This is a genomic window from Chitinophaga sp. 22308 (assembly GCF_052045305.1).
In the GTDB taxonomy this organism is placed as follows: Bacteria; Bacteroidota; Bacteroidia; order Chitinophagales; family Chitinophagaceae; genus Chitinophaga; species Chitinophaga varians_A.
The window spans coordinates 386,603-444,273 of the sequence record NZ_JBQEOP010000005.1 but is presented as its reverse complement, the minus strand read 5'-3'; the positions used below and the strand labels follow the sequence as shown (position 1 = coordinate 444,273).

Below are 57,671 nucleotides of genomic sequence, written 5' to 3'. Positions count from 1 at the left end.
TCTTTGACGGTGCTACTACTGAAGAAATAGCCAATTATATCAATGAGGCAGGACTGCCAAGCTTTGGCCACACTTACCTGTATGATGGTGAGACCGGCGACCGCTTCCACCAGAAAGCTACCGTGGGCGTGATCTACATGCTCAAACTGAGCCACATGGTGGACGACAAAATGCACGCCCGTTCTATCGGACCGTACAGCCTCATCACGCAACAGCCACTGGGTGGTAAAGCCCAGTTCGGTGGTCAGCGTTTTGGTGAGATGGAGGTGTGGGCACTGGAAGCATACGGTGCAGCCAACATTCTGCAGGAACTGCTTACCATCAAATCCGATGATATCGTTGGTCGCGCCAAAGCTTATGAATCCATCGTTAAAGGTGACAACATCCCGAAAGCCGGTGTGCCTGAATCCTTCAACGTATTGATCCATGAATTGCGTGGTCTGGGTCTTGATCTGAAATTTGACTAAGAGCTTTTAGCTACCAGCCATTAGCCCCCGGCTAATGGCTGATAGCTTGGATATTTCGCAGGAATAAAATTTTTGTCGCTGGCCTAACACCAACGGCTAACAGCTAAAAGCTAATAACAGATGGCTATCAAAAAAGAAAATCGTCCTAAATCAAATTTTAACAGCATCACCATCAGTCTGGCTTCTCCGGATGTAATCCTGGAGCGTTCATACGGTGAGGTGCTGAAACCTGAAACCATCAACTACCGTACTTACAAGCCGGAACGTGATGGTTTGTTCTGCGAAAGAATATTCGGGCCTGTAAAGGATTACGAATGCTATTGCGGAAAATATAAACGTATCCGTTATAAAGGTATCGTATGTGACCGCTGTGGGGTGGAAGTAACGGAGAAAAAAGTACGTCGCGAAAGAATGGGCCACATCCGTCTGGTAGTGCCTGTTGTACATATATGGTATTTCAAATCGCTCCCTAACAAGATCGGTTACCTGCTGGGAATGTCTTCCAAAAAGCTGGAGACCATCGTTTACTACGAAAGATATGTAGTAATCCAGGCGGGCGCGAAACAGGAAAAAGGGATGAACTACGGTGACTTGCTCACTGAAGAAGAATACCTGGACATCCTGGACACCCTGCCTAAAGACAATCAGCTGTTGCCGGATGAAGATCCCAACAAGTTCATTGCAAAAATGGGTGCTGAAGCGGTGGAAATGATGCTGGCCCGTATCGATCTGGACAGCCTTTCCTACCAGCTGCGTAACCAGGCCGCTACTGAAACTTCCCAGCAACGTAAAGCGGAAGCGCTGAAACGTCTGAGCGTGGTGGAAGCTTTCCGTGACGCCAACAGCCGCGTAGAAAACCGTCCTGAATGGATGGTGATGCAATATATCCCTGTAGTACCGCCTGAACTGCGTCCGTTAGTGCCGCTGGATGGTGGCCGTTTTGCGTCTTCCGACCTGAACGATCTGTACCGCAGGGTGATCATTCGTAACAACCGTCTGAAACGTCTGATCGAAATTAAGGCACCGGAAGTGATCCTGCGTAACGAAAAACGTATGCTGCAGGAAGCGGTGGATTCCCTGTTCGACAACTCCCGTAAATCCAATGCGGTGAAAGCGGAAGGTGGCCGTGCGCTGAAATCCCTCTCCGACGTGCTGAAAGGTAAACAAGGCCGTTTCCGTCAGAACCTCCTCGGTAAACGTGTGGACTACTCCGGTCGTTCCGTTATCGTGGTAGGCCCTGAACTGAAACTGCATGAATGCGGCCTGCCGAAAGATATGGCTGCTGAGCTGTTCAAACCGTTTATCATCCGTAAACTGATAGAAAGAGGCATCGTGAAAACCGTGAAATCAGCGAAAAAGCTGGTAGACCGGAAAGAAGCGGTGGTTTGGGACATCCTGGAAAACGTGCTGAAAGGTCACCCGGTATTGTTAAACCGTGCTCCGACCCTGCACCGTCTGTCTATTCAGGCATTCCAGCCTAAACTGGTGGAAGGTAAAGCGATCCAGTTGCACCCGCTCGTGTGTTCTGCGTTCAACGCCGACTTCGATGGTGACCAGATGGCGGTACACGTGCCGTTGAGCAATGCTGCTATTCTGGAAGCCCAACTGCTGATGCTGTCTTCCCACAACATCCTCAATCCGCAGAACGGTACGCCGATCACCCTGCCTTCACAGGACATGGTACTCGGTCTGTATTACATCACCAAGGGTAAGAAAACCCAGGGCGATGTGGTGGTAAGAGGTGAAGGCAAAGCTTTCTATTCTGCTGAAGAGGTGATCATTGCACTGAACGAAGACAGAATTGACCTGCACGCTCACATCCGTGTAAAAACCACAGTGAGAACTGCTGAAGGTAACCTGGAGAACAAACTCATCGAAACTACCGTAGGCCGCGTACTGTTCAACCAGTTCGTACCGAAGGAAGCAGGTTATGTAAATGCCCTGTTGACGAAGAAGTCACTGCGTGAAATCATCGGTGATATCATCAAATACACAGATATTCCAAAAACTGCCAAATTCCTGGACGACATCAAACAATTAGGTTTCCGCATGGCGTTCCGTGGTGGTCTGTCATTTAACATCAATGACCTGATCATTCCGGAAGTTAAGCAGGAAATGATTGATGCTGCTGCCGGTGAAGTGGACGAAGTTTGGGACAACTATAACATGGGTCTGATCACCAACAACGAACGTTACAACCAGATTATCGATATCTGGTCCCGCGTGGATACCAAGGTGACAGAAACCCTGATCCGTGAACTGGCAACAGACAAACAGGGCTTCAACTCTGTGTACATGATGCTTGATTCCGGTGCGCGTGGTTCCAAGCAACAGATCAAACAGCTGGCTGGTATCAGGGGTCTGATGGCCAAGCCGCGTAAGAGTGGTTCTACCGGTTCTGAGATCATCGAAAACCCGGTATTGTCCAACTTTAAGGATGGTCTGAACGTATTGGAATACTTCATCTCTACCCACGGTGCCCGTAAGGGTCTTGCGGATACGGCGTTGAAAACGGCGGATGCGGGTTACCTGACCCGTCGTCTGGTAGACGTTGCGCAGGACGTGGTGATCAACGAAGAGGATTGCGGCACCCTGCGTGGTATTGCGACCGCTGCGTTGAAAGACAACGAAGAGGTGATCGAAACACTGTACGACCGTATCCTGGGCCGTACTTCCCTGCACGACGTGTTTGATCCTCACACCGAGGAACTGCTGGTAAGTGCCGGTGAAGAAATTACCGAGGATATTGCTCATAGAATTGAATCCAGCGCGATCGAAACCGTAGAGATCCGTTCCGTACTGACTTGCGAAAGCCGTCGTGGCGTGTGCGTGAAATGTTACGGTAAGAACCTCGCTACCGGTTACACTGCACAGCGTGGTGATGCGGTAGGTATCATCGCTGCACAGTCCATCGGTGAACCTGGTACACAGTTGACACTGCGTACGTTCCACGTGGGTGGTGTTGCGGGTTCCACTTCCGTTGAATCCGGCCTCCAGGCTAAATTTGACGGTACTATCCAGTTCGATGGCTTACGTACTACCACCTACGAAAACAACGAAGGTGAGAAAGTACAGGTGGTTATCGGCCGTACCGGTGAGTTGCGTATCATGGACGTGAAAAATGACCGTCTGCTGGTAACCAACAACATTCCTTACGGTTCCACCCTGCTGGTGAAAGATGGACAGAAAGTAGCGAAAGGCGACCAGATTTGTACCTGGGACCCATTCAACGCCGTTATCGTGTCCGAAATACCGGGTAACATTCGTTTCGACAGCATCATTGAAGGTATCACCTTCCGTGAAGAAGCGGATGAACAAACCGGTCACCGCGAGAAAGTGGTTATCGAAACCAAAGACAAAAACAAGATCCCGTCTATCTATGTAGATGGTAATAAAGAGGTGAAATCTTACAACTTGCCGGTAGGTTCCCACATTGTGATCTCTGAAGGTGATCATGTGAGAGCTGGTCAGGTAATCGTAAAAATCCCTCGTATCATTGGTAAACTGCGAGACATCACCGGTGGTCTGCCACGTGTAACTGAGCTGTTTGAAGCACGTAACCCGAGCAACCCTGCCATCGTTTCTGAAATCGACGGTGTGGTAGCCTTTGGTAACATCAAACGTGGTAACCGTGAGATCATCATCGAAAGCCGTGAAGGTCAGATCAAGAAATACCTGGTGCCTTTGACCCGTCACATCCTGGTACAGGACGGTGACTTCGTGAAGGCCGGTACTTCCCTGTCTGACGGTTCTACTACTCCTGCAGACATCCTGGCCATTAAAGGTCCGTTTGCCGTACAGGAATACCTGGTAAATGAAATCCAGGAAGTATACCGTTTACAGGGTGTAAAGATCAACGACAAACACATCGAGGTGATTGTTCGTCAGATGATGCGCAAAGTAAACATCGAAGATCCCGGAGATACCCGCTTCCTCGAAGGCGATACCGAAGACAGGTTCGACTTCTTCGAAGAGAACGACATGATCTTCGATAAGAAAGTGGTAACCGAAGCCGGTGAATCCGCTGTACTGAAAGCTGGTCAGATCGTGACCCTGCGTCAGGTACGTGAGGAAAACTCCCTGCTGCGCCGCGCCGATAAGAAACTGGTAGAATTCCGTGATGCACAACCGGCTACATCCAGCCCGCTGCTTCAGGGTATTACCAAAGCGTCTCTCGGTACACGTAGCTGGATTTCCGCTGCGTCCTTCCAGGAAACCACGAAAGTACTGTCTCAGGCAGCGATCAACGGTAAGATCGACGATATGACCGGTCTGAAGGAAAATATCGTTACCGGTCACCTGATCCCTGCTGGTACAGGTCTGCGTGAATTTGAAAACATGATCGTAGGTTCCAAAGAAGAATACGACATCCTGGCATCTTCCAAAGAAGTGTTCCAGTTTGACGAAGAAGAATAAATTGTTCCCCGGGCTGAAACCCAGGGCCACAAGATAAAAGAGGAAGCCCTCATTGATGAAAATCGATGAGGGCTTCTTCTTTTTTAGTACTTTACATCCGGTTTTAAAAACGATCCGGAAATTCATGAAAAAACTGCTTATTGTAGTATTGGGATGGCTGATAGTAATGACAGCCTGTAAGAAAAATAGTGATTCTGCCATTCCTGTGACCTCTTCCAGCTTTATGTTTTTTAATGGCGTCCCGGACAAAGCCTATGATATCTGGCTGGATACCACCCAAGTGGCGTCTAAGGTCATTTTTGGACAGCATACCCCTTATCAGTCTATGCGGGCGCAATTGTATACCATCTACATGGTAGACACAAGCAATCCGGGCAATAAAATTCGGATCGGGCAAATCAATCTGCGTAACAAACGTTTTTTCTCGGCTTACCTGGGGTTGGACTCTGCCAATAAAGTGCTTGTATTCCGTACCCTGGAAGACGACCTGAACCCTCCGGCGGCGGCAGACAGTATGAAACTCCGGGTGATAAGCCTCAATTACGCCTTCCGGTCTAATGGGCAGGCCGTTACGATGGACCTGTTTTCCCAAAACAACAAGTTCTTCAGGGGGCTTGGATTTATGCAGTTCACCCAATACATCACCCTGTTTGGGGACAGTACCTATCATTTTAATTTCCGGCCAACTGATGACACCACTGCTATTCCCAACAAGCTTGATTTTCCGTCACAACACGGGAAGGTCTATACGCTGATCACTATTGGCAATACGTTGAGTTCGGACAAGTTCAAGACCTTCACGATCACCCATAATTAACAGGAAAAGGGCTGTAACGCTCCAGGCTGTAGCAAAAAGCTTCGTTAAAAATGGGAATCCGGATTTGAAAATCCGGTAAAAGCTTTATTTTAGCCCTTCAATTTTAAAACCTTAAAAGGAGTTAAATCTACCTATCAACATGCGCACTTGTAAACAATTCGTGTCAAAAGGATTATTGGCGGCATTAGCAGCCGGTTTATTTATGGCCTGCAACGGCAACAAGGCTGGCAACAATGCGCCTGCCGCCACTCCCGCAGCAGGTACTAACGCTCCGGCAGCGGGTTTCAAAATTGCTTACGTAGACCTGGATTCTCTGGAAGCGCATTTTGAATATTTCAAGCAAAAGAAGTCCGAACTGGAGCAGAAGCAACAGGGTATGGACAACCAGCTGAAAGCCAAGGCCAGGGCTTTGCAGGCAGAATATCAGGACTTGCAGCGCAAGGCTTCCACGCTCACACAGGAGCAGGGTGAGGCCGCACAACGCTCCCTGATGGCCAAACAACAACAACTGGAGCAGGAAGCACAGAACATGCGTGCGGAATATGCCCAGAACGAAACCAAATTCAACGAAGAGCTGCAGAAGCGACTGGACGATTTCCTGAAATCCTTCAATGCTGACAAACGCTATTCTTATATCTTCTCTTACCGTACCGGTCAGAGCAACATTTTGTATGCGGACCCTGCATTCGACGTGACTGCTGACGTGATCAAAGGCATGAATGAGAAAGGCGCTGAAGTACCCGCTGCCAAATAAAGAAAATAACAGGCAAACATTAAAAAAATTGTCTACCTTATAGTCCCGGTTCCCCAAAAGAGCCGGGATTTTTTAATTTCTACCGTTATATGGACATCAACCAAAACAATTCATTTAAGCCTACGCTTGGCTTATTAGACGCCACCATGATAGTAGCCGGTTCCATGATAGGTTCCGGTATTTTTATTGTTACTGCAGAAATAGCCCGCAGTGTGGGCGGCGCCGGATGGGTTACCGCCATGTGGGTATTAGCTGGCGTGGTTACGCTTATTGCGGCACTCAGTTACGGTGAGTTATCCGGCATGTTTCCCAAAGCAGGCGGACAATACGTGTACCTGCGGGAGGCTTACAATCCTTTCATCGCCTTTTTATTTGGATGGACGCAGTTCGGCGTTATCCAAACCGGCACCATCGCCGCTGTGGCTGTGGCTTTCGCCAAGTTTACCGCTTACCTGATACCGGGATTCAGCGAGAAAAATATTCTCTTGTCATTCAATGCGGAGCTAAAGCCCATATTCCAGATATCGGCTGCGCAGCTGGTGGCGATCGTTTCCATCATCCTGCTCACGTATATCAATACACGTGGCGTAAAACACGGCAAGGTGATACAGACCGTGTTTACGTTGGCTAAACTCTTGTCCCTCTTTGGTTTGATCGTTTTCGGCCTGTTACTGGGCGCTAAAGCAGAGATCTGGAATGCCAACTGGCAGGACCCGTGGAACCATTTTTCCATGGAGGCCGTGAATGGGGATACTATCATCAAATCCTTGTCAGGATTGGCTTTCTTTGGTGCTATCGCCGTATCCATGAAAGGGTCTTTGTTTTCCAGCGATGCGTGGAACAACGTGACCTTTATTGCCGCTGAGATTAAGAATCCCGCCAAAAATATCGGCCGTTCGTTGTTTCTGGGCACCCTGATCGTGACTATTATTTATGTAAGCTGCAACCTGATGTACCTGGCGGTATTACCGCTGCATGACATCGCTTTCGCCGCCAATGACAGGGTAGGCGTAGCGGCGGCTGAAAAGATCTTTGGCGGCATTGGTTCCGGTATTATTGCCGTGATGATCATGATTTCCACTTTCGGCTGCAATAACGGGCTGATCCTGTCTGGCGCCCGCATATATTATACGATGGCGCAGGATGGACTGTTTTTCCGCAAAGCCGGAGAGCTGAACAAAAATGCTGTGCCCGCCCGCGGGTTGTGGATACAGTGCTTCTGGGCATCATTGCTGTGCCTTACCGGGCGCTACAATGATTTGCTGGCGCTGGTGATATTCGGGGTGCTGATCTTTTATGTGCTGACTATTCTGGGCATTTTTATCCTGAGAAAGAAGCGTCCTGAACTGGAAAGGCCTTATAAAGCCATCGGTTATCCGGTACTGCCGATGATATATGTAATAGTGGCGCTTTCACTGGCGGCACTGCTGTTGATTTTCGAAACTAACTACACTTTGCCTGGTCTGGGGATTATTTTATTGGGTATCCCCCTGTATTTTCTGGCCATGAGAAGCAAGGGGAAAGCGCTCTCCTAGCTAAAAAGGACAACAAAAAGAAAAAATTAACACGAACGTTGTATAAGATTTTGGGGCCACTGCGGTTTTATTAGCAGTGGCCCCTCTTAATTTGCACTAAGACAATTGGACGGACTTGTGGAGTTGGACCCTACTGGATTGCAGAAAACCCTATAGCAAAAAAAGCTAGAAAAAAAATGGCATTGCCACATCACAACGGAGTAAACGCTGCATGCAGCATCAGTTTTTATTGAACTATGAAATGTATGCCCTGGAGTATTTGTTAGACAGTTGTATGTTATTTTATGGACCCTCAAATAATATAAGCCATCGGAGTATTATATATATTTCTACATCTAAAGAAATTACCAGAAAAATATTTATTGCCAATAATGGTGTTCTATGGACATCATTCTCATAGAGTATGAAAAATATCAGGCGATAGAAAGGTATCTCAACCCCAAGATAACCATTAAAAGCCTACACGATTTGCATTCTCGAACATTCACATGACAATCTTTTACAACAAGCGTATGGTCTCTACCATGCGCTTCTTTTTTATTTTGATATTGGGTTATTTGATTATTCAGCTATTGGATGACAGAGGCCTGTTTAAAATATTCAAATGATTAAATAATTAAATAATCAAATGATGGTTATTTTTGCAGCATGTTTACAACCACCTCCAACAGTATATTTGACCGGAGCATACAGGATTATCACCGGTACAATGATGTGCATCAGGCTATCAGCAATCCCTATGAAAAAAGCAGCATCGAGCATTTGCTGTATATGAAAAACTGGATCGACACTGTACAATGGCATCTGGAAGATATTATCCGTGATCCGCAGATCAACCCCGTAGAGGCGCTGGAAATCAAGCGGTGGATTGACCGTTCCAACCAGGAACGCACCGATGTGGTGGAATATATTGACAGTTATTTCCTGGAGCAGTATAAAGACATTAAACCTGCCGCAAATGCGGTTATCAATACTGAGAGCCCGGCGTGGGCGATAGACCGCTTGTCTATCCTGGCATTGAAAATATATCATATGCAGGAAGAGGCTACCCGTGCGGACGCCACAGCGGAGCATCGCGAGGCATGTCAGCGTAAGCTGAACATCCTGCTGGAACAGCGCACAGACCTGAGCACTGCGATAGAAACGCTGCTGGCAGACATTGCAGCAGGCAGAAAGTACATGAAAGTGTACAAGCAGATGAAGATGTATAACGATCCTTCACTGAACCCTGTGTTATACAAGGGGGAAAAATAACCGGCTTCCTTGGCAATTACTACCACTATACTGGTCACCCGTTTATCCGCCCTTGGAGACGTAGCGATGACCATACCGGTCATGAAACAGGTACTGGATGAAAATCCGCAGGTACAGATCATTTTTGTGACCAACAAAAACTGGGGTGCCCTGTGTGCAGGGATTCCGCGGCTGGTATTTTTTCCGGCCGATGTAAAGGGAGCGCATAAAGGTGTGCCCGGATTGTACCGGCTGTTCCGCAGTATCAGCCGCCAGTACCGGATTGATGCCGTAGCTGACCTGCATAATGTGCTGCGGTCGCGGATCGTGCGTACTTTTTTCCGCCTGACAGGCAAGCCGGTAGCGGCTATCGACAAGGGGCGTGCAGGTAAAAAAGCGCTTACCAGGAAGGAAAACAAGATTTTGGAGCCACAAACCAGCACTATCGAGCGTTATGCGATCGTTTTCCGGCAGCTGGGCCTGCATTGTACTATGGGCACACGACCGGTATTTGCGCCACGGCCGCTTCCGGAGCGGGTATTGGCTGTTACCGGCGCCAAAGACGCCAGGCCATGGATAGGACTGGCTCCCTTTGCCACCTACCGGGAGAAAATGTACCCGCTGGCCAAAATGGGAATGGCGCTGGCAGCCCTGGTTAAAGACGGGACTTGCCGCGTACTGCTTTTTGGCGGCGGCAAGGCAGAAGTGGGGCAGCTGAATGAGCTGGCGGCACGTTATCCACAGGCTATGTCCGTTGCCGGCCGTTTTACGCTGGAAGAGGAACTGGCGCTTATCAGCCAGCTGGATTTGATGATCAGCATGGATTCTGCCAATATGCATCTGGCCTCCCTGTATGGGGTGAAAGTGGTTTCCGTATGGGGCGCCACTCATCCATATGCCGGTTTTATGGGCTATGGACAGTCTGAGCAGCATGCTGTACAGATCACAGATCTGACTTGCCGGCCTTGTTCTGTTTTTGGCAATAAACCCTGCTTCAGAGGCGATCATGCCTGCATGGAATGGATCAAGCCGGAACAGATAACAGAAAAAGTAATAGGTCTTATTCGTTAAGATGCTTTACCACATTGGATTTAGAAGGATATTTTAAAAATATTGCAAGTTTTTTTTGCAGAAATAAAAAAAGTTATACTTTTGCCATCCCAAACAACGGAGTGATTGCCCAATAGTATAATGGTAGTACGACAGATTTTGGTTCTGTTTGTCTTGGTTCGAATCCAGGTTGGGCAACAAAAAACGAGAAAACCCGCTCATTGAGCGGGTTTTCTCGTTTTTGCATTATAGCTGATATGTTTGACTGTTTTTATTCTCTTTTTCAATTTGCCGGTCTCCCCATTGTCTGAGATATTCTATGAAAGGAATTAACTCTCTCCCTGTTTCCGTCAATGAATATTCTACTTTGGGAGGTACTTCATGATAGATTTTTCTATTGATTAAATTGTCCGTTTCCAATTCCCGCAAAGTCTGCGTCAGCATCTTTGTGGTAACATCACAAAGTATCCGTTTGAGCGCGCCATAGCGTAATGTCTTATGTTCATGCAAATACCAGAGTATCCTGCCCTTATATTTTCCTCCTATGCGCCTGAAAGCATAATCGACTGAACAAGTCGGCTGACAGGTTTCTGATTTATTTTCCATATAACTAATTCATTATCAGTAATAGATTCTTTTTGGATACTAAGATACAAAAAAGTACATACTTGCCTTAAAGGTACTAGTCCTATACTTTTGCTTCAAACATTTAAATCAATAGAATATGGAACTGAAACTAAAAAGCAAGGTAATTATTGTCACCGGCGCTTCGAAAGGAATTGGGGCAGGAATAGCCAAAGAACTGGCTGCTGCAGGAGCCAGTGTTGTGGTCAATTATGCATCGAACGAAACTGATGCTGGTACAGTTGTAGATTTCATCCGGTCAAAAGGCGGGGTGGCAGTGGCCATCCGGGCGGACGTATCAAAGCAAAAGGACGTTCAACAGTTGTTCAGGCAAGCCATGAATGAATTTGGAAAAATAGACGGCGTAGTGAATAATGCAGGGGTTTATGCTTTTAGCAGCATAGAAGACATAACAGAGGAAGTGTTCCGTCGGCAGTTCGATATTAATGTTCTGGGAACGATACTGACTGTCCGGGAATCGCTGAAGTATTTTAAGGATGGAGGTAATATTATCAACATAGGTTCTATGGGAACAAGGAATTTTGATGCCGGTACGGCCGTTTACACCGCCACCAAAGGAGCGGTAGATGCGCTGACCAGCGTGTTCGCCAAGGAACTGGGAAGTAGAAATATCAGGGTGAATTCCATTATTCCGGGTTTGACGGAAACCGAAGGAGCGCATAAAGTCGGCATATTTGAGAGCGGTCTTAGCCACAAGATTATAGGCAATACGGCTTTAGGCAGACTGGGGCAGCCGGCGGATATCGGGAAAGTGGCTGTTTTTCTGTTGTCTGATGACGCATATTGGATTACAGGAGAAAAAATTGCTGTTTCAGGTGGATATATAATGTAAATAAGCGCAGTTGACAGCGGAGGAACCAGTTAAGAAAATTACCTAGTTTTACATCTTCAAAAACGAGGATGCATGAATTTCTACACACGCAAATGGGTAAAACCAGAAGATCTCAATGCGCATGGTACTTTGTTTGGTGGCAGCTTACTGCGGTGGATCGATGAAGAAGCGGCCATTTACTCCATTATTCAGTTAGGGACAAACCGTTGTGTGACCAAGTACATGTCGGAAATCAATTTTATCAATTCTGCCCGTCAGGGGGATATTGTGGAATTGGGCATTAAGGCGGTACATTTTGGCCGGACATCGCTGACGCTGACCTGTGAGGTACGGAACAAGATCACCCAGAAGAGCATTCTGACCATCGACAAGATCGTGTTTGTGAGTGTGGACGAGAAAGGGCAGCCAACGCCGCATGGCAGAACGAAGATCACTTACACCGATGAACGGCTGCGGGAAGACGAGGAATAGGCATCAGCCGTTTCGATAAACTAAAAATGCAGCAGCGGGGGAACCACTGCTGCATTATCTTTTTTAATCCGTTAAAAAAGAGTGGGTAAACTACAACGGACCAGGCCGGTTAATTATTCGCTCGTGGAGTTCAGCGTGAGGCAGGAGGTTTTTCAATCCAATATCCTTTTCATGGTCACTGCAAATGAACTCTGTGAAGCAAAAGTACTTACCTGTAGCGGATCTTCGGCATTTGTAGCATCTACATGCCTACTACAATCTGTTTTTTTACCTATCTACAAAACCTCTACAAGTTGTATTTTTGACGCATGAACCATATCCTAAAATTGAGGCTGACAATAGTGTTTGTAGCCCTGTTCTCCCTGCTGACGGCCGGTAGTTTTGCACAAACGGTACGGGATTCCCTGCAAAAGGTGTTGCAGCAGCCGGGACTTACGCCGGAAGAGCAGGTGATGACCCGGATCAGAATGGGAAGGGCATTGGTGGACGGCAGCCGGAAAGATGCCATTGCCAGTACACAAACGGCCTTGCAGATGAGCCGTACACTTAAAGACCGCAAATATGAAGCACTGGCGCATTCCGCGCTGGTGTCGCTGGAATATACCGCAGAAGACACGGCCCTGGCGTCGCATCACCTGGACAGCGCCTTCCTTTTTGCCCGCGAGTCGGGCGACCAGCTGACACTGGCCAGTGTATGGTACCGCAAAGGATGGCTGGAAAACCGTACCGGGAAGCCTCATGAAGCCGTGAAAAGTTTCCAGGAGTCCCTGAAGCTGGGCAAAGGATTGCCTGGCAACATCTACGAAACCAACGTATATTACAACCTGGCCTCTATTTATGCCGACTGGAATGACACTGAAACCCAGTACCGCTACGCGAAAGCGTGCCTGGCTTCTGCCCTGACACGTTCTGACCCGGACGATATCTGTAATGGTTACCAGGCCATGGCCACCAGTTTTGAATACCAGTTTAACGGTGATAACAGCAAACGGGAGTTGCTGGATTCTGCTCTTTATTACAACCGCAGGGCCATTGCCATCTATGAAGCCAATGCGCCAAGTATCAGCTTTCATAGTATGGTTGCGCTGCTGGCACTGAATACCGCCAATCTGTACGACCAGTATTTTCCGCGTACCTACCGCGACAGCGCCCAGCATTACCTGGACATTGCCCTGAAGATCGGTAAAGAGACCGATCAGCAGGAAGTGGTGGCCAGTTGCTATGGTATGATGAGCACCTTCGCCTCAAATGACGGGAACTACAACCGGGCATCAGACCTGCTGCTGGCCGGATTGATAGCGCTGAAAACCTATCCCGCGCCGGACAACCGGCTGATGGCCCACCTGATGGAGGCTTTGTCAGAGGTGGCGGAGAAGAAGGGCGACTTGCCCAAGGCGCTGGAATATGCCCGGGAATACAGTAAGTATTACGCCAAAGCCTTTGATGTGGACCGTATGGCCATCGCCAAAAAGCTGGAAGCCCAGTACCAGGCGCGGCAACGGGAGCAGGAGCTGGTGACATTGCAGGAAAAAGCAGCATTTAACCGCAAACTAAATATTGTCTATATCGGATTGATCATAGCCTGCCTGGTGGCGTTGTTGTACTTGTTCCGTTCTTACCATTTCCGTTTACAGTCCACCATACAGCAACAGAAGCTGCTGGAAAAGGAAAAGCAGGACGGTGTGCTGCAAATACGTCTGAAGGAAGAAGAGGCCCTGCGCCTACAGCTGGAAAAGCAGGAAGCAGAATTACAGGCCCGCTTACAAGCGGAGGAAGCCGCACGTCTGCAGGCGGAGCAACAATTGATACAGACCCAGAAGGAGCAGTTGCAGAAAGACCTGCTGGCGGGAACCTTACAGGTGGAACAGAAAAACGAACTGCTGGAATCGCTCCAGGAAAAGCTCAAAGAGAAAGCCGTACAACCTGACCTGGCCAAACAGATCACGCGCATGATTGAGACACACAAGCGGATGGACAAAAATTTTGAGACTACCCGCACGGAATTTGAGAATATCCACCCGGAATTCTTCCGGAAGCTACAGGAAAAAGCCGGCAACAGTCTTACCAAACTGGATTTGAAGCATTGTTCCTACATATCGATCGGACTGTCTACCAAGGAAATTGCTTCACACCTGGGCGTAGCGCCAAAAAGTATCCTGATGTCGCGGTACCGTATCAAACAAAAGCTGGGATTGGGCAAGGAAGAAGGGCTGGATGCCTACCTGATGGCCTGGAGAGAAAATAACCCGCTGACGGAAGACGCAGCGGGTTAAAGGAATTGGGGCCGGATGAGTTTGGGGTCAGGATGAGCCTGGGGTTTAGGATGAAATGGGGCCTGGATGAAATGGGGTTTGGATGAAGCCGGGGTTATGGATGAATGTTCGGGCAAGTCTATTGTTGGAGGAAAACAAAACGGTTTTCAAAAAACCTTCCAATAACCGGTACGGGCTTTTGTACGCCGCTGTTGGCATTGATAATACCAAATACCATAAATATCAGCGGCAGCAGGCCCAGTACAGAGAAAACCGCAGACAGCGCGGGGATAATGCTCAACAGGACGCCTGCAGCCGCAGACCATAACAGGCTTGCTACTGCCAGGCCGAGCGCCTGTTCCAGATGGTAGTTAACAAAAGTGTCTTTGCTCTCCTTATTTTTTACATATGCGATAATCCATCCGATGATCGTAATGTAAGCGACGATAGCCCATTGTTTTGTCTTCATAGTTGCGCTGATGTGTTGATAATTAAAAAATGATAAAAGGATAAAATGGAAACAGCACAAAGGTATGGCGGCGTAAAATCGTTCCTGCTTTTGTAGATACTACAGTGGGTCTACAGGCCGTGTTGAAGGGTATCTACAAAAGATCTACAAATGCCATAATGATCTGATTTTCAAATTTTTATATTTATTATTCTGATATATATCTTTCTGTTCCACCATTGTTTTTCATCTTCAGTTTACTATCGGCTTACCTTTTTGTTAGTTGCATACAATTGACTGTAGCTGCTGCTGCGGATAGATCTGCGATTTAATTTCGTTGGCAAAAGGAACATATTCCATGAAGAAACTAGCATATATCGGTTGTCTGGGCGTAATTGGCATTATCACTACAGAATTTGGTATTATCGGCATATTGCCGCAGGTAGCGGCCCACTATCATATTACTATTGACAAGGCAGGTATATTGTTGAGCGCCTTTGCGTTGGTAATTGCGTTGACCGGCCCGGTGGTGACGTTGCTAACATCCGGGGTGGACCGGAAGAAACTCATGTTGTCATCAATGGGATTGTTTGTGCTCTCCACATTGGGATCTGTGATGGCGCCGCCGTTCTGGCTGTTGCTGTTGTTACGCATACTGCCGGCTTTTCTGCAACCGGTGTTTATATCCAACGCCATAGCCGCGGCAGTGGCAGTGGCGCCGCCGAAGCAGTCCCACCGCATGATGGCTATTATTATGGGCGGCATCAGTATTGCCACTGTGACAACAGTGCCCCTGTCCACCTGGCTGGCAGGCCGTTTCAACTGGCAGACAGCCTTTATGATGCAGGCAGGGGTGAGCATCATCGCGTGGCTGAGTATTTGGTTGTTGCTGCCACCTATGTCGTTGAAAGAGAAAAAATCCTATGGTGATCAGCTGATGATTTTAAAACGGGGAGATTTCCTGCTTACCTCTTTTATCAATTTTATGATGATCGCCGCCTGGTTCAGCACCTATAGTTATTTTGCGGACTACCTCGGCCAGGAGAAACGGATGAGCGGGACGATGATCAGCAGCATGATGTTGTTGTTCGGCATTACCGGTGTGGCGGGTAACTGGCTGACGGGAAAAGTGATTGGCCGGCATATGGTGACGGTGACGTTATTGTTGCTTAGTGGCACGATCATCATTCCGTTTGGGCTGGCATGGTGCGGATATGAAGGGGCGGCGGTGACAGGTGTCATCGCGTTGTGGGGATTGTTGTATGCGCCGTCCATCCTGGCGGGAGCGGTCAATATGATTTCATCCGCACCGGACGCGCTGGAATTTGCCAACAGCTTGTCCGTGTCTACCGGTAATCTCGGGGTATCGGTAGGCACCGCCGTGAGCGGCATGGTGATAGCGACACATAGTGTGGCTTATGCGCCATGGGTAGGGATGGTTTTTGGCCTGGTGGCCATCATGGCTGTACTGCTACGGGCCTTTCTCCGCATGAGGACATCGGCGCCGGCATGCGTGGCACAATGATTGTGCCCATGCCGGTATGAAAAATTCCATTCTTTCCACATTAGTACGGGCCGTTGGCCTGGGTATGGTGTCGGGCATGCGCAGTGCCATGGGACCCGCTTTTGCGAGCCAGTATGCCAACCGCCATCCGTCGCGGCAGCTGAAAGGCAGCCCGTTGGGTTTTATGCAGCGGGAAAATGTGATGCGTGGCCTGCAGACGATTGCTGCTGGTGAAATGGTAGTGGACAAAGTGCCCGGTATAAAAGACCGTATCGCCCCGGGTGTACTGGCGGGGAGGGCCGCAGCCGGCGGCCTGGCGGGGGCCACCCTGTACCAGGCCAGCGGAGACAAAGCCTGGCGTGGCGCGCTTATAGGCGCCGCGGCCGCTGTGGCTGCATCTTACGCCTTTTTCTTTCTGCGTAAATATGCCGGTAAAAAGTACAAAGTGAAAGACGGTTTCGCCGGCGGCATGGAAGACCTCCTGGCCGTAGGTATCGGTGTTGGCGCTACTGCCGGAAAATAAATATTCGTATATTCTTTTGCGTTATATTGACCGGTGCCGGCAGTAATATATATGTTTGTACATCCATAAAGAACCTGGCCCTGCTGCCCACCAAGGGTAGCGGGGGGCTTTTGATTTTAATTTATATATTTGGAGTATTCCTTTCCAATATTAATTTGAACCAACTGGACCAATCGGAGAATCATTCCTGGGAGCAACTGCAACGCGATCCGGCCGCTTTTGAACGATTTTTTAAAAGTACGGCGGCGGGTTTGTGTACCTATGCCCTGCGTATTGTAAAGGATAAACAGGCGGCGGAGGATATCGTCCAGGATTTTTTTTCCCGTTTATGGCAGAAGCGCAGCCAGATCAGTATGCAAGTGCCTCCCCGGCGTTACGCCTACCGGGCCGTACATAACGCCTGTCTGAATTATTTAAGGGACAACCATCTTATTTCCAATGATGCGCTGCCGGAAAATATGCCGGCAGAAGAAGACGCCATAGAGCGGGAATTGCAGTTGCAGTATCGCGTACAGCAGCTGGAACGCGTGATTGCCGGGTTGCCACAGCAATGCAGGATTGTATTTGAAAAAGTATGTTTGGAACAAAAGAAGTATAAAGTCGTAGCGGAAGAACTGGGAATATCTGTATTTACTGTCAGAAACCAGGTAGCGAAAGCCTATGATATATTAAGAAATAATATTCTTTGGGAGCTGATCTGCCTGCTGGTGCTGGATTTGCTGGCGGGGTAAAAAAAATTAAAAAAAATCCCTTACGGGCGTAGTACATTTTAAAACTATTCGTGTCATCATAACAACGGCCCTTCATCCATGGAACAGGCAGACATTCATATATTATCGGCAATACTGAGCGGAGAGCTTCAACCGGAAGATCCTGTGGTCCAGTCCTGGTTACAGGAGGACCCTGCCAGGGCTGTACTGTTGGAAGAACCGGAGCAATTGCGTGAAGTGGTGGAAGCCTGGCGTTTGCAACAGACTTTTGACACCGACAACATGTGGGCGCGTGTTACGCAGCAAGCTGAAGCTGCGCCAACAGCAGTGCGACAGCGTTATGTTCTGATGCGCTGGCGCGCCGCTGCAGCTGTTTTACTGCTGGCAGCAGGCGCTTACTGGTTTATGCAGCGGACAAAAAAGGCGCCGCCGGCAGTAAACGTCCTGGCTGTTGCCCAACAGAAGCCTGCCGGCAATTTTGCCATCTTACAGGCAGGCGGGGAAGAAGTATCATTGTATGGAAAAGACAGCAGTTTTATGATGGGGGGCAACCGTGTAGATGTCCGCAACGGCCGTATGCAGGTGGCGACAGGGAAACCGGAGCAATATACCCTTCGTACCCCACGGGGGGCCAACTACCAGGTGCAATTGCCTGACGGCTCCAAAGTGTGGCTGAACGCCCAGTCCAGCATAGATTACCCTTCTGTTTTTACAGGTAATGAGCGCATGGTAACGGTGACGGGAGAAGTTTATTTTGAAGTGGCAGCCAAAGCAGAACAACCTTTTGTGGTGCATGCAGGCCGGCAGGAAATAACAGTGCTCGGAACGGCGTTTTGTGTCCGCCGTTATGAAGAAGAACAACAAGGGCTTACAACGCTGGTCAGTGGAAAAGTCAAAGTGCAGGCGGTGGGGAAGGAGCAGGTATTACAACCAGGCCAGCAGGCCGTTGTGACCGGTGACCAGCTACAGATAACACCGGTGGACACAGAAGATTTCACTTCGTGGAAAGACGGCTGGATACGCTTCCGCAATAAACCGCTGACAGTCATATTACAGGCCATTTCAAGATGGTATGATATCGATATAAAGGCAGATGAACAACAACTAACAGGACAGTATTTTACTTGTTATATTAATAAGGAACAGGGACTGGGAGAATGCATTCAGTCGTTAAATAACAGCACCAACCAATTTTCGTTTTCGTTGCAGGGATCAACCATAACCGTAACAAAAAAATAGTCTGTGGGTATTTAGCACTCAGCTGATTTTTATTAACCAAAATTAATAGTGATGAAACTAAAGGGGATACCTATGCCTTTTCACAAGGGCTGGTCACTACATTTCCATGCCGTATTGCTCTGTTGCTGTCTGACTGTCTTCGCAGGAACAGTAACTGTGAGCGCCCAGTCGCCCAAAACCACCATTACTTTGTCAGTGAAAGACAGAAGCGTTAAAGCTGTCTTAAAAGAGATTCAACAGAAGACCTCCTATGAGTTTTTTTACAGTGATACAGAAGTAGACCTGAGCCGGCATATTTCTGTGGACCTGCAACAGGTATCGCTACAGGAAGCGTTGCAGGCTGTATTAGGGAAACAGTACAACTGGCGTGTTCAGGGGAAAAATGTGTATATCACTACCCTGCAGCCTGCAAAACGGAATCATCAGGATAACACACCTGACCAGTCAGCAGCCGACCAACCGGTAAATGGCATCGTAACTACCGTTTCCGGCACACCGCTGACGGGTGTGACCATCCGGGTGAAAGGTACTGGTAATGGTGCTGTAACAGACGGCAGTGGTCATTTTCAATTGTATGCCGCCAAAAACCGGCAGCTGGATTTTTCTTTCATCGGCTATGACAGCCGGCAGATAAAAACAGATACCATCAGCGGGCCGTTGTATGTAACGTTAGCAGAAACACCGCGTGCGCTGAACCAGGTAGTGATCACAGGGTATAGCAACAAACGCCTGGGAGAGCTTACCGGTGCTGTATCGCAGGTGACAGCTGAAGATCTGCAAACCACTACCACACAATCCATCTTCGATAATTTACAGGGCAAGGTGGCCGGTATGAACGTATCGCTCAGTGGCAGTAATACCGGTTCCAATACCTCCTCCACTATTGTCATCCGTGGTAAAGGCTCTATGGGCTATAATGCCACACAGCCGCTGGTAGTGATCGATGGTATTATCCAGGAATATATCAGTGACAGAGATCCGCTGAGCAATATTTCTCCTGCCGATGTGGCTTCCGTTACCGTACTAAAAGATGCTGCTTCCGCTGCTTTATATGGGTCCAGGGCCGCCAACGGCGTACTGGTGATCACAACGAAACGCGGTAGCGGTGCCGGTGTTGGCACGAAGATCGGGGCCAGTGTTACCTATGGCGCCAACAAAGCGTCCCGTGGAAAGTTCCGGGTGATGAACAGCCAGGAGCGCTTCGATCTGCAGCAGCAGATTTATCGCAACCAGTATATGGATGCCAATCCTGGTGCCAGTGAGACAGCGATCAATAATTATGTGCATTCCATGGTGCCTGACAGTGTGTTGAAATATGATACCAACTGGCCCGATCTGTTTTTGCGGACCGGCCAGACACAGGACTACAACGTCTGGATTTCCGGTGGGGACCAGCGGGTGAAGTATTACGCCTCCGGCGATTATTTTAACGAAGTAGCTCCTTTGGTAACGGACAGCTACCGGAAATACAACTTTCGTTTTAATGTGGATTTTCAGGCTACAGAACGGTTGTCTCTTTCCACCAATGCCAGCATTTCCAATTCCGATGGTAAGTCGGGCGGCTTTTATACACCTTACAGCGATGCATTTAATATTATGCCATGGGACACGCCTTTTTATAGTGATGGCACCCCCAAAGTTGGCGGCCCTAATGAAAAGGGCTGGTACAGCGGTAGTAACTTCAACCCCATGTATGGAAAGGGTTTGAGCGATGCCACTACCAAAGCTACCATTGGCGCTTTTGATTTGAATTTGCGTTACAAGCTGACCAACTGGCTTAGTTTTAGTTCACGCAACCGGTACAGCTTTACTAACATGGAAAGGGAGAGATACTCTGATCCGGCGGACCCCACCAGTTTTTTCAACACACGTGGCGGCTACTATTCCCTGGCTCCCGGCAATACCAATAATATTATCACCACAGAGATGTTGCAGGTTGATAAATCCTTCAACCGGCATCATATTTCCGGCCTGGCTGCATTTGAGTTTAACCAGGTGATTGTTAAAAACGACAACGCTTCCGTAAACGGGCTGAAGCCCGGTATACGCGCCATCAGTGCGGGGGACCCTGCTACCTTGACGTTCGTCAATACCATTAGTGAAACAGCTTACCTGTCCCTTTTTTCCGAATTAAACTATAGCTATGACGGAAAATATTTCGCCACGGCCAGCTTCAGAAGGGATGGCTCATCCAAGTTCGGACAAAACAACAAGTATGGCAATTTCTATGCTTTCAGCGGCGCATGGCAATTAAATAAAGAGAACTTCCTGCGTAGCGCAAAAAATATCGACCTGCTGAAGCTCCGCCTCAGTTATGGTGTTTCGGGGAATGATCTGCCACTGGGGGCCTATCAGTATCTCACTCTGTACCGTTATATAACCAGCACCGATATCTATGACCGTCAGAGCGGCACCCTGCAAAACTCACAAGGAAATCCTGATCTGCATTGGGAAATGCAGTACACCACCAATATCGGCATTGATGCGGGTTTCCGGGACAGGGTAACCGTTTCAGTGGACCTGTATAACAAACTGAATAAAGGGCTGCTGCTGAGTGTTACACCACCGGCTACCAGCGGCGGTAATACCTATTACCGTAACATTGGCCGCATCCGCAACCGAGGCGTAGAAGTAACGATGAACACCCGGCAGTTTAAGAACACAGCCGTGAAATGGTCCACAGACCTGACTTTTGCGTACAATACCAACAAGGTGCTGGGATTGCAGTCAGGCGCCAATTTGCTGTACAGAGGTCAATATAGTGGTACCGCAGACATAGTGGGCAGTCCGATGGGAAGTTACTACATGCCGGTATTTGCTGGTGTAGACCCTAACACAGGGGCGTCCCGCTTTGAAATGCTGGAAAAAGACGCCAGCGGCAACTTTACCGGAAAAGTAAACTACACCAACAATCCCGGTGAAGCCACACTGCAGGTATTGGGTAACAGCAATCCCAAATACATTGCCGGTATGTCGAATAATCTCACCTATAAAAATTTTAACCTGAGCGTGATGCTGAGTTATTTCGGTGGCCTTAAAATGCTGAACCGTACCCGTGCTAACCTGGACCTGGACGGTGCAGACGTTCAGAGCAACAACGCCGCTCCTGCGGCGGGGCAGGTAAGATGGCAACATCCCGGTGACATCGCTGATCTGCCGAGGGCCGGTAACAAGGTCGATGATTATTTCCCTACATCCAGATATGTGGAAGATGGCAGCTTTCTGCGGTTGAAAAATGTGCGGTTGGGTTATGCATTCACTGAGAAGGTGGCGAAGAAGCTGAGCGTATCTAAAATCAATGTTTTTGTTTCCGGAGACAATCTGGCCACCTGGACGAAGTTCACCGGCATGGACCCGGAGAACAACTTTGGAGAAGAGAATGCAGGCAAGATCCCTTTACCCAAAAGATTCCTTGCAGGGGTACAGGTAACATTTTAATCTAAACACCGTAAAAACAAATGGCTATGAATATAAAACGGTTAAGCATCATTGGTATTACTTCGTTTATGCTGATCTGTTCCTGCAAAAGTGCATTGGACCTCAAGCCTAAAACCGATCTGGATGTTGAAAAGGCGTTGACAGGTTATGAAAATCTGAAAGCGGCGTTAAGCGGCGTGTATTCATTGGTGAATAATTATAAGTACTACGGTCCTTACCTGAACCTGGTAGAGCTGAGCACCGATAATGTGGAAGTGATGAAAGCGGGGAATAACGCGACCACCGCCGGTATTGAATGTTATTCGTTTAAGCGTACCGCTTCCATGATGGACATCCAGGCGTGGCAGAACGCTTATAAACCTATCTATCACGCCAATATGGTGATCAATGCTATAGCAGACAATGCTGCACCCAATCTGTTGCAGTTAAAGGGGGAAGCCCTTTTCCTGCGTGCCATGTTGCATATGCAGCTGGTACAGGCCTTTGGCAGGCCATATGTGCAAAACGGAGGCAGCAATCCGGGGGTGCCCTATATGGTTTCTACTGATCCGGCTTTACTGCCATTCAGAAATACCGTGAAAGAAGTGTATGCGCTTGCGGCTGCTGACTATGAAAAAGCAGCCGGCATGATTTCTGAAACGAAGTCCAACGCCTATGCCGGCAAAACCGCTTGCTGGGCTGCCCTTGCCGATCTGTACCTGAATGCAGGGGATAATGCCAAAGCGATCACCTATGCGGAAAAGGTCATCAACAGTAATCAATATTCGCTGGTGACCGGCAGCAATTATCTCACTTATTTCTCTACAGACCACAGCGGCGCAGCAGACAAAGAAACCATCTTTACCATTAAAAGCGTGGACGGGCAGGGCAAAGGGTTCTATGGCCTGGGCTATAGTTATACGCAAACAAAGTATGCCGCGGTTTCCTTGCCCCTGCTGAGTTTACTCAACGAAACAACGGGGGATGTGAGGCTGGCATTTTATACTAAGTTGTCCACCGCCAGCGGCGACAGGTATTTCACCAACAAGTTCATACAGAACGGCAACCCTGCGGTAAGTTCACCGGTAATTTATCGTTTGGCCGATATGTACCTGATACGCGCAGAAGCCAATGCTACCGCCAATCCACAGGCAGCGCTGGACGATGTGAACCTGTTACGTAAGCGTGCAGGCATTACCGGTAGTGGCCTGTATCAGCTGTCCGATCTTCATGGCCGGTCTAATGTGCTGCAGGTGGTACTGGATGAAGGAAGAGTGGAGTTTGCCTTTGAGAACGGCCGTCGCCGCGCCGCCTTGCTGCGCAACGGTTTGCCCGTTATCCGGGATTACGCCGGCAGCACAGTGCCGGGCAGTCATATTAATATTCCGGCCACAGACAACAGTATGATCTACCCGATCCCTGCAACAGAAGTTACTGTCAATCCTAATCTTACTCAAAATCCGTTTTAATCCGTCATATGAAAAAGATCACCACCACTATCATCGGGTGTATGGCAATTACCGCCTTCACTTATGCCCAGGAGAAAAAACCTTTCGTGCTGAATGGGAAAATTGCCGGTCAGCCTGATGGTAAACTTTACGTGAGTTATGAAGATGTTGCCGGGAACAGAAATTTTGATTCCATTGTGTTGAAAAATGGCAGCTTCACACTCAAAGGGGAAATTGCCGGTACAGCTGTAGCTTATGTCCGCAGTGCAAACCGGGACGCGAGTCCTGGCCTGGTGGTGCTGACGCCCGGCACGCAGCAGCTCGCCGCCGCAGGAAATAAAATCAGTCTGGCCAAAGTGACCGGGAACAATGCCAATGCCGGCGTAGGGGAGTTACAGCAGGAGAAAGCATTCATTCAGCAGCAACATCAATCGAGGCTGGATTCCATGCGGAATGAGAAAGACCACGAAGCCGCCGCCGCTATCCGCGAAAGACTGACACCTTTTTTTGAGGCAAATGACCAGGCAGACTATCACTATTTCCGGAAATATCCTACGTCCGTGCTGACAGCTTACCTGTTACGTTACCATGTGGCAGACCTTTCGCTGGACACCCTGCAGCATTACTATGATAACCTGGGCGCAACCACACAACAGACCGCCTTCGCCAAACTTATCGCCGATGAGATCAACATGCTTCGTCATGGTTCGCCGGGGGCTATTGCCACAGATTTTACTGCAAAGGACATACAAGGCAAAGAACTATCATTGCACGACTACAAAGGCAAATATGTGCTGCTCGACTTCTGGGCCAGCTGGTGTGTGCCCTGCCGCAAAGGAAATCCTCATCTCAAAGAACTGTACAGCCGTTATCAGTCCAAAGGCTGGGAAATCATCGGCGTTTCTGACGACGACAGAAACCAGAACGCCTGGAAAGCAGCCGTAGCCAAAGACGACCTGCCCTGGAAACATGTGCTGAGAGGCCTTGACATGTCCCGGTTGAAGGATAATCCTAATGATATTTCAAACAAATATGGTATTCATTCGTTGCCCACAAAAATCCTGATCGATCCCAAAGGCGTGATCATCGGGCGTTACGGCAGCGAAGGCGATGAGTTGGACAAGAAACTAAAAGAGATATACGGAGAATAAGCAAAAACCAACCAGTGTGTAAAGGCTGAGCGGCAGGGCCGTTCAGCCTTTTTTTAAAGAAATTTTTTTCGATAGTTGTTTTTTATAAAAAAAATTCTACTTTTGCGACCCATTGGTGATTGCCCAATAGTATAATGGTAGTACGACAGATTTTGGTTCTGTTTGTCTTGGTTCGAATCCAGGTTGGGCAACAAAAAAGAGAGTAACTACCTCCCGTTGAAAACTCTCAAAAATCTCAAGACCGCTACAAATATGTAGCGGTTTTTTTATTTCCTGTTATCAAAACCCAATTGTCCATAAACGAACAAGGTGCGTTAAAACCGGACAACAGAACTTTCTGTAGTGTATTGATTATCATTTGTTTGTTGCAATGGCATTTTATTGGTGCCCTGGAAGTATCTTTCAAAAAAACGTCCCCCATGTTTCGTAATTATCTAAAAACCGCCTGGCGTAATGTACTTAACAATAAAGTCTACAGCACGCTCAATATTTTGGGGTTGGGTACCGGTATGGCCGTGGGTTTGCTGATCACCCTGTGGGTGATAAACGAATACTCCTATGATCGTTTTTTACCGGGTCATGAACATCTTTACCAGGTGATGAAGAACAACCCTGATAACAATGGGGGCGTGAGAACCGTGAGTACGGTATCGCTTCCGCTGGTGGATGCTTTGCGAAAAGATATCCCCGGTATTAAATATGTGGCCGTAACAGACTGGCCTATCAATCATGGGCTGATTGCCGGAGACAAAAAACTTTATATCAGGGGCAGCGGTGTGAGTGAGGATTATTTACGGATGTTCCGTTTTGCCATGTTGGAAGGAGATGCCGTCAAAGCCTTACAGGACCCGTATTCTATTGTGTTGTGTGCCACTACCGCCAAAACGTTGTTTGGGACAACAGACGCCATCAACAAGATTGTCCGTATCGATAACCAGCACGATTTAAAGGTGACCGGCATTATTCAGGACGTACCGGCCAATTCCACGCTGCAGTTTCAGTACCTGATACCTTTTTCTTACCTGGTACAAACCCAACCCTGGATGCAGGACGCCCGTAACGATTGGGGCGATAACTCTTCACAGGCTTTTGTGGCGCTGGAACCGGGCGTGTCTTTCGAAAAAGTGTCGGCACAGATAAAAGATATCATCCATCGTTACAGTCCTCGCAGGACAGAGCAGGTTTTTCTGCATCCGATGGACCGGTGGCGGCTTTACAGCAATTTTGAGAATGGGAAGGAGAGTGGCGGTTTTATCACTTATGTGCGGATGTTTACCCTGATAGGGATATTGGTGTTACTGATTGCCTGCATCAATTTTATTAATCTGTCGACAGCCCGGTCAGAAAAGCGCGCCCGGGAAGTGGGCGTACGTAAGGCTATTGGCTCCGGGCGACGTGACCTCGTATTGCAGTTCCTGTTAGAATCACTGCTGCTTACCAGCCTGGCCGCGGTATTGAGCATTGGTGTTTTACAACTGGGGTTGCCGGTTTTTAACCGCGTGATTGATGGTGAATTGTCTATCCCTTATCATCAGTTGCCGGCATGGGGCATATTATTGTTGTTCATTGTTGTTACCGCTGTATTGGCGGGAAGCAGGCCTGCCTTTTACCTCTCCTCCTTTGAACCGGTAAAGGTGCTGAAGGGCGGTCAGCAGGCGGGCCGTTCGGCGGTACTTCCCCGTAGAGTATTGGTAGTAGCGCAGTTTGCAGCGTCGGTGGCATTGATCATCAGTACTATTATTATTTATCAACAGATACAATATGCCAAAAAGCGTCCGGTAGGTTACAACACTTCCGGTTTGCTCTACACTTATATCAGTGAGGATATGAAGAAGAACTATCGCGCGCTGCGGGAGGAACTGTTGCAGACCGGTATGGTAGAAAGCGTGGTGAGGGCTTCCAATCCGGTAACGTCCATCTGGTCACGCACGGTGGTGGAAGAATGGAACGGCCGGCAGGGCAATCAGCCGCTGGTGGTGTCGGAGATTGGGATATCACCGGGCTATTTCTCAGCAATGGGCATGCAGCTGAAGGAAGGACGGGATTTTCATGAATCGCAGGCTGCAGATTCGGGTTATGTGATCATCAATGAAGCGGCGGTAAAGCGGATGGGACTTACTGCTCCGGTGGCGGGCCAGCATATCAGCTGGCGGGGAAAGGTGCGTGTAATCATTGCCGGTGTAGTAAAAGATGCAGTGATGGAATCTCCGTTTAAACCAGTGGAACCAGCAGTATTTACCCACCAGGAAGATGATGCCGCTACCTTGTTGTACCGCTTGTCAGACAAGGCCGATGTACATACAGCGCTGGCGAAGATCACTCCTGTTTTCAATAAATATAATCCGGGATACGCCTACGACTATACGTTTACAGCTGACAGCTACGATAAGAAGTTTAAGCTGGAGGTGCTGTCCGGTAAGCTGGCCGCTGTTTTTGCCACGCTGGCTGTTTTTATTTCCTGTCTGGGCTTATTTGGACTGGCAGCATTTATGGCTGCGCAGCGTACCCGTGAAATTGCCATCCGTAAAGTGATGGGAGCTTCCATCGTACAGCTGTGGATGTTGTTATCGAAGGATTTTGTGCTGCTGGTGTTTATTGGATGCTGTATAGCTGTGCCCGTAGCTTTTTACAGTCTGCAATACTGGTTGGACAAGTACGCCTATCGCATCGATATCGGGCCCGGCGTATTTGTAATAGCGGCCGGTGGTGCCCTGGTCATCACCATCTGTACTATCAGTTATCAGACGGTCCGTGCGGCGCTGGTCAATCCGGTAAACAGCCTGAAAGCAGAATAAGCCGGTTACATAAAAGGTTTCATCAGTTTTATACTTGGGAGGTATTTCCGGATCATATCCACCAATTCTTTTCTTGTAAAGGGTTTTAACAGGAAGTCCGTTGCGCCGGCTGCTATAAATTCCTCCTGTTCCTGCAGGAATGTTTCTCCGGAGGAAACAATAGCGGGGATATAGCGGGTGGCGTCATTATCAGTGGCACGCAATGCCCGGAGGAAATTTTTTCCATCCATGACAGGCATTTTACCATCAGTGATGATCAGGTCTGGTGTGATCATCTTCAGCAATTCCAGGGCTTCAGCTCCGTTTTCCGCAAAGTAGGGCACTGCGCCCATGCTTTTAATCGCTGCGCGGAAAGCGGCCTGATTGAGTTTATCATCTTCCAGTACAAGGATAATATAGTCCTGGTATATTTCTTTTACCGGTTCAACATTACCTGCCTCCTGTACTTTTTGGCCTTCTTTCAGCGGTATGCTCAACGTGAAACTGGTAGTGCTGCCGGAAGCATCGGCGGTAATCGTGCCATTGATTTTCTCCACCAGTTGTTTGGTGATAGACAGTCCCAGTCCGGTGCTTTCCGATTTGTTCTCCCTGTTGGCGTGAGATACAAAGGGAAGGAAGATTTCATTGAGTTGTTCCGGATTCAGTGAACTGATATTGTGTGTTTCAATGTGGATTTGCTCACCGGCTTTTAATACATTGAAGCGCACCACCGTGTTTTTGGCGGCGTATTTCAGGGCGTTGGATGCCAGGTTGTTGATGATTTTGCTGAGGATGGTATCGTCGGAGAGGATATATTCCGGTAGTTGGGCATCGTAGTTCAATACCACATTGATTTTCCGGGAAGACGCGATAGGTCTTTGCATCAGTATACATTCGTTGATGCATTCCCGTAAGTTAAAGCTCTCATTTTTTACTTCGTTGAACTGATTTTCTTCTATCTTGGCGAGGTCCAGCTGATTATTGATAATTTCCCTGATCAGGAGAGACGCGACCTGCAGATGTTCCGTTTCCTTACGGATAGCAGTTACCAGCGAGCTGTCATTCAGTTGTGCCACTTTTTCGTTGAGTCCTTCAGCGATGCCCATGATAGAGGTCAGCGGCGTCCTGATTTCATGATTGGTTTCCCGCAGGTATTTTGTTTTGGCTTCGGAAGCTTTTTTAAGTTCCGCCATCATGGTGCGCACCTGTTTGATATAGAAATAAAGCATGATACCATTGAGCGCCGTACCGGTCAGCACAACGATCAGCCGGATAGCCAGCATGCTATTGTGGCTGAAAGCGATAGGTTTGAACCAGTGGAACGTATAATTCAGCTCCAGGAGGACGACCATTGCGCCAACATAGGTCCAGAACAGGTTCCGTGTTTTCCTGCTGGTCATCAGCAGATCAGAAGCACCCATGAGGAAAGCGGCAAGCAGGTGTATTTCGGAGATAGGTCCCAGCACGATACCATAAAACACCAGCGCAGCGTCCAAAACCACAAAAAATATCAGGATAACCCTATCGATACCGATGCGCCGATGCAGTAATGGCAGACAGAAAAACAGTATACCGACAAACAACTCAAGATAAAAAGCCGGTGCAAAATCAATCAGGTAAAACACTGCCATGCCGAGGGTAAGCGATAGCACAGCCAGCAGCAGACAGATCGTATTAAAAAAAGAGACGGGTTTATCGGAATAGGCAGTAAGTTTCATAGTCGTTTTTCATTATTCAAATAGTGGCATGGATAGTGTATCCCGAAATTAGTTTTTTCTATTTTAGGAATACTAATCCTTACACTATTTTTGTTCAGATATACATATTGCCTATATCCGAAATGCCAGGATAGAAATGAATGTTCCATTTTACCATTGACATGATACCCGAGACGAACACTATCAGTTACAGTTACCCAATTCCATCGGTTTTTATTGCCGGGGGAGCGCCCCGTTTATTGCTGGCGGGATACAGCGAGACAGAAAAGGCCACCGGTCCGGCTTTTTTCCAGGGAAGCCTGGAACAGCCTTATATCACGGCCCGTTGCCTGATAGCTTTGTCGAATGTGGTGAGATCATCTTTTACCCTGACGCCCGCTACCGCCGCCATGATGAAAGACCCGATTGTGACCGCTGGTGCGGAGAAACTTCGGTTTGAAGGTTTTTCCCAATGTGCAGGCGTATATGCGCGGGTGGACGTACTGCCAGGAGGCCATAGCGGCAGTTTCCCAGCCAACGGTACGGTGAACGTGGACTTCAATCAACCGATGATCAATGCCTTGCATGCTGTCAGCAAGAACGATACTTTGCAGCTGACGGTGAATGCGCGGGAAATCAGCGTTCAAAGCCAGCCTACGGAGCGTATTACAGAAAAGAAAGTGCCGTTGCCGGTGAAATGGATCAAAGGCCTGACAACAGTGCAACTGTTCCTGGCGGCGTCGGAGAAAGTGCATACTTTGAACAAGGTGCAGCTGCGGCAGCTGTTTCAGGGCATTCCGGCCGGCGCTGTGAAAACGGATTATTACCTGACCATGCGGGGCAACAGGCCCGCGTTTTCCCCGGTGAAAGCGGCCAATGCTGTTTGTGTGGGCGGCATACACCGGCTGCGTTTACTGGAGCCACTGTTGCCGTTGGCCGATGAACTGCAGGTATTTGTGCATCCGGACATGCAGAGCACTACGTGGCAGTTGTATTTCGGTAGCGTAAGATTTAGCCTTAGCCTGTCACGTGAGGCCTGGCGTGGCTTTTCAGGTGAGGGTGCCGCATTGGATTCACTTATTGCTGATGTGCCGGACCGCCTCATCAGCGCGATGGACAAGTATGGGCATGTGAACCAGGAATTTAATGCCACTTTGCTGGCGGTGGAAGAGCAGGCGGGTTTTGAAGAGATAGACCAGCTGACAACGCGCCTTGCTGCCATGGGGCTGCTGGGATTTGACCTGGACGACAACGTATATTTTTACCGCCGCCTGCCATTTAAGCTCAACAGGATCATGAGCCTGAACCCGCGCATGAAAGACGCGGAGCAGCTGTTAGCAGAAGATAAAGTGGCCATTATCTCCCGGCAACAAGATAAGGTGGAGGCCCGTGTTGCCGGAAGTGGCGTTACTCATACCGTGATGATCGATGGTGATATGGCGCGCTGTACCTGTACCTGGTTTGCCAAACACCAGGGGGAACGGGGCCCTTGCAAACATATTCTTGCTGTACGAAAAAAGATCAATTGACATTTAACCCGAAAAATGATTGTATGACACATCTGGAAGAACTGGAGCAGTTGTTGACCATGGAGCGCGAACAGGATATCGTGCCATTTTTACAACGTTTAACCCCTGAAGAAAAAAAGGCACTTAAACCGGGATTGACCAAACTGGCGGCCTATTACTCAGAGTTTGTGGAAGTTGGTTCAAACGGCTGGAGGAGCAGAATGACAGCACAACAGGCGAAGATGTTTGCCATCGCTGCATTTGTGTGTTACGACAGTAATGCATTTCAGCGTTCTAATTTCCATTTTACGTTGTTCCGCGAGCGTCTGCTGGAGAAAGTTATTTCCTGGTATATGCCAGACTGGTTCGATGGATGGATGCAGGAAATGGCGGAAAAGAATACCTTACCCGGTGATGTGAATTATTGGCAGATGCTGGACCTGCATGCCTGCGGATTACTTACGTTAACGCCTGCACTGGTAGTAAGCAGGCTGCCGATGGCGATTAACGGGAACCATCGGCTGTACGAACCTGCACGTTTGTTTGAGTTCCCCATTACTTTGACAGAACACTTCTGGTACCTGTTCGAATATCCATCCAATATACATTTCAGTGACAGCTGGACGAACAGCAAAAAAACGGGTGAACTGGAGCCCAACTGGAAAGGGTTTATTCAGCAGTACACCGGTGATGGTACCATCGACCGGATGCGGGTACTGGAAGAATGCCTGAAAGCCGTTAACCGGAATTTCAATAAACTACAGGCCGGCTGGTTTGTGGACCTGTTGACATTGCTGAAACCTGAGAAAGCAGAGCTGATGCAGCTACAGCCTTTGTTACTACAGGCGTTAAGTTCTCCACAAACGAAAGCTGTCAACGCAGCGCTGGGGTATCTGAAGGTACTGGCCACGGAAAAAGCGTTTGATCATCAGGCATTGCTGGACCATCTGCCGCAGGTGATGGCGACTGATAAAAAGAACATTATCACCACCACCATCCAGATACTGGAGAAGGCTGGTAAAATACACCCGGAAATAAAGCCACCGGCTTGTCTGGAGCTCTGTGCGGCTTTCCTTTCCAAAGACGAAGATTTACAGGCCAAAGCCGCGAAACTGATATTGCAATGGGCTGATAAAGATGATGCTGCTTTAAGTGAACAGCTTTCCCAATATGCAGGCAGTATGCTCGCCAGCACGCGCCATGCTTTGCAGGAGCTGATGAAAGATCATGAAGAAGTGGAAACCGCAGCGCACGAAGAAATGGAGAGATTGCCGCTGATCGGGGAACATAACCGTATTGTTACTGAAGACCTGGTGTTTTTTGCCAGCCAGGTTTTTGAAAATAACGCCACCTGGCATTTTGATTTGTTGCCGGCTATGTTACTGGCGGCGCAGGATACCATGACCACAGAGATGTTATGGCAACTGGAGCCTGCGTTGCAACGGGCCGCTACCGTGTTGAAACGGCCGTCCGGCAACATGGGGCTGCTGGATATTACCCTTGCTCTTTTTTTTCTGAACTATGGCAAATGGATGGCAGATAACGATGCCGGCTATACGGCAAAACTGAATGAAGCCAAAGGCGCCCAGCACTGGTGGCGTATAAGGCATGAGATGCCTGAACTGGAACACTGGAAGACTTCCCGTACAGAGACGGCAGTATACATGCCTCACCGGAAATTGCTGATACTGGCTTTGAAAAAGATCCGGGAGAAAGATCCGTTGCCATTGCTTTCCACTCCTACGCACGAACCGGGCTGGGTAGACCCGGTGGTATTGGTGCAACGAATGACACAATACCTGTCTGCCGGCGTACAGCCGGACGTACTGGATTTACAGACAGCGATCGCGCGGTGTGCCTTGCAGGATACTGCCGCAGCGCTGGCGTTAGTGCAGCAATGGCCGGCTGGCGAGTATCAGCAGTTGTTTACTTTCCTGTTGGATGCCGCTGCTTTGCCGCAGGGGCCCTTCACGATGGAAGCCGCCTGGATGCAGGCCGGGCTTACTAAGGCGCCGTTCACCACTTTTGATGCTTTTGCGGCATTTTCGTATAACCGCTTGCCGGTAGCACTGCTCAACGGCGCCTATGAGTGGAAAACAGGTGGTAAGCCGTACCTCGCCTATGGTAAATACAATGCGGAAAAGAAAGAATATGACCGGTATATGTCAGAGGAACTGGTGATGAACATTACCTTTCCGGAGGGCGATATTCTCAGGGGAAGCACACCATTGTTGCAAGAATACCTGAACGGCGTAGGACAATACATGTCTGTTTCGATTACGGATGTGGCCAGACTGCTGTTGCTGACGCCTAATCATCCGGATGTGCTGCTGGCGCGGGTATTGCAATCCTGTCAGCGTTCGTCAGGGTATTATGAGGTGAACGAAACAGGTATCGTGTTAAACACGCTGAAAACGTTGCACAGCCTGGATATCCCGCTTTCAGAAATGAGATATCTCTCTATTGCCCTGTCTATGTTGCACGCTGATAAAACCGTGAAGGGGTACGCTACTGAATACTGGAGCAGCCGTCTGCCTGACCGCATCAGCAGTGAAAAACTGGGACGGATGATCGGTATGCAGCAGCGGGTGGCCTGGGCGCCCATGAAACGGCTCACCGACCTGATCAGCGCACAAACGCAGATCAGCCGCCTGCAAAATGAGGAACTGGAAACACTGCTGACGGCCTGCCTGTCTGTGTTTACAGAAACGCCGGTAAAAGACCTGAAAAAGCTGCTGGAAGTATATGCGGAAGTACTGGCCATCAATAACAGCAATATCCGTAATGCGGAGGTGATAAAACTGCTGAACGCCTGGCAGGGCAGCAGTACGGTGAAGAAGGCAGCGCAGCAGCTGCTGAAACGGGTAGTACCAGAATAGGCCGTTTTTTCTGTGTACTTTTGAAAAAATATCAGATGTCTGCATCCAAAAAACTGGTCGTCATAGTACCGATGGAAGGTACGTCCCTGCTGGATATTGCCGGTCCCTGCGATGTTTTCGCGCAGGCCACCAAAATACTCCGCAATGATCCGCTGCAGCCGGAAGAAGGGTATGAGATACTGCTGGCTTCGCCGGGAGAGGGCCATCACCTGAAAACGCAAAGCGGCGTGGAAGTGGTATGCCCGGTAACGGTAGCAGAGCTGGACCGGCCTATTGATACGTTGCTGATAGCCGGTTTGGGCACTGAATTTTTTGAATACAACCGCCACGATTTTTATAAATGGCTGAAAGAAGTATATCCCCGCCTGCGCCGTATTGGCTCCGTATGTATCGGGGCGTACGCGTTGGCGCGGGCGGGGCTGCTGAACGGCCGCCGCGCTACCACCCACTGGCAATACAGCCAGGATTTTCAGGAGCAGCACCCCGATGTCCAGGTAGATACCAATCCTTTTTATACCCGTGACGGGAACGTATATACGTCGGGGGGCCTGGCCTCCGGCATCGATCTGGCCCTTGCCCTGCTGGAAGAGGATTATGGCCGCGACCTGGCGGCGCTGGTCGCTAAAAAGATGGTCATCTACCTAAGGAAGCCCGGGTACCAGACACAATTCGGTGACCTGCTCGATCATCACCAGCTGGCCAATACCCTCGCCGGTAAATTAAGGCCCTGGATGGTACAGACACTGCATGAAGACCTGAGCGTGGAAAGCCTCGCAGCACACGCGAATATGAGCCCCCGTAACTTCGCCCGTGTGTTCCTCAAAGAGTGCGGGCTTACACCAGCTAAATTTGTGGAAAAACTACGGGTGGAAACGGCCCGCAAATACCTCGAAGAGAGTGATCTCAGTATAGAACAGATCGCTGAAAAATGCGGCCTTGGCGGCATGGTGTCCATGCGGCGGGTCTTTCTCCGTCATCTTTCCGTGTCGCCCAGCGATTATCGCCGGAATTTCCGGACCTCCCTCCACCATTGATGTGGCAGAAACTGTATATTTTTCGTCATTTGAGACAAGTGGCGGTTGGGGTACTTTTGTACAGTAACCAAAATTATTCAAGCGATGAAAATAGCTATCAATGGATTCGGCCGTATCGGAAGAATGACCCTCAGAGCTTTACAGCATAAAGACAATGTGGAAGTAGTGGCCATTAATGACCTGATGGGTGCTGACATCCTGGCCCACCTCTTCAAATATGACACCGCCCACGGGAAGTTCCCCGGCACTGTTTCCCATACAGACCAACACCTGATCGTTAACGGAAAAGAAATACTGCTGACCAACGAAAAAGATCCCGCCAATTTGCCCTGGGGCAAACTGGACGTGGATATGGTGATCGAATCAACCGGAAGGTTTACCCATAAAGACCAGGCACAGGCCCACATCCGCGCCGGCGCCCGCCGCGTACTGATCACGGCTCCGGCTTCCGGCGGCGTGAAAACCATCGTGGCAGGCGTGAATGAAGATATTATTGAGGCAACAGACGAAATTCTGTCTACCGCTTCCTGCACCACTAACTGTATCGCGCCTCCGCTGTTTTTGCTGGACAAAGTTTTTGGCATAGAATCCGGCTTTATGAGCACAGTACATGCCTTCACCATGGACCAGATGCTGCAGGACGGCCCACATAAGGATTTCAGAAGAGCGAGAGCAGCCACGCAGTCCATTATCCCAACTACCACCGGCGCAGCGAAAGCTATCGGTGATGTGTTGCCTGCATTGAAAGGTAAACTGGACGGCTTTTCTTACCGTGTGCCCGTGATTGACGGTTCCATCGCTGAACTGTCGCTTGTGCTGAAAAAACCGGCTACGGCTGCGGAAATCAATGCCTTGTTCAAACAGCAGGCGGAAACAGACCTGAATGGTATTCTCGAATACACGGAAGAACCTTTTGTATCTGCTGATATTGTGGGCAATACCCATTCTTCGATTGTAGACGGCACTATGACAAGAGTGATCGGCAACCTGGTGAAAGTAGTGGCCTGGTATGATAATGAAGCTGGCATTTCCAACCGCATTGCGGAATTGGTGGCTAACGCGTCTTACGTTACAGTTGAAGCTCAGGGATAGTTAAACATTTTGGGTATAGATAAAAAATCCCCCATTGATATTTTATCAATGGGGGATTTCTATGTGATCAGCTATTGTTTACTGGTAGTTGTAATTGTTCCAGTAAGGCACAACGCCACGTTGGTTTGCAGGTACCCAGAAGATCGGAGAAGTGGTATTGTTTTCGTTAGCCACTTTCGCGAAGTTGTCCGGATTGTTGGTCAGCTCCACGGTAGGATAGTGTACTCTTTCAGGCATCGGTTTCCATACGGAAGCATGCCAGGTGAAAGGTTCCAGTTTCGGGTGCCGCGTCCTTCTCAGCTCCGCCCACAATTCATAAGGTTGCAGCAGGTTGAGGTGAATGTATTTCTGCTGCATCAGGATTTCCATTTTGTCTTCCAGCGTAGGCGCTGCCAGGAATTTGGCTTTGATATTGTCGCCCCAGCCATAGACAATAGCGTCTGTTGGCCTGGAAGGATACAGTACGGAATCCCGTGTGCCCCGTCCGTAGGTGCTGAGCTGATTAAGGTAGTACCAGAAACTGGTGGAATGCACCACTTCATCTTTGATATGCTCTTCAGCGGCTTTACCGGTATTGCCGAGGTTTTTCAGCGCAATTTCCGCCAGCAGCAGGTCCAGTTCACCCAATGTCACCATGTACACCGGCAGGTTTTCATTGCGGTGCAGCGTGATATGGCTATACATGGATTTAGCATTGGTAGACAGGGAAGAAGTGAGGTTATCTGCATAAGCGTAATACTTCTGCCCACTGTTATAGAGTGCTGTCTGCTCTTCGATATTGGCGGACACACCACGGTAGTCTTTGAATTTGGTGGGCATCGCCAGTACCGGCAGGCGTGGGTCATCAATACCGGGTTGATAGGTAGAGTCACCGTAGTTCAACCGTTTCATGATGATATTGGGAATGAAAGCCGCATAGGTGTTTTCATAAAGACCACGTTGCCAGGTGCCGCCACCAAGTACATCTATCTTGTACCACATGGTCCAGGTAAGATCGGTGGTAGGCAGCGGTTTGCCTAATGCTTCCTGTATCAAAGGTTTGGCATATGCTTCATCCACGCCGGCAATACGTACCAGCATTTTCAGACGGGTGAAGTTGATGAATGCCACCCATTTGTTGATGTCTCCCTTAAACGCGTAATCCTGTTGCTGGAAAACTATTTTAGCGGGAGCGGACATCTGGCTGAAAGCTGTCGGCAGTGTGTTGACCAACCCGCCCAGGTCGGCGATGATTGACTGGTACACCTGTTTAGGGTCATCATACTTCGGGAAGAGGTATTGCGCACCGCCTTTTACGCCCTGAAAAGCGTCGAAGTAGGGGATGGAGTTGAAGAAATCCACCAGTTTGCCGCATTGGTACAACTTCACGAAGGTGGCCAGTTTCAGGTATACATCGCCATCCTGTTTCAGTTGACCGGTACGGAGTTCCACAGAGTCTTTAATGACTTCATAGTTTTTCAGTTTGGTATAACTGTTCTGAAAATAAGACTGGCCGGAGATGGGGAAATCATCGAAGCCGTTGCCGCTTACCAGATCGTTATAGCTGCTGAACCAATCGTAACGATAGGAGATGTACCGTTGTGCCACCTGTTCGTAGCCGGTAATGCTGGTGCCGCCATTGAGGAGGTAGTACCATTCTCCGTAGTCCTGTACAAATATTTTGTTGTTGGTGATCAGCTGTGTGAACAACCCCGGTACTACGTCGGTAACGGTGGCGTTCAGTTTGTCCGGATCATAGAACCGTTTCTCCACATCTTTCTTACACGCGGTGAAGGTGGCGGTCGCCATCATGGCTATATACAAGAATGATTTTTTCATGTTGTGTTTTTTTATGCGTTAGAAAGCAACGTTCAGTCCCAGGGAGAAAGTGCGCAGTGTTGGATAGATGCTGTTTTCCACATAGGAGTCTGCACCCAGCGCGCCTTCCGGATCGATGTTGGGAATGGATTTATAGAGATAAAACAGGTTACGTGCCGCAGCGGTGATAACCAGTTTTTGCAGTTTCGCACGTTTTACCAGATCGCGTGGTACTTCATAGGAAAGCGCTACTTCCCTTACTTTGATGTAGTTGTTTTTGTAAAGGCGGTCTGGCGGGAATGAAGTGGCCAGGTCGTTGGCGTAGCTGCCATAATAAGTGGACGTGTTGGTCATCTGTGTATTAGGGACAGACTTGCCGTTGGCGTCCAGCATTACACCCGGAAGAACGATACCATCGTGGTATACGCGGCCGTTTTGCGCACCGGCAGGAGCAGGCTGGTTATGCTGCCAGGGTATCATATTACCGTTGGCGTCATAGTAATAAGCAAGGCCGCCGTGTGCTTCATCCCTGTACTGAAGGGTGCTTTCCAGTTCACCTACGCCGGTGAGACGGTTGTTGGTATAGGAGAAGATGGTGCCGCCGGATTTGTAATCGAGGCCGATGCGGAGGTTGAAGTTCCTGTAGTTGAAATCTGAGATGATACCGCCGTAGAATTTAGGCATGATGTTACCAGCAACAATCGACTTCTGGTTGTTGAGAGAATACATGCCGTTAGAACCTACGATTTTGTTACCGGCATCATCGCGGAGGTAGTCGTACATCACGATTTCGCCGTATGGGCGTCCTTCATCCGCGTGGATGGAAGCAGCAGAGCCGTTGATCAGGTTGGAGATGGGGTTGTTGGTTACGCCTGGATAGAGACGCATTACTTTGGAACCCTGGCTGGCGGCGTTCACGGTGATGTCCCATCTGTAGTTTTTACCGATGAGCGGCGTACCGGTGAGGCCCAGTTCCAGTCCCCATGCTTTCACGTCGCCCACGTTGATTTTAAGCCCTGTAGAGCTGGATGCGGGAGAGATAGGCAGGTTGAAGATCTGGTTGTAACGGTGATTGCTATACGCAGAGAAATCAATCGTCAGGCGGTTGTCTTTAAAGAAGGAGTTGTTGATACCGATTTCAAACTCTCTTTTACGTTCCGGTTTCAGTGCGCCGGGCAGAATGGCGTCCGGTGGTGTGATAGAGAGTGCGGTGGTATTGGACAACCGGGTGAAGCTATAGAGGTTGTTGGCGAAGTAACGGTTGGTACCGTTGCCCACATCGGCCCATGACAGGCGGAGGGTACCGCTGTTCATACCAGGGATAGCGAAACGTTCGGTATAGTTCCAGTTAAGGGCTACGCCGGGGTAGAAGTATTTGTTGTTTTCAGGAGGCAGGGTAGAGTTCCAGTCCATACGGCCCTGTAATTCGAGGGTAAGCTCGCTTTTCCAGGAGAGGGACGCGGAGCCCAGCCAGCTGTACAATACGTCGTTGCCACGGTTGAAGCTTCTGATCTGATACAGGTTGGCAGCAGACGGCGTACCGGATTCGTTGTTGAAAGAGTACAGGTTTGCGAAGTTGAGACCGCCGATGGTGGAACTGCCGAGGTAGTCGGAAGACCGCAGGCGGTAGGCGCCACCGGTGTAGGCAAACAGGTGCAGCCTGTCCTGCATGAACGAGCGGTTGTAGTTCAGCAACGCCTGGTAGGTTTGTACGGTAGCGTTTTCTTTGGCGATACCGAAAGAACCGTCGGCAACGCTGGGCAGTATCCTGGTCACGCTCTTTTCGGTGGTGTAATTGGTGTTGTCATAGTCAAGGCCGGCCTGTCCCACGAGAAAGAGGTGCGGGGTGAAGTTCAGCGTTACTTTGGCAGACGTGATCATGTGCACCTTGTCGTCTTTCAGGGAGTTTTGTGAGCGGTCCCACATGAAGGCGCCCAGGTTGGAGAACGCGGTAGGCACGCCGGCGAGGGAGAGGTCGCGTTTATATCCTGTCTGATCGGTATAGAAAGGGTAGATCAGCTTGTAATCGTAATCCAGCGGCAGGCCCCAGGCTACAGAACCATCGTTGGAACCGCGGCGGTTCATGCTGGTGATGTTGTAGATATTGGAGATCACTTCGAAGCTGGCGAGATTGGAGGCTTTGTAGTTGGCGTTGAAGCTGAAGGTGTTTCTTTTCTGCCAGGAGTTGTCGCCGTTGATATCTTTATAGTAGTAGTTGGTATAAGATGCACGCACGCTTCCTTTGTCGTTGCTGCCGGCGATGGCCACGTTACCGGTAGTGGAACGGCCGGTATTAAAGAGTGACAGGAAGTTGTTGGTGTGCGGTGAATTTTTTACCATGGAGCTATCGTAGAACATAGCGTTGGCGCCATCGAATTTAGGACCGAAGCTAAAGCGTTTGTTAGGGATGGTCCTGATTTTCTGGCCGTTCACGGTAGCATATACGGTATCGTAGATATTGTCACCAAGGCCGTACTGGTCCTGCAGTTTCAGGTAAGATACCGGTTGCTCGTTGGTGTATTGGATTGAGCCGGTCATACCCATACCGGTGCTGTTACGGCCGCTTTTGGTGGTGATGAGCACGACGCCGTTGGCCGCATCGCTGCCATACAGTACGGTCGCTTTAGCGCCTTTGAGGATAACCATGGATTCGATATCGGAAGGGTTGATATCGTTGATACCTGCGCCGTAATCGAAGCCCTGGCCTACGCTTCCGCCGATAGATGTTTTACGGTCGCTGAGGATAACACCGTCTACCACAAACATCGGGCGGATGTTCTGGTCGGGGTTCATACTGGCTGCGCCGCGGATATTGATTTTGATACCGCCCTGTGGACCGGAAGCGCCCATGTTCACGCCTACGCCGGCAGCTTTACCGTAGAGGGCGAGGAATGGGTTCATGGTGGTACCGGCTTTGGTCAGTTCTTCACCCTGGATGGTGCTGATAGCGTATCCCAGTGTGCCTTTAGGGCGTTTGATACCGAGGGCGGTCACCACCATTTCATTGAGGCCGCTGGAGGCAGCGTGCAGTACCACGTTGACGGTGTTGGAGCTGCCCACGGTAACAGTGGTGGGCTGGAAGCCGATGGAGGAGAACACCAGTACTACGGTCCCCTGTGGCGCTTCAACGGAAAAGTGTCCGGAGGCGTCTGTGGCGCCACCGGTTTTAGTTCCTTTTACGAGGTAGGTAACACCGGGGATAGGGGTGCCGGTACTGTCCTTTACGGTACCGGTTATTTTCCGTTTGTCCTGTGTAAACTCCGGGGCAGGCTCCTTTGTTTCTGCGCTGGTTTGTTTTTCTTTCAGCGCGATCACTTTGCCGATGATTTCATACGAAAAGGGCTGGTCCTGGAAGATGGCTGCCAGGGTACGTTCCAGCGAGGCGTTTTGCAGTTGTATATCTACCGGTTTGCTTTTTTTCAGCATGATGTCTTCATACCAGAAACTGTATCCAGATTGTTTTTTGATGTCTTCAAAAACGCTCAGGAGAGATGCATGTTTCCGGGATAGTGTGATCTGTTGTGACATAGACCTGGCACTGATTTGCAGGCAGGCTACTGTCAGCAACAAGGTGACTATTTTGAGTTGCATGATCAGTCTTTTTTTGAAGGTGAGATGTGCACCGGATTTGCCTGTAACAAGTGAACGGTCAGGCATGGTTGAGCGTAGCCCTGGCACACGGAAGGGCCTTGCATGCTGGCAATATTTCATACATTTGGGATGTTTGAGTTGATAAAGTTGGATACAGAGAAGTGTCACACCGGCTCAGGCATTTTACCAGGGGCGGGTGAGAGCGCTCCTGGTTTTTTATACCGTGGCGGCACAGATCTCTTAGGGACCTTTGTGCATGTCGTACAATTTGATTTTGGTTGTGTTTTAAATAATGCTAAAGTTGTTTTAACTACATGACGATTAATTTTTCCTCTTCCAGTTTGAAATGGATCTTACTGATTTCTAACAAGCGTAAAAGTGCCGACAGATCTGCTGTTCTTGGGATGTCACCGGTGAAGGTACGGGTGGGCACCTCTCCTTTAAACACTACTTCAATATTGTACCAGCGTTCTACCTGTCGCATGATAGTGCGGATATCGGCGCTTCTGAAGGAGATGAGGCCGTTTTTCCAGGCTACAGCGAGGTCGGTATCGGCATGGTCGATGATTTCCATGGTGCCGTTTTCGTTGATCAGTGATTGTTGTCCTGGTTTAAGGAGATGATGGGCCGATTGCCGGCTTACCTTGACAGATCCCTGTAAAAGTGTTGTTTTGATGTTATTCTCATTGTTGTAGGCCATGATGTTGAAGCTGGTGCCGAGAACCGCCACGGCTGTTTCGCCGGTGGTGACAAAAAACGGCTGGGCAGCGTTGGGTTGGATTTCGAAGTAGGCTTCCCCGTTGAGGGTCACCTGTCTTGTTGGTCCGGTGAAGGTGGTGGGGTATTGCAGCGATGAAGCTGCGTTGAGCCATACCCGTGAGCCGTCGGGGAGTACGAGGCTGTATTGACCGCCTTTAGGGGTACGGAGCGTATTCCAGCTGACAGTAGCGTTGGCCGGGGCGGATGGTGATTTATAGATCAGCCGGCCGGCATTGGTTTGCAGGCTTACCTGTCCCTGTTGTGCTATCTGTCCGTTCATATTGCTGTCCAGTTCAATGGTTTGACCATTGGCCAGCGTGAGGATGGCTTTATCTGAGCCGGGCTGAAAAACTTTATGCTGTGCTGCTGTTACCGGCGCTGTTTTTTTACGTTGGCGCGTAAAGAGGATGGTGGCGCCGGCCAGTACCAGCAGCAGGATGGCTGCTGCGGCCCTGTAGCTTCTATAAAACGTTTTAGCTAACGGGCGTTTGGTAACTTTTGCAGAGAGGATACGGGCCAGCATCGTATCCGACTGGGTGTCGAATACAGGTTGGTCTGTTTCAGCGGATTGTACCCATGCCTCTTCTATCATCCATTCGAGCTGTGCGTCCTGGTCGTCGGAGCCAAGAAATGTCTTCAGCTCTTCCAGTTCAGCGGAAGTGGCCGTACGGGTGGTGTACTGGCTTAACAGGTATTTTAATCTGTTGTTGTCCATCTGCAAAAGTGCGTCTGTCTATATAGACAGCGGGAAGGGATAAAAAGAGGTAATGGGTGAAAAAAAATTTTTTCAGAGAGCAGCAGGTGGTCATCTCCCGGGGGGAAATCGATATATAAGAAGTAAAAGCCGGGTGGTCATCTCCCGAAGGAAAAATAATTATTTAGGCAGGAACAACAGCAGTAACAGGTTCGTTTCCGGGTGTGTGAGCGCATAACTGCGGATGGCCCGGAGGGCGAGCACCATATGTTTTTTCACGGTTTCCCGGGAGATCGCCATCCGTTCCGCGATTTCAGCCTGTCGCAGGCCTTCATCACGACTGAGCAGATACACCCGTTGTCTTTGTGCGGGCAGTTCTTCAATGGCCTCATCAATGATGCGGCGATAGCGGGCATCCATGGTTTCTTCAAACGGATTGCCGGTATCGGCGGTGACAGTCATTTCCCACTGTTGTTTGTGTTCCAGTTCGCGGCCCAGTTTTTTAAGGAAAGAGAAGGTATAGTTTTTAGCCGTTGTATAAAGATAGGGATGGAAATGGCTTACCTGGCTGAGTTTATCGCGCTTTTCCCAGATGCGGATAAAGACTTCCTGTACAATTTCTTCCGCCATGGACAGGGAGCCGGTGAGCTGAAATACAAAGGCGCCGAGTCTTTGGTGGTAGGTATGGAACAGCCGGGCAAACGCGGCTTCATCGCCTTGCGATACTAATAATAGTAAATCGAGTTCACTATTTAATGGTTTATTGTCCAAATGAAAAACTATAAACGGCTCTCTATTTTGGTTGATGACAGGATAAATATAGACAATTACGAATTACCAAAACCGGAATGCGAAAAAATGCACATAAAAATGCGAAGATCATACAGGGATTGCCTTGTATAACCTTCGCTTTGGTTAACGGGTTGTTATTTTTTCTCTTCGTGATATTCCTGTTCGGTGTTGATAGACCAGATATTGGCTTTATCGGTGATACCGGCAGCGATGTTGTCTACCGCCACCATGGCCGTCAGCATGGAGTGGTCGGAGTTATTGTATTTATGCATGCCGTTGCGGCCTACCAGAAAGAGGTTGCCGAAGGTGTCGAGATAGTGGCGTACTTCATCGAACCGAGTATAAGTGCCGAAATAGGCCGGATAGGTTTTTTCCATACGAAGCACGGTGGCATCGAGCACATCTTCTTTTCGGGCCAGCCCTATTTTGCATAGTTCGTGTATGGCTGTTTCCCTGATTTCGTTGTCGGTCAGTTCCCAGAAGTCATCGCCTTTGTTACAGAAATATTCCATGCCTACCCAGGTGGTGGTCGGATCTTTCACCATGAAGGGGCTCCAGTTGTTGAACAGTTGCAGCCTTCCTACTTTCACATCTTTTTCCTGGATATAGATCCAGGTATCGTTGAGTGTAATAGGTTGATGGTGGTGTGTTTTAGCATCTTCGAAGCTAAGGTTTTTCAGCAGGATACCGATGGTGATGAAGTCGCGGTATTGCAGGCCGGCAGCTATTTCGCGGACATGGGCCGGCACATCGGCTTTAAGGCCTGCCACCAGTTCCTGTACCGGCATGGTGGAAAAGAAGTAGTCTCCTTCCAGCACGGTTTTTTCGCCGGTGGTTTTATCCAGTGCTTCGATGGCCGTGATACGGTTGCCTTCTGTGCGGATGCCCACCACATCGTGTTGCATCAGCAGTGTGGCGCCTTGCGAGGTCACCTGGCGGGCCACTTCTTCCCAGAGTTGGCCGGGGCCGTGTTTGGGATAGAGGAACTGTTCTATAAGGCTTGTCTCCACATTTTTCTGTTTGATGTCTTTGGGCTTGCTGGCGTTCCAGGCGGCTTTGGCGGCATGGGCAATTGCTTTGCCGATAGAGATGCCTTTGATGCGTTGCGCGCCCCATTCAGCGGATATTTCATTACAGGGAACACCCCATACTTTCTCTGTATAGTGTTTGAAGAACAGCAGGTAAAGTGTTTTCCCGAAGCGGTTGATCATAAAATCTTCCAGCGACTTCTCCGGTTTTTTGGGAAACAGTTGTGCGTACAGGTAGGAGATCATGATCCGGATGGTGGTCATGATGCCCAGTTTGCGCAGCGTATCGATAGACAGCTGTATAGGATAGGTAAAGAATTTCTTCAGGAAGTAGATACGGGACAGGCGTTTTCTGACCAGCATCACCAGGTCGGGGTTTTCTGCGACGAGGGTGTCTGTTTCCCCGTTTTTCTGTGGTGCTTTTATTTCCCTTGTTTTTTGCTGGTAGCTGATGGTGAATATTTCAGCCGCTTCTTTGTCGAGCGGCATGACGGTCATCCACCAGTCCATTACGCGGTCGGACTTCGAGAAGAACCGGTGTCCGCCTATATCGATACGGTTGCCTTTATAGTTGACCGTTTTGGAAATGCCGCCAATATCTGTGCTTTTTTCCAGGATGATGGGCATTATATCTGTGCGTTGGAGCAGTTCATAGGCAGCAGTAAGGCCGGCAGGCCCTGCACCGATGATAATGGCTTTCTTTTGCATGAGATAACATCGATTGATGGTGAATAGTTATTTGAGGACGGGGTAGTAAGTAGTGCGTTTCGGTTATACCGGCGTGTTTTGGGGTATCGGAAAAGGCGGGGGCGCTCCCCGAACATGCAAAAGAATAGTGGTGAACGCTTTAGCTGGCATAGTAAAATGGTTTATCTCAGGCCTTCCTGTTTTAACGGACAGCCTGGTTTTTGAGGGTTTATTACAGGGTCACGCGGCAGCGCTTATTTGCCACGTATACAATTATAAAAAACAGTACTGAAATAGCGGTTCAGCAACGGTTACGGTTCTTAGAATTTCCACTTGTAGAAGTACACCGGAGCGTCTTCTCCTTCGCTGATAGTAACGTAACCATCGTTACCAGGTGTGATGGTAATGCCTTCGCCCTGTTTTTCGATTGTGTAGGGGAGTAGTTGTGCGGGTTTTGCCATGGCCTGTTCCACGGTCTCGTTAGCATTACGGTGCCAGTAGTAGATATCTGTGAGTGTTTTAATCACAATATGGCGGCCGTCTTTGGAGATATCGCCGGAAGTGACCCACGTGTAGGGCAGGGTGATGAGTTTCTGCAGCTGGGCTTTGTCGCCGTCTTTAAACAGCAGGTTGTTGGTTTTATAAAGGCTGACTTTTGATTCTCTTTTGCTGACGATATAGATTTTTTTGCCGATAGGATCGATGAGCAGTGTTTCTGCGTCCCTTGGACCGTTGGGGTATTTGAGGGTGAGCACGTCCGGGCGGATATGCAGCGATTTTTCTGTTACCGCCGTGGGCTCTTCAAAGCGATAGATACGGATATGTTTACGTGCCCCTTTGTTGTCGCCGATATCCGCCACATACACGTAATGTTTGCCTTTCACGGGGCCCATGCCTTCTGCAATATCTTCCATGTCCCGGTTGCTGACATCATCCAGTTTGACCGTGCAGGCGAGATTGGCCTGATGGTCCAGCAGGAAAACTTCCGGTTTGTTGCCACTGTCGTTGTGCGTCCAGTAATAACCCGGCAGCGTGCTGCTGGAGGCAATACCGGATGCTTCCGTGATCTTGCCGGAAGTGACATGGCCCAATACAATGGGTTTGACAGCAGTATTGTCTTTGGTGGCCTGCGCGAAAGTGGCGGAAAATGTGCCGGTCAACAGCAGGACAGTCAGCAGAACAGGTAATCGCATAGGGCAATTTACTTAAAAATATGATGTCATATTTCTAATCCTAATCTAATGAACATTAGTCGAAAGTGGGGCTACCTTCGGCCAATATTTGCTCATGAAACACCTGCTATACTGTGTGGCCCTTATGGGGACCCTGCTGGCCCGGCCAGCCTTTGCCCAGTCGGATTATATCAACCTGGGCAACAAACAATACCAGCTGCTGGACAGGTTGGACGTACTCACCAAAAACGATACCCTGTTAGGCTTTACCACCATGAAGCCGTATGACCGCCGGAAGGTAACTGAGCGGGCATTGTACCTCGATTCGCTGGACAGGGCCGGTATGTTGCCGTTTGCCTTAACATCTACCGACCGTTACAATATTCGTCATCTGTTGATGGATAACTGGGAATGGGCGCCAGCCTACGCTGATTCCTTTGCCGTAAAGCCGGTGCTGAAAAATTTCTACCGCACGCCTGCATCCTTGTATGCCGTCAATACGAGCAATTTCAAACTGTCCATTAACCCTTTGCTGAACCTGCAATACGGCGGCGCCAACGATGGTACTGGCAGTATTTTCGTCAACAGCCGCGGACTGGTGCTGAGAGGGAATATCGCCGGTAAGCTGGGTTTTTATACTGTGCTGACAGATAACCAGGAGCGTGACCCCGCTTATGTGCGTGATTTTGTGACCCGTTTTGATGCCGTGCCAGGCGCGGGTTTCTACAAAAATTACAACCACAACGGCTACGACTACTTCGATGCGCGGGGCGGTATCTCCCTCAACGCCGCCAAATATTTTGATATCCAGTTTGCCTACGATAAACTGTTTATCGGTAACGGCTTCCGCAGTCTTTTCCTCAGCGATTTCAGCAATAATTTCCTGTACCTGCGTATCAGCACCCGTATCTGGAAGTTTGACTATGAGAATATTTTTGCGCAGACCATTGCGCCATTCCCTCCTTACGGCTCAGACGGGCGCCAGATGCGGCCCCGCAACTATATGATGATGCATCACCTGAGCCTGCAGGTGACCAAATGGCTAAACCTCGGTTTCTATGAAAACGTGATGGAAGACGGGAAAAATGGTCTACAGCTGAGTTACCTCAATCCGGTTATTTTTTACCGGTCGGTGGAACAACAGCTGGGTGCCGCAGGCAAAGCCAATGTGGGCTTTGATTTTAAAGCTAATATCGCGAGGTCGGTGCAGTTGTATGGCCAGCTGTTGATCAATGAATTTGTCACGAAAGAGGTGTTGCATTACAGTCGCGGTTCGTTTGTCAACAAACAAGGCGTGCAGCTGGGCGCCAAATATATCAATGCCCTGGGTGTCCGTAACCTTGATCTGCAGGCGGAAGTCAACTATATACGGCCATTTACCTACACTAATTACGACAGTACCACTAACCTGGTGCATTACAATCAGCCGCTGGCGCATCCGTTGGGCGCCAACCTGAAGGAGTTTATCGGTGTTGCCCGTTATCAGCCGTGGCCGCGACTGTACCTTACCGGTAAACTGATGTACCACGTACAGGGGCTGGATTCTGCCGGGATAAACTTCGGCAGTGATGTGTTTCGCAGTTACAACACGCGGCCACGGGACTACGGGTTCCATATCGGCAGCGGTATCCCGGTGAACAGCACTATGGCCGCGCTGAGTGCATCGTGGGAGATTTTTGAGAATATGTTCATTGACCTGAATGCCACTTATCGTACCTATAACGTGCAGGACCAGCCTAAGTCGAACACTTTCTTTTATACCGTAGGATTCAGGGTGAATATGCAGTCGCGGGAGTTTAATTTCTAGATTTTCAAAAAAAATTTGACAATTAGTGGAAATGTTATACCTTCGCGTTCCTGAATTGACAATGCCCGATAGTATAACGGTAGTACAAGCGACTCTGACTCGCTTTGTCTTGGTTCGAATCCAGGTCGGGCAACAGATACAAAAACCGCTCTCAGAGCGGTTTTTGCGTTTATATCACTTCCTTATTTCTTCACCGCGCCCAACACATCTCTCACCAGCACCTGATTCGCCTGATCTGTTACGTCATTGTAGTAACCGGCTGTCATCACAATTTCCAGGTCCAATGAAGGTATCATGGCGATGGTCTGGCCACCGTTGCCTTCTGCCTGGACCATGTCCACCGGTTGACCTGCCACCTGTGGTTTGGAGCACCAGAACTGGAAGCCGTAGCCAACGTTCTTTTCATCGGAATCAACGATCCATTTGGTGGATTGGGTGATCCATGCTGCGGGGATGAGCTGTTGTCCTTTCCATTGTCCCTGCTGCATATAGAGACGGCCTATGCGTACCATGTCCAGCGGGCGCATACGCAACCCTGAAGGCATCCAGTATATACCGTCGGCACGTGCGCTCCAGAGGAAGTTTGTGATGCCCAGTGGCTGAAAAAGATATCGGCTGGCGAAATCGCGTATGCTCATGCCCGTAGTCCGTTCCACGATTTGTCCGAGCAGGTGGGTGTTACCACCGCTGTAGTTGAAAACGGTGCCGGGTTTGGCGGCGCTCTTACATTGCAATACAAAGCCGGTGGGATCTTGTGCTTCCAGCATTTGCCGTTCGGCGTTGGCAGGATCATCGTAAGACACGCGCTCGTTCCACTCCAGCCCCGAGCTCATCGTCAGCAGGTGGCGGATAGTGATATCGGCTTTATCGCCGGTAGCATACTGGCGGTAGGTTGGAAAGTAATCGAAGATCTTATCATCCACGCTTTTGATTTTTCCTTGTGCCAGCGCGATGCCTACACAGGCAGATACGATGCTTTTGGTGACGCTCCGGCAGTCATGCAGGCTGTCACGTGTATGCGGTATTTTCCCTACTGGTGTAGGGAATACAGCATCGTCTCCTGCAAAGTACTGTTCGTAGATGAGTTTGTTTTTTCGCAGGATGATAAGGCTGTGAATGTTGTATTTGCCGTTGTTAATGTCGTTTTCGAGCGAGATGATTTTATTTTTGTCTATGTTGGCTTCGTCGAAAGTGCCTGTTTCCTGGTCTGGTATTTCAGGAGCGGGCAGATCATCGTTATTATGACAGGAGCAAAATAAAACGGCTAAGAGAATGGGAATGATGTTTCTCATGATAGATGGATTTTTCAATGATGATGTGGGAATTCCCTTAAAATATAAGCATGCTGTAATACGACGGGGAGCGGGAAATTTACCCCTACGAGAGACGGGAGATTATTTGAGGGTTTGGGAGGACAAGGAAAGATGGGGTTGGCAGAGATGGCTTGGAGGTAATGAAAGCTATTAACTTTGAGTTTTTCTTTGTACCACCAAGGTCATATGATAAGTATATTTCAAGGCCAGTGGACTTTTTGCCGTGGAAGGAAAAAGCCTCTGATGCAATTAGGATTTCTGATGCAGATCTGAATATGATTTTTTTCACGGAAGCCTGCATTGGGATATAATTCTTTCCCTTCCCAGAATACTCCCCGAACAGAATCAAATGGCGGAATATTTTGATGCCGTTGAAATTGGTGTACCATTTCTATTACTGCACAATCCACGCGCAGTAATAAGTCCTGATTCCCCAATGCTGGCTTATTTGCTGGCATATTTTTTCCAATGGCACTACAGGACTCGCGTAGTATACTATAGGCTGTTTTTAATAACGCTAAGTTTTGATAATCGAGTAAATCCAAACATAATCCGAGGTCAATAACAGCACCGATTACAGCTGGCCGCGTGATTGACTTTTTTCTCCTGTTTTGGCCCAGGAATTTTGCAAACTCAAATGCTCTGGAAGGGCTACTATCCCAGAAATAGATGCCATGACCTATCCAATCATATTTATTATGGCTACTTCTGAGCTCGACTTGCCCCGATATTACTTTGTGAGCGAGACTTTCATCACATCCATGAAAAGCGGTTATTAAGCCTGGTCTAGAAGAATACATAAGCCTTTATATGGTGCCCTGAAATTTCCTTTTTCTGTGATAATACCTGCTGCAACCAAAAAGGCTTTAGCTGCTTTAGGGTCTTTGGCCAGTTCTGCCGAGTATTTTTTCATGGCTCTGGAGAGCTCCTTTATTTCTTTTGATTCGTAGGATGATCGTGAGTTTTTCATATAATGGTTTGTTGTTGATACAAATGTACTACACCATCTTTCTGCACTTTGTAAATCAAATGTTAATGAAAAATAATGTGTTATGATGATAAAATATTTATCATTTAATTTTGCTTCTTATTTCGGTCCTTCTTCGTTTTGCAGGATTTTTTGCTGTAGAAAATTTTTTTTGGGTCAAGCCAGATTATAAATAGAGGGGAAAAACGCTCACGGCCCATGAGGGCAATGATAATCAGCCTGCTCTTTTTGCACCAAAATGTATTACATTTGATAGTATCATTTGATACTATCAAATGATACTATCAAATTGAGAAAATGAAACCGCCATACGATATTACCGATAACATTTTGAAGCTGATTGTCTCAATTTCAGAGAAGATAGGAGCCATTAACGCTACCCACCTGCAGCGGGTGCCGGCCACACTACGCAAGGCAAATAGGATAAAGACCATACAGTCTTCTCTCGAAATCGAGGGTAATACGCTTTCGGAAGAACAGGTAACCGCTATTTTGAATAATAAACGGGTGTTGGCCCCCCAAAAGGACATACTCGAGGTCATGAATGCCATTAAACTGTATGATAGTTTACCCGGATTTAAATCCGTCAGCCAGGCGTCGTTTTTAAAAGCGCACCGGATTTTGATGTCCGGATTAGTCGCATCTCCGGGGACATTAAGGAATCGGGCCGTTGGTATCGTGAAAGGAGCCAAAGTAACGCATGTAGCCCCCCCGGGACCTATGGTCAAGTCATTGGTGAATGATTTGTTTACCTATCTGAAAAATACCGACGAATTAGCGTTGATCAAAAGTTGTGTTTTCCATTATGAAATAGAATTCATTCACCCGTTTATGGATGGTAATGGCAGAATGGGACGTTTTTGGCAGACTGTTATTTTAATGGAGCAATATCCGGTATTTGAATTTCTGCCTATAGAGCATATCGTAAAAAACCGGCAAACCGAATATTATAAAGCACTTGGTATCGCTGATAAAACCGGAAAATCTACTGTGTTCATTGAGTTTATGTTGTCAGTTATTGAAGAAGCGCTTGATGAACTAGCTGAAGTCAGACCTGTGAAATTGACTGTAAATGACCGGATAGCAGGTTTTCAAAAAGCCATTGGCAGCGCAACTTTTACGAGGAAAGATTACATGAAGCACTACACTGAACTATCAGCGGCTACGGCCAGTAGGGATTTGAAAGCAGCAGTTGATGAGAACGTTTTGAAAATGTATGGGGAAAAAAATACGACGGTTTACCAATTTGTTTAGATACGCAGACAAAAAATAAAAAGCAGGCCGTCAAACGGCCCGCCTGCGATATACTATATTACGGGCTCAAGATCATTCAGTTCATCTGTTGTAAAAATTTCCGACCTGATATAAAATCGCACACCCAGTGGTATTTCCAGCGAGAAGCTGCTACCTCTTCCGGGTGTGACGTCCAAAATCAACCGGGTATGTTTCCAGTATTCAAACTGGTCGCGATGCATATAAAACCGGCAGCCCTCCACTTCTCCAAGGCATACGTCACTGCTGCCGGTAATAAATTCGCCTGCTTTGAAACACATGGGCTGGCTCCCGTCGCAACAGCCGCCGCTTTGATGGAACATCAACGGACCATGGCTACGCTGTAGCTCATGGACCAGCGCGACGGCCTTTTCGGTAGCGATAACACGGGCGACACTCATATTTGTATTACTTAGGTGGATGTCATGTCACTATCAGAAGAATCCCAGTTTGTTTTTGCTGTAAGAGATCAGCATGTTTTTCGTTTGCCGGTAATGGGAGAGCATCATCTTATGGTTTTCCCTGCCGAACCCAGATTTTTTATATCCGCCGAACGGTGCATGTGCAGGATAGGCATGGTAGCAGTTGACCCACACGCGGCCAGCCTGGATGGCACGGGGCACCTGGTACAGTTCATGGGCATCGCGGGTCCATACGCCGGCGCCGAGGCCATACAGCGTATCGTTGGCAATGGCGATGGCTTCTTCGGTGGTACGGAAGGTAGTCACGCAGCTGACAGGCCCGAAGATCTCCTCCTGGAAAACACGCATCTTATTATGGCCTTTGAAGAGCGTGGGCTGGATATAATAACCGTGTTCCAAACCGCTGTTCTGATGAAAGGCCTCGCCGCCACAGAGTACCTGCGCCCCTTCCTGTTTACCGATTTCGAGGTAACTGAGGATTTTATTGTATTGGTCTTCCGATGCCTGTGCGCCCATCATCACGGTGCCATCCAGGGGATTGCCCATTTTAACGGCCTTGGTGCGACTGATGACTTTGTCCATGAACTTATCATAGATGTTTTCGTGTACCAGGATACGGCTTGGGCAGGTACATACTTCGCCCTGGTTGAGCGCAAACATTACGGCGCCTTCCACGGCTTTGTCAAAAAATTCATCGTCTGCGTCGGCTACGGATTCGAAGAATATATTCGGGCTTTTGCCGCCCAGTTCCATGGTGACCGGTATCAGGTTTTCGGAGGCATATTGCATGATCAGCCGGCCGGTGGTGGTTTCGCCGGTGAAGGCTACTTTCTGCACGCGTGGCGATGATGCCAGTGGTTTGCCTGCTTCGGGGCCGAAGCCGGTAACGATATTGAGCACACCGGGAGGCAGCAGGTCGCCGATCAGTTCCATCAGGCACATGATGCTGGTAGGGGTCTGTTCTGCGGGCTTTACCACTACACAGCAGCCGGCAGCCAGCGCGGGGGCTATCTTCCAGGCGGCCATCAGCAGGGGGAAGTTCCAGGGAATGATCTGGCCTACTACGCCGATAGGCTCGTGTATATTGATACAGACGGTGGTTTCATCATGTTCGCTGATACTGCCTTCTTCACTGCGGATCACGCCGGCGAAGTAACGGAAGTGGTCCACTACCAGCGGCAGGTCGGCGGCACGTGTTTCCCGGATCGCTTTACCATTATCAACCGTCTCTATGGCGGCCAGGTATTCCAGGTTATCTTCTATCACCTGCGCTATCCGTATCATCAGATTGCTGCGGTAAGTGGGCGCTGTCTTGCCCCAGCTGGCAAAAGCCTGGTGGGCGGCGTCTATGGCTTTCTCTATGTCCTGGGCATTGCCGCGGGCGGCCTGTGTAAATGCTTTACCGTCAATGGGTGATATATTGTCAAAATATTCCCCGCTGGCTGGTTTTACCCATTGCCCGTTTATATAATGATCGTATCTGGCTTTAAATTCGGGTCTTTTAGCCACATCGGAAGCCGGTGCGGCGGTAGTGGTGGTATCTTTCATAACGGAACGATTTACGTGAAACAATAAGCTAATATGCTAAACCTGCCGGGGTTGACCGGAAACTTTCGTACTTATCTATAGCACAATCGTACCTGTCTTTTACGGCCCACAGAATATTTTCAGTAAATTGTAGATAGTAATATGATGGTAATGCCGGCGAAAAAGTATTTAAACCATATTGATTTTACCCATCCGAAATTCCTGCAGCAACAGGTGGAGAACCGGCGTATCTATAACCTGAAAAACTGTGAACTGAATATCTTCGAGAGTTATCAACAGGCGTACCAGGTACCCTTATCTTTTGGCGATTTCGTTATTACCAGTATGGTGCAGGGCAAAAAGATCATGCACCTGGGAGAGCAGCCGGCGTTTGAATACGTACCCGGCGAATCTGTGATTGTACCGGCCAATGAAACCATGATCATCGATTTTCCGGAAGCTACACCTGACAACCCCACGCAGTGTATAGCCCTTACCGTGGACAACGCCTATATCCGCAATACGCTTCAATACCTGAATGAACATTATAACAGCGATCATGCAGAGAAAAGCGAATGGCGACTGCACTTCAGCAAATATCATTTTGATAACGATGCTGATGTAGCTGATACCATCAATAAACTGGTGCGCATCTGCCACGGCTCAGATTTGGGAAAGGATATCTATGCGGACCTGAGCATGAAGGAGCTGCTGGTCAGGATTCTGCAAAGTCAGCACCTGCAAAAGGTTTCAGATGAATATGCGGTCAGTAGCAACAACAGCCGCCTGCATTTCGTATTACATTATATACAGGAACATCTCACAGAAAAAATAGCGGTCGACACCCTTTGTAAAAAAGCATATTTGAGCCGCAACATCTTCTTCAAATGGTTTAAAGAACAGTTTGGTATCACCCCACTTGAATACATTAACAAAGAGAGAATCAAACTGGCCAAACAACTGTTGGCCAACAACAGCCATTCAGTAAGCCAGGTAAGCATACAATGTGGCTTCAATGATACCAACTATTTCGTACGCCTTTTCAAAAACGCGGAAGGCATTACTCCCGGCGCTTATCAGCTCATCTGCCGCAAATAAAAGACAATCCCCGGTCGAACTGTCGCCTGAAAAAATTTAAAGCAAATGGCCTGAGTCCAATTAACTATCGAACCCAGGCCATCATCTTAAAAGCCGTCCAATCTTTTTGGGCCACTAATTTCCTATTCCGCTGACAGTTTCTTTTGATAGGCAGCTTTGAGGTCCGCCAGTTGTTTGTCGTAATCTTCCCTGCCGGCAAAAGCGGCGGGGTTATACGGATCTCCGTCTTTATGTTTTTTATGCAGGTCGAACTGACTGGCATGTGCCGCCAGCCAGAGATCGAACCGGACCTTGGGCATAGTGTCCAGCGTATAGCCGTAGTCTTTGGCCATGCCCGGATAACCTTTTACCGCCGAGAATTTCCCGTCGATGATGATGGTAGGCATATTGGCCAATAGCACCTTGTAGGTGCGGTTGTCGTCTTTTACATCGAAGATGAAGCTACAGGAACCAATGGTATGGCCAGGATGATGCAGCATGACCAGCTTCATGTCTCCGAGGCTGACCGTATCTTTATCATATAACACACGGCCCACTTTTACCGGCCTGTAGGTGGCGCCATATTTCCCCAGTTCATAGTCTGTTTTTCCACCGGATTTCGACACGCTAACGTCGCCGGCATCGACCATAAATTTGGCGCCGGTTTTTTCCTGTATGGCTGCCATGGCGCCCATATGGTCGTAGTGGGCCTGCATGGTCAGCAATATTTTAATGTCTTTGAAATGAAAGCCCAAGGCTTCGATATTATCCCGGATGCTTTTCTCCGAGGCAGCCAGGCCGGTATTGATCAGGATATTCCCGGCAGAGGTGGTGATGAGGTAACTGGCCAGGTCATAGGTGCCTACGTAATAGAGGTTGCCTGCTATTCTGAATGGTCGTTGCGGCTGGTTCCACTCGGGGTTTATCCGTGTAGGTTCCTGCACTTTCTGGGCATGGGCCATGCCGGCAGTACAAAGTCCTGTTATCAATAAAAACAGGCTCCGGACAATCTTGTGTTGCATAGATGGATTGGGTTGTGGGAGTTGAATGCCAAAGTTAGGCGTTCATCTTCAGACCGGAAAGTCCTTCATGTTTTTTCTGAAAGTTTTTCCGGACTCTTTACTGTCATTGGCCGCCCAGTTGGCCATTGCCCAGAGCACGTCCCGCATACCCTTTCCTGATTTGGTGAGGCTGTAGGTCACATGCGGCGGGATGACCGGCTCCGCTTTCCGGTTGATCAACTCATCGGCTTCCAGTTGTTTTAATTGCTGTATCAACACCTTCTCCGTGATGCCAGGCACCGCCCTTTTCAGCTCACCGTAACGTTTAGGCCCGGACAATAAATGAAACAGAATAATGGGTTTCCAATAACCACCAATCTTCTCCATCACATAGGTGACGGGGCATTGCTGGTATGCCAGCTGCTTGTTGGCCTGAATAGTAGAGCTTTCTTTAATTGCTGTCATGGTACATACTTTAGGGTAAGTACTAGTTAAAAAGTATGTACAAATATACCTTTGTTGCATCAAACAAAAAAACAACTACTATGAAAATTACAATCACAGGATCATTAGGAAATGTAAGCAAACAATTAGCTGCTAATCTGATCAACAAAGGACATCAGGTTACCATTATCAGTCAGGATGCCAATAAAGCTGCGCAGATAGCGGCAATGGGCGCTGTAGCAGCCATAGGCTCTGTAAAAGACACCGCATTTTTAACGACTGCCTTCAAAGGGGCAGATGCCGTATATACCATGATTCCACCACTGGCCGCATCTGAAGATTATTATGGAGATGTGGCTGTTATTGCGGCCAACTATCGCCAGGCTTTGGCTGATGCGGGCATAAAACACGTCGTGAACCTGAGTGGCATCGGGGCACATGTGCCCGCGGGCAACGGCTTGTCCAGCGCTTTCCACCAGGTGGAGCAAATTCTCAACCAGCTGCCGGACACGCATATCGTTCACCTGCGCGCCGGTATGTTTTACACCAATTTTTATGGTCACCTGGAGATGATCTTACAACAACAGATCATCGGGAATAATTTTCCGGGAGATATCCGGTTAGGCCTGGTACACCCTCATGATATTGCGGATGCAGCCACCGCACTGCTTTCAGACCTGACATTTACCGGTAAGTCGTTCCGCAACATGACCAGCGATGAGAAAACAGGAAACGAGATAGCGGCCATCTTCGGGCAGCTGACATCCCAACCGGTACAATGGGTGCCGTTCCCGGATGAAGCTTTGCAGCAGGGCGCCATGCAGAATGGTTTCTCCGCGCATATGGCATCGCTGCTTGCCCAGGTGGGCGTCAGCATCAGGGAAGGCCGGCTGTATGCCGATTATGAGAAAAACAAAGTGGTAGCCGGTCAACGGAAGTTTGAGGATTTTGCCGGACAGATGTTGAAAGCAGTAGTGCAGGGATGATGTCGTTTATTTTTATATCTTCCCTGAAAATATTACCTATGGGATTTTTTTCAGCGCTGCTGGGCAATGCAGGCACCGTTAGTCAACAGGAACTAGTGAAAGACTACGGTAAATTACTGACAGACACTGAAGTGATCGAACTGGGCTTTAAACTGTTCAGGGACACTTTTATATTCACGAACAAACGGTTGATACTGGTGGATAAACAAGGTATTACCGGCAGTAAAACGGAATACAAAAGTGTATCGTACAAAAGCATCAGCCGCTTCAGCGTGGAAACAGCCGGTACCTTTGACCTGGACGCGGAGCTGAAAATCTGGGTGAGCAGTGAGGCACAGCCCAGTATTGTGAAAACATTCAATAAATCCGTGAATGTGTATGAAGTGCAGAAAGTGCTGGCACATCATGTATTAGGATA

At 48.8% G+C, this 57,671-nt stretch carries 43 protein-coding genes and 3 tRNA genes (2 of these 46 running past the window's edge); 30 read left to right on the top strand and 16 right to left on the bottom strand.

The features are described from left to right. From rpoB to ACTJJS_RS21970, 8 genes are all read left to right on the top strand, one after another. Nucleotides 1-467, top strand: partial view of a DNA-directed RNA polymerase subunit beta gene (gene rpoB / locus ACTJJS_RS22005; RefSeq protein ID WP_168871840.1) — the 3' end only. 3,343 nt of this gene lie to the left of the window's left edge; 467 of the gene's 3,810 nt are visible here — the last part of the coding sequence; its start codon lies beyond the left edge, outside the window; the stop codon is at nucleotides 465-467. A 120-nt stretch (nucleotides 468-587) separates the two neighbouring features. After that, a complete protein-coding gene (rpoC, locus tag ACTJJS_RS22000) occupies nucleotides 588-4,883 on the top strand; it encodes a DNA-directed RNA polymerase subunit beta' (protein WP_168871841.1) in 4,296 nt (1,431 codons plus the stop codon). A gap of 124 nt (nucleotides 4,884-5,007) precedes the next feature. After that, a complete protein-coding gene (locus ACTJJS_RS21995) occupies nucleotides 5,008-5,700 on the top strand; it encodes a DUF4397 domain-containing protein (RefSeq protein WP_440665274.1) in 693 nt (230 codons plus the stop codon). A 139-nt stretch (nucleotides 5,701-5,839) separates the two neighbouring features. After that, complete coding sequence (locus tag ACTJJS_RS21990) at nucleotides 5,840-6,454, top strand: OmpH family outer membrane protein (protein WP_440665273.1); 615 nt, start codon at nucleotides 5,840-5,842, stop codon at nucleotides 6,452-6,454. A gap of 89 nt (nucleotides 6,455-6,543) precedes the next feature. After that, a complete protein-coding gene (locus ACTJJS_RS21985) occupies nucleotides 6,544-7,989 on the top strand; it encodes an APC family permease (RefSeq protein ID WP_168871844.1) in 1,446 nt (481 codons plus the stop codon). 648 nt (nucleotides 7,990-8,637) lie between these two features. Continuing rightward, nucleotides 8,638-9,243 (top strand): DUF4254 domain-containing protein, encoded by a 606-nt coding sequence (locus ACTJJS_RS21980; protein WP_440665272.1) that lies wholly within the window; start codon nucleotides 8,638-8,640, stop codon nucleotides 9,241-9,243. Nucleotides 9,244-9,252: 9 nt separating this feature from the next. Continuing rightward, nucleotides 9,253-10,293, top strand: a complete 1,041-nt coding sequence (locus ACTJJS_RS21975; RefSeq protein WP_440665271.1) for a glycosyltransferase family 9 protein — start codon at nucleotides 9,253-9,255, stop codon at nucleotides 10,291-10,293. A gap of 106 nt (nucleotides 10,294-10,399) precedes the next feature. After that, nucleotides 10,400-10,470 (top strand) — tRNA-Gln (locus ACTJJS_RS21970). Between the two features lie 48 nt (nucleotides 10,471-10,518). Here the strand turns inward: ACTJJS_RS21970 and ACTJJS_RS21965 are convergent. Beyond that, a complete protein-coding gene (locus ACTJJS_RS21965) occupies nucleotides 10,519-10,878 on the bottom strand; it encodes a winged helix-turn-helix transcriptional regulator (RefSeq protein WP_440665270.1) in 360 nt (119 codons plus the stop codon). Between the two features lie 118 nt (nucleotides 10,879-10,996). Here ACTJJS_RS21965 and ACTJJS_RS21960 point away from each other — a divergent pair, with 118 nt between their 5' ends. The 3 genes from ACTJJS_RS21960 to ACTJJS_RS21950 all read left to right on the top strand — a co-directional run bounded on the left by ACTJJS_RS21960 (nucleotide 10,997) and on the right by ACTJJS_RS21950 (nucleotide 14,493). Beyond that, nucleotides 10,997-11,749, top strand: coding sequence for an SDR family NAD(P)-dependent oxidoreductase (locus ACTJJS_RS21960; protein WP_440665269.1), 753 nt, complete (start codon nucleotides 10,997-10,999; stop codon nucleotides 11,747-11,749). Nucleotides 11,750-11,821: 72 nt separating this feature from the next. Then, nucleotides 11,822-12,220, top strand: coding sequence for an acyl-CoA thioesterase (locus ACTJJS_RS21955; protein WP_168871848.1), 399 nt, complete (start codon nucleotides 11,822-11,824; stop codon nucleotides 12,218-12,220). Nucleotides 12,221-12,528: 308 nt separating this feature from the next. Continuing rightward, nucleotides 12,529-14,493, top strand: a complete 1,965-nt coding sequence (locus ACTJJS_RS21950; protein ID WP_168871849.1) for a helix-turn-helix transcriptional regulator — start codon at nucleotides 12,529-12,531, stop codon at nucleotides 14,491-14,493. A 118-nt stretch (nucleotides 14,494-14,611) separates the two neighbouring features. On the opposite strand, the gene ACTJJS_RS21945 is transcribed toward ACTJJS_RS21950, so the two are convergent. Further along, a complete protein-coding gene (locus ACTJJS_RS21945; protein WP_440665268.1) occupies nucleotides 14,612-14,941 on the bottom strand; it encodes a DUF4870 domain-containing protein in 330 nt (109 codons plus the stop codon). Nucleotides 14,942-15,278: 337 nt separating this feature from the next. Here ACTJJS_RS21945 and ACTJJS_RS21940 point away from each other — a divergent pair, with 337 nt between their 5' ends. From ACTJJS_RS21940 to ACTJJS_RS21900, 9 genes are all read left to right on the top strand, one after another. Beyond that, complete coding sequence (locus ACTJJS_RS21940; RefSeq protein WP_440665267.1) at nucleotides 15,279-16,445, top strand: MFS transporter; 1,167 nt, start codon at nucleotides 15,279-15,281, stop codon at nucleotides 16,443-16,445. 16 nt (nucleotides 16,446-16,461) lie between these two features. After that, on the top strand, nucleotides 16,462-16,947 hold the full coding sequence (locus ACTJJS_RS21935; protein WP_343743596.1) for a hypothetical protein: 486 nt from the start codon (nucleotides 16,462-16,464) through the stop codon (nucleotides 16,945-16,947). A gap of 155 nt (nucleotides 16,948-17,102) precedes the next feature. Then, nucleotides 17,103-17,678, top strand: a complete 576-nt coding sequence (locus ACTJJS_RS21930) for an RNA polymerase sigma-70 factor (RefSeq protein WP_440665266.1) — start codon at nucleotides 17,103-17,105, stop codon at nucleotides 17,676-17,678. Nucleotides 17,679-17,756: 78 nt separating this feature from the next. Beyond that, nucleotides 17,757-18,896, top strand: a complete 1,140-nt coding sequence (locus ACTJJS_RS21925; protein ID WP_440665265.1) for a FecR domain-containing protein — start codon at nucleotides 17,757-17,759, stop codon at nucleotides 18,894-18,896. 72 nt (nucleotides 18,897-18,968) lie between these two features. Then, the gene (locus ACTJJS_RS21920; protein ID WP_440665264.1) at nucleotides 18,969-22,334 is read left to right on the top strand and encodes a SusC/RagA family TonB-linked outer membrane protein; all 3,366 of its coding nucleotides are present in this window, start codon (nucleotides 18,969-18,971) and stop codon (nucleotides 22,332-22,334) included. A gap of 26 nt (nucleotides 22,335-22,360) precedes the next feature. After that, complete coding sequence (locus ACTJJS_RS21915; protein WP_440665263.1) at nucleotides 22,361-23,782, top strand: RagB/SusD family nutrient uptake outer membrane protein; 1,422 nt, start codon at nucleotides 22,361-22,363, stop codon at nucleotides 23,780-23,782. An 8-nt stretch (nucleotides 23,783-23,790) separates the two neighbouring features. After that, on the top strand, nucleotides 23,791-24,912 hold the full coding sequence (locus ACTJJS_RS21910) for a redoxin domain-containing protein (protein ID WP_440665262.1): 1,122 nt from the start codon (nucleotides 23,791-23,793) through the stop codon (nucleotides 24,910-24,912). A gap of 120 nt (nucleotides 24,913-25,032) precedes the next feature. Further along, nucleotides 25,033-25,103: transfer RNA gene (locus tag ACTJJS_RS21905), tRNA-Gln, on the top strand. 228 nt (nucleotides 25,104-25,331) lie between these two features. Next, nucleotides 25,332-27,707, top strand: coding sequence for an ABC transporter permease (locus ACTJJS_RS21900; protein WP_440665261.1), 2,376 nt, complete (start codon nucleotides 25,332-25,334; stop codon nucleotides 27,705-27,707). 5 nt (nucleotides 27,708-27,712) lie between these two features. Here ACTJJS_RS21900 and ACTJJS_RS21895 read toward each other — a convergent pair whose 3' ends face one another. Then, nucleotides 27,713-29,404, bottom strand: coding sequence for an ATP-binding response regulator (locus ACTJJS_RS21895; RefSeq protein ID WP_440665260.1), 1,692 nt, complete (start codon nucleotides 29,402-29,404; stop codon nucleotides 27,713-27,715). A gap of 161 nt (nucleotides 29,405-29,565) precedes the next feature. Between ACTJJS_RS21895 and ACTJJS_RS21890 the strand changes: the two genes are divergently transcribed. The 4 genes from ACTJJS_RS21890 (at nucleotide 29,566) to gap (ending at nucleotide 35,896) form a co-directional block, all read left to right on the top strand. Further along, entirely contained in the window at nucleotides 29,566-30,912 is a 1,347-nt protein-coding gene (locus ACTJJS_RS21890; RefSeq protein ID WP_440665259.1) for an SWIM zinc finger family protein, read from the top strand. A 23-nt stretch (nucleotides 30,913-30,935) separates the two neighbouring features. Beyond that, nucleotides 30,936-33,770, top strand: a complete 2,835-nt coding sequence (locus tag ACTJJS_RS21885; RefSeq protein WP_440665258.1) for a DUF6493 family protein — start codon at nucleotides 30,936-30,938, stop codon at nucleotides 33,768-33,770. A 35-nt stretch (nucleotides 33,771-33,805) separates the two neighbouring features. Continuing rightward, the gene (locus ACTJJS_RS21880; protein ID WP_440665257.1) at nucleotides 33,806-34,804 is read left to right on the top strand and encodes a GlxA family transcriptional regulator; all 999 of its coding nucleotides are present in this window, start codon (nucleotides 33,806-33,808) and stop codon (nucleotides 34,802-34,804) included. Nucleotides 34,805-34,888: 84 nt separating this feature from the next. Beyond that, the gene (gap, locus tag ACTJJS_RS21875) at nucleotides 34,889-35,896 is read left to right on the top strand and encodes a type I glyceraldehyde-3-phosphate dehydrogenase (RefSeq protein ID WP_440665256.1); all 1,008 of its coding nucleotides are present in this window, start codon (nucleotides 34,889-34,891) and stop codon (nucleotides 35,894-35,896) included. Nucleotides 35,897-35,974: 78 nt separating this feature from the next. Here gap and ACTJJS_RS21870 read toward each other — a convergent pair whose 3' ends face one another. From ACTJJS_RS21870 to ACTJJS_RS21845, 6 genes are all read right to left on the bottom strand, one after another. Further along, a complete protein-coding gene (locus tag ACTJJS_RS21870; RefSeq protein ID WP_440665255.1) occupies nucleotides 35,975-37,714 on the bottom strand; it encodes a SusD/RagB family nutrient-binding outer membrane lipoprotein in 1,740 nt (579 codons plus the stop codon). A gap of 18 nt (nucleotides 37,715-37,732) precedes the next feature. Beyond that, nucleotides 37,733-41,404 (bottom strand): SusC/RagA family TonB-linked outer membrane protein, encoded by a 3,672-nt coding sequence (locus ACTJJS_RS21865; protein WP_440665254.1) that lies wholly within the window; start codon nucleotides 41,402-41,404, stop codon nucleotides 37,733-37,735. Between the two features lie 190 nt (nucleotides 41,405-41,594). After that, nucleotides 41,595-42,758: a FecR family protein gene (locus ACTJJS_RS21860; protein ID WP_440665253.1), complete on the bottom strand. Its 1,164-nt coding sequence runs from the start codon at nucleotides 42,756-42,758 to the stop codon at nucleotides 41,595-41,597. A gap of 159 nt (nucleotides 42,759-42,917) precedes the next feature. Then, complete coding sequence (locus tag ACTJJS_RS21855) at nucleotides 42,918-43,508, bottom strand: RNA polymerase sigma-70 factor (RefSeq protein ID WP_440665252.1); 591 nt, start codon at nucleotides 43,506-43,508, stop codon at nucleotides 42,918-42,920. Between the two features lie 155 nt (nucleotides 43,509-43,663). After that, the gene (locus ACTJJS_RS21850) at nucleotides 43,664-45,265 is read right to left on the bottom strand and encodes an NAD(P)/FAD-dependent oxidoreductase (protein ID WP_440665251.1); all 1,602 of its coding nucleotides are present in this window, start codon (nucleotides 45,263-45,265) and stop codon (nucleotides 43,664-43,666) included. 299 nt (nucleotides 45,266-45,564) lie between these two features. Beyond that, nucleotides 45,565-46,437 (bottom strand): hypothetical protein, encoded by an 873-nt coding sequence (locus ACTJJS_RS21845; protein ID WP_440665250.1) that lies wholly within the window; start codon nucleotides 46,435-46,437, stop codon nucleotides 45,565-45,567. 94 nt (nucleotides 46,438-46,531) lie between these two features. On the opposite strand from ACTJJS_RS21845, the gene ACTJJS_RS21840 reads away from it, so the two are divergent. After that, nucleotides 46,532-48,223, top strand: coding sequence for a hypothetical protein (locus ACTJJS_RS21840; protein ID WP_440665249.1), 1,692 nt, complete (start codon nucleotides 46,532-46,534; stop codon nucleotides 48,221-48,223). Nucleotides 48,224-48,285: 62 nt separating this feature from the next. After that, a tRNA-Gln gene (locus ACTJJS_RS21835) sits at nucleotides 48,286-48,356 on the top strand. A 49-nt stretch (nucleotides 48,357-48,405) separates the two neighbouring features. Here ACTJJS_RS21835 and ACTJJS_RS21830 read toward each other — a convergent pair. The 3 genes from ACTJJS_RS21830 to ACTJJS_RS21820 all read right to left on the bottom strand — a co-directional run bounded on the left by ACTJJS_RS21830 (nucleotide 48,406) and on the right by ACTJJS_RS21820 (nucleotide 50,506). Beyond that, entirely contained in the window at nucleotides 48,406-49,515 is a 1,110-nt protein-coding gene (locus ACTJJS_RS21830) for a serine hydrolase domain-containing protein (protein WP_440665248.1), read from the bottom strand. Nucleotides 49,516-49,736: 221 nt separating this feature from the next. Next, nucleotides 49,737-50,336: a hypothetical protein gene (locus ACTJJS_RS21825; protein WP_440665247.1), complete on the bottom strand. Its 600-nt coding sequence runs from the start codon at nucleotides 50,334-50,336 to the stop codon at nucleotides 49,737-49,739. Further along, nucleotides 50,312-50,506: a hypothetical protein gene (locus ACTJJS_RS21820; RefSeq protein WP_168871875.1), complete on the bottom strand. Its 195-nt coding sequence runs from the start codon at nucleotides 50,504-50,506 to the stop codon at nucleotides 50,312-50,314. The genes ACTJJS_RS21825 and ACTJJS_RS21820 overlap by 25 nt, the downstream gene beginning before the upstream one ends. A 315-nt stretch (nucleotides 50,507-50,821) precedes the next feature. On the opposite strand from ACTJJS_RS21820, the gene ACTJJS_RS21815 reads away from it, so the two are divergent. Beyond that, nucleotides 50,822-51,778, top strand: a complete 957-nt coding sequence (locus tag ACTJJS_RS21815) for a Fic family protein (RefSeq protein WP_440665246.1) — start codon at nucleotides 50,822-50,824, stop codon at nucleotides 51,776-51,778. 53 nt (nucleotides 51,779-51,831) lie between these two features. On the opposite strand, the gene ACTJJS_RS21810 is transcribed toward ACTJJS_RS21815, so the two are convergent. Both ACTJJS_RS21810 and ACTJJS_RS21805 read right to left on the bottom strand, forming a co-directional pair. After that, the gene (locus ACTJJS_RS21810; RefSeq protein WP_168871877.1) at nucleotides 51,832-52,197 is read right to left on the bottom strand and encodes a DUF779 domain-containing protein; all 366 of its coding nucleotides are present in this window, start codon (nucleotides 52,195-52,197) and stop codon (nucleotides 51,832-51,834) included. 33 nt (nucleotides 52,198-52,230) lie between these two features. Then, the gene (locus tag ACTJJS_RS21805) at nucleotides 52,231-53,766 is read right to left on the bottom strand and encodes an aldehyde dehydrogenase family protein (RefSeq protein WP_440665245.1); all 1,536 of its coding nucleotides are present in this window, start codon (nucleotides 53,764-53,766) and stop codon (nucleotides 52,231-52,233) included. A 141-nt stretch (nucleotides 53,767-53,907) separates the two neighbouring features. Between ACTJJS_RS21805 and ACTJJS_RS21800 the strand changes: the two genes are divergently transcribed. Then, nucleotides 53,908-54,843, top strand: coding sequence for an AraC family transcriptional regulator (locus tag ACTJJS_RS21800; RefSeq protein ID WP_440665244.1), 936 nt, complete (start codon nucleotides 53,908-53,910; stop codon nucleotides 54,841-54,843). Nucleotides 54,844-54,965: 122 nt separating this feature from the next. Here the strand turns inward: ACTJJS_RS21800 and bla are convergent, their stop codons facing one another. Continuing rightward, a complete protein-coding gene (bla, locus tag ACTJJS_RS21795) occupies nucleotides 54,966-55,844 on the bottom strand; it encodes a subclass B3 metallo-beta-lactamase (protein ID WP_440665243.1) in 879 nt (292 codons plus the stop codon). Between the two features lie 48 nt (nucleotides 55,845-55,892). Continuing rightward, the gene (locus ACTJJS_RS21790) at nucleotides 55,893-56,288 is read right to left on the bottom strand and encodes a winged helix-turn-helix transcriptional regulator (protein ID WP_440665242.1); all 396 of its coding nucleotides are present in this window, start codon (nucleotides 56,286-56,288) and stop codon (nucleotides 55,893-55,895) included. An 80-nt stretch (nucleotides 56,289-56,368) separates the two neighbouring features. On the opposite strand from ACTJJS_RS21790, the gene ACTJJS_RS21785 reads away from it, so the two are divergent. Further along, a complete protein-coding gene (locus tag ACTJJS_RS21785) occupies nucleotides 56,369-57,253 on the top strand; it encodes an NmrA family NAD(P)-binding protein (RefSeq protein ID WP_440665241.1) in 885 nt (294 codons plus the stop codon). Nucleotides 57,254-57,291: 38 nt separating this feature from the next. Further along, nucleotides 57,292-57,671, top strand: partial view of a PH domain-containing protein gene (locus tag ACTJJS_RS21780; RefSeq protein WP_440665240.1) — the 5' portion only. The gene runs 1 nt beyond the window's last position; the window shows 380 of its 381 coding nt (coding positions 1-380); its start codon is at nucleotides 57,292-57,294; the stop codon is cut by the window's right edge — 2 of its three bases fall inside, at nucleotides 57,670-57,671.

Bases quoted from the DNA above. Each gene is read 5' to 3' on its own strand.
- ACTJJS_RS21925 (WP_440665265.1), top strand. From the start codon at position 17,757: ATGGAACAGGCAGACATTCATATATTATCGGCAATACTGAGCGGAGAG.
- ACTJJS_RS21850 (WP_440665251.1), bottom strand. From the start codon at position 45,265: ATGCAAAAGAAAGCCATTATCATCGGTGCAGGGCCTGCCGGCCTTACT.
- ACTJJS_RS21935 (WP_343743596.1), top strand. From the start codon at position 16,462: ATGAAAAATTCCATTCTTTCCACATTAGTACGGGCCGTTGGCCTGGGT.
- ACTJJS_RS21800 (WP_440665244.1), top strand. From the start codon at position 53,908: ATGATGGTAATGCCGGCGAAAAAGTATTTAAACCATATTGATTTTACC.
- ACTJJS_RS21815 (WP_440665246.1), top strand. From the start codon at position 50,822: ATGAAACCGCCATACGATATTACCGATAACATTTTGAAGCTGATTGTC.
- ACTJJS_RS21865 (WP_440665254.1), bottom strand. From the start codon at position 41,404: ATGAAATATTGCCAGCATGCAAGGCCCTTCCGTGTGCCAGGGCTACGC.
- ACTJJS_RS21965 (WP_440665270.1), bottom strand. From the start codon at position 10,878: ATGGAAAATAAATCAGAAACCTGTCAGCCGACTTGTTCAGTCGATTAT.
- ACTJJS_RS21910 (WP_440665262.1), top strand. From the start codon at position 23,791: ATGAAAAAGATCACCACCACTATCATCGGGTGTATGGCAATTACCGCC.
- ACTJJS_RS21870 (WP_440665255.1), bottom strand. From the start codon at position 37,714: ATGAAAAAATCATTCTTGTATATAGCCATGATGGCGACCGCCACCTTC.
- ACTJJS_RS21955 (WP_168871848.1), top strand. From the start codon at position 11,822: ATGAATTTCTACACACGCAAATGGGTAAAACCAGAAGATCTCAATGCG.
- ACTJJS_RS21895 (WP_440665260.1), bottom strand. From the start codon at position 29,404: ATGAAACTTACTGCCTATTCCGATAAACCCGTCTCTTTTTTTAATACG.
- ACTJJS_RS21820 (WP_168871875.1), bottom strand. From the start codon at position 50,506: ATGAAAAACTCACGATCATCCTACGAATCAAAAGAAATAAAGGAGCTC.
- rpoC (WP_168871841.1), top strand. From the start codon at position 588: ATGGCTATCAAAAAAGAAAATCGTCCTAAATCAAATTTTAACAGCATC.
- ACTJJS_RS21890 (WP_440665259.1), top strand. From the start codon at position 29,566: ATGATACCCGAGACGAACACTATCAGTTACAGTTACCCAATTCCATCG.
- bla (WP_440665243.1), bottom strand. From the start codon at position 55,844: ATGCAACACAAGATTGTCCGGAGCCTGTTTTTATTGATAACAGGACTT.
- ACTJJS_RS21840 (WP_440665249.1), top strand. From the start codon at position 46,532: ATGAAACACCTGCTATACTGTGTGGCCCTTATGGGGACCCTGCTGGCC.
- ACTJJS_RS21825 (WP_440665247.1), bottom strand. From the start codon at position 50,336: ATGTATTCTTCTAGACCAGGCTTAATAACCGCTTTTCATGGATGTGAT.
- ACTJJS_RS21950 (WP_168871849.1), top strand. From the start codon at position 12,529: ATGAACCATATCCTAAAATTGAGGCTGACAATAGTGTTTGTAGCCCTG.
- ACTJJS_RS21810 (WP_168871877.1), bottom strand. From the start codon at position 52,197: ATGAGTGTCGCCCGTGTTATCGCTACCGAAAAGGCCGTCGCGCTGGTC.
- ACTJJS_RS21995 (WP_440665274.1), top strand. From the start codon at position 5,008: ATGAAAAAACTGCTTATTGTAGTATTGGGATGGCTGATAGTAATGACA.
- ACTJJS_RS21920 (WP_440665264.1), top strand. From the start codon at position 18,969: ATGCCTTTTCACAAGGGCTGGTCACTACATTTCCATGCCGTATTGCTC.
- ACTJJS_RS21805 (WP_440665245.1), bottom strand. From the start codon at position 53,766: ATGAAAGATACCACCACTACCGCCGCACCGGCTTCCGATGTGGCTAAA.
- ACTJJS_RS21885 (WP_440665258.1), top strand. From the start codon at position 30,936: ATGACACATCTGGAAGAACTGGAGCAGTTGTTGACCATGGAGCGCGAA.
- ACTJJS_RS21900 (WP_440665261.1), top strand. From the start codon at position 25,332: ATGTTTCGTAATTATCTAAAAACCGCCTGGCGTAATGTACTTAACAAT.
- ACTJJS_RS21790 (WP_440665242.1), bottom strand. From the start codon at position 56,288: ATGACAGCAATTAAAGAAAGCTCTACTATTCAGGCCAACAAGCAGCTG.
- ACTJJS_RS21845 (WP_440665250.1), bottom strand. From the start codon at position 46,437: ATGCGATTACCTGTTCTGCTGACTGTCCTGCTGTTGACCGGCACATTT.
- gap (WP_440665256.1), top strand. From the start codon at position 34,889: ATGAAAATAGCTATCAATGGATTCGGCCGTATCGGAAGAATGACCCTC.
- ACTJJS_RS21785 (WP_440665241.1), top strand. From the start codon at position 56,369: ATGAAAATTACAATCACAGGATCATTAGGAAATGTAAGCAAACAATTA.
- ACTJJS_RS21980 (WP_440665272.1), top strand. From the start codon at position 8,638: ATGTTTACAACCACCTCCAACAGTATATTTGACCGGAGCATACAGGAT.
- ACTJJS_RS21915 (WP_440665263.1), top strand. From the start codon at position 22,361: ATGAATATAAAACGGTTAAGCATCATTGGTATTACTTCGTTTATGCTG.
- ACTJJS_RS21990 (WP_440665273.1), top strand. From the start codon at position 5,840: ATGCGCACTTGTAAACAATTCGTGTCAAAAGGATTATTGGCGGCATTA.
- ACTJJS_RS21940 (WP_440665267.1), top strand. From the start codon at position 15,279: ATGAAGAAACTAGCATATATCGGTTGTCTGGGCGTAATTGGCATTATC.
- ACTJJS_RS21985 (WP_168871844.1), top strand. From the start codon at position 6,544: ATGGACATCAACCAAAACAATTCATTTAAGCCTACGCTTGGCTTATTA.
- ACTJJS_RS21960 (WP_440665269.1), top strand. From the start codon at position 10,997: ATGGAACTGAAACTAAAAAGCAAGGTAATTATTGTCACCGGCGCTTCG.
- ACTJJS_RS21880 (WP_440665257.1), top strand. From the start codon at position 33,806: ATGTCTGCATCCAAAAAACTGGTCGTCATAGTACCGATGGAAGGTACG.
- ACTJJS_RS21860 (WP_440665253.1), bottom strand. From the start codon at position 42,758: ATGGACAACAACAGATTAAAATACCTGTTAAGCCAGTACACCACCCGT.
- ACTJJS_RS21830 (WP_440665248.1), bottom strand. From the start codon at position 49,515: ATGAGAAACATCATTCCCATTCTCTTAGCCGTTTTATTTTGCTCCTGT.
- ACTJJS_RS21945 (WP_440665268.1), bottom strand. From the start codon at position 14,941: ATGAAGACAAAACAATGGGCTATCGTCGCTTACATTACGATCATCGGA.